Origin of the sequence: Collinsella sp. AF20-14LB, assembly GCF_003459505.1 — a bacterium.
In the GTDB taxonomy this organism is placed as follows: domain Bacteria; phylum Actinomycetota; class Coriobacteriia; order Coriobacteriales; family Coriobacteriaceae; genus Collinsella.
Genome location: NZ_QRWD01000012.1, coordinates 360 through 58,030, shown reverse-complemented (window position 1 = coordinate 58,030; position 57,671 = coordinate 360). Strand labels below are relative to the sequence as shown.

The 57,671-nt window shown below is 61.3% G+C and carries 49 protein-coding genes; 37 read left to right on the top strand and 12 right to left on the bottom strand.

Annotation, left to right across the window (positions count from 1 at the left end):
- Nucleotides 1-431: 431 nt before the first annotated feature.
- Nucleotides 432-2,732, bottom strand: coding sequence for an LTA synthase family protein (locus DWX63_RS07325; protein ID WP_117843265.1), 2,301 nt, complete (start codon nt 2,730-2,732; stop codon nt 432-434).
- A gap of 213 nt (nt 2,733-2,945) precedes the next feature.
- Between DWX63_RS07325 and DWX63_RS07320 the strand changes: the two genes are divergently transcribed.
- The 4 genes from DWX63_RS07320 (at nt 2,946) to DWX63_RS07305 (ending at nt 8,489) form a co-directional block, all read left to right on the top strand.
- The gene (locus DWX63_RS07320; RefSeq protein WP_233514503.1) at nt 2,946-3,815 is read left to right on the top strand and encodes a nitroreductase family protein; all 870 of its coding nucleotides are present in this window, start codon (nt 2,946-2,948) and stop codon (nt 3,813-3,815) included.
- Between the two features lie 166 nt (nt 3,816-3,981).
- Nucleotides 3,982-6,009, top strand: a complete 2,028-nt coding sequence (locus DWX63_RS07315; RefSeq protein ID WP_117843264.1) for a KUP/HAK/KT family potassium transporter — start codon at nt 3,982-3,984, stop codon at nt 6,007-6,009.
- A gap of 136 nt (nt 6,010-6,145) precedes the next feature.
- Complete coding sequence (locus DWX63_RS07310) at nt 6,146-7,771, top strand: ATP-binding protein (protein ID WP_117843263.1); 1,626 nt, start codon at nt 6,146-6,148, stop codon at nt 7,769-7,771.
- A 4-nt stretch (nt 7,772-7,775) separates the two neighbouring features.
- Nucleotides 7,776-8,489: a response regulator gene (locus DWX63_RS07305; RefSeq protein ID WP_197032188.1), complete on the top strand. Its 714-nt coding sequence runs from the start codon at nt 7,776-7,778 to the stop codon at nt 8,487-8,489.
- Nucleotides 8,490-8,583: 94 nt separating this feature from the next.
- Here DWX63_RS07305 and rlmKL read toward each other — a convergent pair whose 3' ends face one another.
- Entirely contained in the window at nt 8,584-11,148 is a 2,565-nt protein-coding gene (gene rlmKL / locus DWX63_RS07300; protein WP_117843262.1) for a bifunctional 23S rRNA (guanine(2069)-N(7))-methyltransferase RlmK/23S rRNA (guanine(2445)-N(2))-methyltransferase RlmL, read from the bottom strand.
- Nucleotides 11,149-11,223: 75 nt separating this feature from the next.
- Here rlmKL and DWX63_RS07295 point away from each other — a divergent pair, with 75 nt between their 5' ends.
- The gene (locus DWX63_RS07295) at nt 11,224-12,051 is read left to right on the top strand and encodes an HAD hydrolase family protein (RefSeq protein WP_158559637.1); all 828 of its coding nucleotides are present in this window, start codon (nt 11,224-11,226) and stop codon (nt 12,049-12,051) included.
- Nucleotides 12,052-12,244: 193 nt separating this feature from the next.
- The gene (locus tag DWX63_RS07290) at nt 12,245-12,949 is read left to right on the top strand and encodes a transaldolase (protein ID WP_199411145.1); all 705 of its coding nucleotides are present in this window, start codon (nt 12,245-12,247) and stop codon (nt 12,947-12,949) included.
- A gap of 884 nt (nt 12,950-13,833) precedes the next feature.
- Here the strand turns inward: DWX63_RS07290 and DWX63_RS07285 are convergent.
- From DWX63_RS07285 to DWX63_RS07270, 4 genes are all read right to left on the bottom strand, one after another.
- Entirely contained in the window at nt 13,834-15,981 is a 2,148-nt protein-coding gene (locus DWX63_RS07285; protein ID WP_117843259.1) for a Tex family protein, read from the bottom strand.
- A 419-nt stretch (nt 15,982-16,400) separates the two neighbouring features.
- Nucleotides 16,401-17,441 carry a Gfo/Idh/MocA family protein gene (locus tag DWX63_RS07280; RefSeq protein ID WP_117843258.1) on the bottom strand — a complete coding sequence of 347 codons (1,041 nt, stop codon included), beginning with the start codon at nt 17,439-17,441 and terminating at the stop codon, nt 16,401-16,403.
- Nucleotides 17,442-17,510: 69 nt separating this feature from the next.
- Nucleotides 17,511-18,767 (bottom strand): MFS transporter, encoded by a 1,257-nt coding sequence (locus DWX63_RS07275; protein WP_117843257.1) that lies wholly within the window; start codon nt 18,765-18,767, stop codon nt 17,511-17,513.
- A gap of 66 nt (nt 18,768-18,833) precedes the next feature.
- Nucleotides 18,834-19,715: an SDR family NAD(P)-dependent oxidoreductase gene (locus tag DWX63_RS07270; protein ID WP_117843256.1), complete on the bottom strand. Its 882-nt coding sequence runs from the start codon at nt 19,713-19,715 to the stop codon at nt 18,834-18,836.
- Nucleotides 19,716-19,948: 233 nt separating this feature from the next.
- Here DWX63_RS07270 and DWX63_RS07265 point away from each other — a divergent pair, with 233 nt between their 5' ends.
- Complete coding sequence (locus DWX63_RS07265) at nt 19,949-20,827, top strand: LysR family transcriptional regulator (protein WP_233514502.1); 879 nt, start codon at nt 19,949-19,951, stop codon at nt 20,825-20,827.
- A 204-nt stretch (nt 20,828-21,031) separates the two neighbouring features.
- On the opposite strand, the gene DWX63_RS07260 is transcribed toward DWX63_RS07265, so the two are convergent.
- The 3 genes from DWX63_RS07260 to DWX63_RS07250 are packed head-to-tail and all read right to left on the bottom strand — an operon-like array spanning nt 21,032 to nt 25,257.
- Nucleotides 21,032-22,951 carry an ABC transporter ATP-binding protein gene (locus DWX63_RS07260; RefSeq protein WP_117806668.1) on the bottom strand — a complete coding sequence of 640 codons (1,920 nt, stop codon included), beginning with the start codon at nt 22,949-22,951 and terminating at the stop codon, nt 21,032-21,034.
- Nucleotides 22,944-24,758, bottom strand: a complete 1,815-nt coding sequence (locus DWX63_RS07255) for an ABC transporter ATP-binding protein (protein ID WP_117843255.1) — start codon at nt 24,756-24,758, stop codon at nt 22,944-22,946. The genes DWX63_RS07260 and DWX63_RS07255 overlap by 8 nt, the downstream gene beginning before the upstream one ends.
- A complete protein-coding gene (locus DWX63_RS07250) occupies nt 24,751-25,257 on the bottom strand; it encodes a MarR family winged helix-turn-helix transcriptional regulator (RefSeq protein ID WP_117843254.1) in 507 nt (168 codons plus the stop codon). The genes DWX63_RS07255 and DWX63_RS07250 overlap by 8 nt, the downstream gene beginning before the upstream one ends.
- 560 nt (nt 25,258-25,817) lie before the next feature.
- Between DWX63_RS07250 and DWX63_RS07245 the strand changes: the two genes are divergently transcribed.
- Both DWX63_RS07245 and DWX63_RS07240 read left to right on the top strand, forming a co-directional pair.
- Entirely contained in the window at nt 25,818-26,642 is an 825-nt protein-coding gene (locus DWX63_RS07245) for a PfkB family carbohydrate kinase (protein ID WP_117843253.1), read from the top strand.
- Nucleotides 26,635-26,964: a TIGR04076 family protein gene (locus DWX63_RS07240; RefSeq protein WP_117843252.1), complete on the top strand. Its 330-nt coding sequence runs from the start codon at nt 26,635-26,637 to the stop codon at nt 26,962-26,964. Before DWX63_RS07245 ends, DWX63_RS07240 begins: the two co-directional genes overlap by 8 nt.
- Nucleotides 26,965-27,191: 227 nt before the next feature.
- Here DWX63_RS07240 and DWX63_RS07235 read toward each other — a convergent pair whose 3' ends face one another.
- A complete protein-coding gene (locus DWX63_RS07235) occupies nt 27,192-27,638 on the bottom strand; it encodes a low molecular weight protein-tyrosine-phosphatase (RefSeq protein ID WP_199411144.1) in 447 nt (148 codons plus the stop codon).
- A 51-nt stretch (nt 27,639-27,689) separates the two neighbouring features.
- Nucleotides 27,690-28,925, bottom strand: coding sequence for an MFS transporter (locus DWX63_RS07230; protein ID WP_233514501.1), 1,236 nt, complete (start codon nt 28,923-28,925; stop codon nt 27,690-27,692).
- 259 nt (nt 28,926-29,184) lie between these two features.
- On the opposite strand from DWX63_RS07230, the gene DWX63_RS07225 reads away from it, so the two are divergent.
- The 25 genes from DWX63_RS07225 (at nt 29,185) to DWX63_RS07110 (ending at nt 52,762) form a co-directional block, all read left to right on the top strand.
- Nucleotides 29,185-30,054: a hypothetical protein gene (locus DWX63_RS07225; protein WP_117843250.1), complete on the top strand. Its 870-nt coding sequence runs from the start codon at nt 29,185-29,187 to the stop codon at nt 30,052-30,054.
- Between the two features lie 113 nt (nt 30,055-30,167).
- Entirely contained in the window at nt 30,168-31,061 is an 894-nt protein-coding gene (locus DWX63_RS07220; RefSeq protein WP_117843249.1) for an aldose 1-epimerase family protein, read from the top strand.
- A 280-nt stretch (nt 31,062-31,341) separates the two neighbouring features.
- Nucleotides 31,342-32,268: a transporter substrate-binding domain-containing protein gene (locus tag DWX63_RS07215; protein WP_117843248.1), complete on the top strand. Its 927-nt coding sequence runs from the start codon at nt 31,342-31,344 to the stop codon at nt 32,266-32,268.
- Between the two features lie 9 nt (nt 32,269-32,277).
- Nucleotides 32,278-33,426, top strand: coding sequence for an amino acid ABC transporter permease (locus tag DWX63_RS07210; protein ID WP_117843247.1), 1,149 nt, complete (start codon nt 32,278-32,280; stop codon nt 33,424-33,426).
- Between the two features lie 22 nt (nt 33,427-33,448).
- Nucleotides 33,449-34,234: an amino acid ABC transporter ATP-binding protein gene (locus DWX63_RS07205; RefSeq protein ID WP_117843246.1), complete on the top strand. Its 786-nt coding sequence runs from the start codon at nt 33,449-33,451 to the stop codon at nt 34,232-34,234.
- 72 nt (nt 34,235-34,306) lie between these two features.
- Entirely contained in the window at nt 34,307-35,722 is a 1,416-nt protein-coding gene (locus tag DWX63_RS07200) for a M20/M25/M40 family metallo-hydrolase (protein WP_117843245.1), read from the top strand.
- Between the two features lie 229 nt (nt 35,723-35,951).
- Nucleotides 35,952-37,019 carry a peptide chain release factor 1 gene (gene prfA / locus DWX63_RS07195; RefSeq protein ID WP_006235697.1) on the top strand — a complete coding sequence of 356 codons (1,068 nt, stop codon included), beginning with the start codon at nt 35,952-35,954 and terminating at the stop codon, nt 37,017-37,019.
- 445 nt (nt 37,020-37,464) lie between these two features.
- Complete coding sequence (locus DWX63_RS11230) at nt 37,465-37,674, top strand: hypothetical protein (RefSeq protein ID WP_158559636.1); 210 nt, start codon at nt 37,465-37,467, stop codon at nt 37,672-37,674.
- A 139-nt stretch (nt 37,675-37,813) separates the two neighbouring features.
- Nucleotides 37,814-39,064 (top strand): HemK/PrmC family methyltransferase, encoded by a 1,251-nt coding sequence (locus DWX63_RS07190; protein ID WP_117843244.1) that lies wholly within the window; start codon nt 37,814-37,816, stop codon nt 39,062-39,064.
- 68 nt (nt 39,065-39,132) lie between these two features.
- Nucleotides 39,133-39,318: a type II toxin-antitoxin system HicA family toxin gene (locus tag DWX63_RS11685; RefSeq protein WP_117843243.1), complete on the top strand. Its 186-nt coding sequence runs from the start codon at nt 39,133-39,135 to the stop codon at nt 39,316-39,318.
- Complete coding sequence (locus tag DWX63_RS07180; RefSeq protein ID WP_117743856.1) at nt 39,285-39,776, top strand: type II toxin-antitoxin system HicB family antitoxin; 492 nt, start codon at nt 39,285-39,287, stop codon at nt 39,774-39,776. The genes DWX63_RS11685 and DWX63_RS07180 overlap by 34 nt, the downstream gene beginning before the upstream one ends.
- Before the next feature lie 134 nt (nt 39,777-39,910).
- Nucleotides 39,911-40,654, top strand: coding sequence for an L-threonylcarbamoyladenylate synthase (locus DWX63_RS07175; RefSeq protein ID WP_117843242.1), 744 nt, complete (start codon nt 39,911-39,913; stop codon nt 40,652-40,654).
- Nucleotides 40,655-40,667: 13 nt separating this feature from the next.
- Complete coding sequence (gene glpK / locus DWX63_RS07170; RefSeq protein WP_117843241.1) at nt 40,668-42,209, top strand: glycerol kinase GlpK; 1,542 nt, start codon at nt 40,668-40,670, stop codon at nt 42,207-42,209.
- A 123-nt stretch (nt 42,210-42,332) separates the two neighbouring features.
- Nucleotides 42,333-42,980, top strand: a complete 648-nt coding sequence (upp, locus tag DWX63_RS07165; RefSeq protein WP_117734914.1) for a uracil phosphoribosyltransferase — start codon at nt 42,333-42,335, stop codon at nt 42,978-42,980.
- A gap of 281 nt (nt 42,981-43,261) precedes the next feature.
- Nucleotides 43,262-43,573 carry a hypothetical protein gene (locus DWX63_RS07160; RefSeq protein ID WP_117734915.1) on the top strand — a complete coding sequence of 104 codons (312 nt, stop codon included), beginning with the start codon at nt 43,262-43,264 and terminating at the stop codon, nt 43,571-43,573.
- A gap of 3 nt (nt 43,574-43,576) precedes the next feature.
- Entirely contained in the window at nt 43,577-44,380 is an 804-nt protein-coding gene (gene atpB, locus DWX63_RS07155; RefSeq protein WP_117843240.1) for a F0F1 ATP synthase subunit A, read from the top strand.
- 124 nt (nt 44,381-44,504) lie between these two features.
- Entirely contained in the window at nt 44,505-44,699 is a 195-nt protein-coding gene (locus DWX63_RS07150) for an ATP synthase subunit C (RefSeq protein WP_022094262.1), read from the top strand.
- A gap of 15 nt (nt 44,700-44,714) precedes the next feature.
- On the top strand, nt 44,715-45,317 hold the full coding sequence (atpF, locus tag DWX63_RS07145; RefSeq protein ID WP_117635548.1) for a F0F1 ATP synthase subunit B: 603 nt from the start codon (nt 44,715-44,717) through the stop codon (nt 45,315-45,317).
- Nucleotides 45,307-45,783 carry a FoF1 ATP synthase subunit delta gene (locus tag DWX63_RS07140; protein ID WP_117843239.1) on the top strand — a complete coding sequence of 159 codons (477 nt, stop codon included), beginning with the start codon at nt 45,307-45,309 and terminating at the stop codon, nt 45,781-45,783. The genes atpF and DWX63_RS07140 overlap by 11 nt, the downstream gene beginning before the upstream one ends.
- Nucleotides 45,783-47,381, top strand: a complete 1,599-nt coding sequence (atpA, locus tag DWX63_RS07135; protein ID WP_117843238.1) for a F0F1 ATP synthase subunit alpha — start codon at nt 45,783-45,785, stop codon at nt 47,379-47,381. The genes DWX63_RS07140 and atpA overlap by 1 nt, the downstream gene beginning before the upstream one ends.
- 5 nt (nt 47,382-47,386) lie before the next feature.
- Entirely contained in the window at nt 47,387-48,295 is a 909-nt protein-coding gene (atpG, locus tag DWX63_RS07130; protein WP_117843237.1) for an ATP synthase F1 subunit gamma, read from the top strand.
- Entirely contained in the window at nt 48,295-49,749 is a 1,455-nt protein-coding gene (gene atpD / locus DWX63_RS07125) for a F0F1 ATP synthase subunit beta (protein WP_006235717.1), read from the top strand. Before atpG ends, atpD begins: the two co-directional genes overlap by 1 nt.
- A gap of 3 nt (nt 49,750-49,752) precedes the next feature.
- Nucleotides 49,753-50,145 (top strand): ATP synthase F1 subunit epsilon, encoded by a 393-nt coding sequence (gene atpC, locus DWX63_RS07120; RefSeq protein WP_117843236.1) that lies wholly within the window; start codon nt 49,753-49,755, stop codon nt 50,143-50,145.
- 88 nt (nt 50,146-50,233) lie between these two features.
- Entirely contained in the window at nt 50,234-51,517 is a 1,284-nt protein-coding gene (murA, locus tag DWX63_RS07115; RefSeq protein WP_117843235.1) for a UDP-N-acetylglucosamine 1-carboxyvinyltransferase, read from the top strand.
- 12 nt (nt 51,518-51,529) lie between these two features.
- Complete coding sequence (locus tag DWX63_RS07110) at nt 51,530-52,762, top strand: LCP family protein (protein ID WP_117734919.1); 1,233 nt, start codon at nt 51,530-51,532, stop codon at nt 52,760-52,762.
- Between the two features lie 251 nt (nt 52,763-53,013).
- Here the strand turns inward: DWX63_RS07110 and pepT are convergent, their stop codons facing one another.
- The gene (gene pepT / locus DWX63_RS07105) at nt 53,014-54,324 is read right to left on the bottom strand and encodes a peptidase T (RefSeq protein ID WP_233514500.1); all 1,311 of its coding nucleotides are present in this window, start codon (nt 54,322-54,324) and stop codon (nt 53,014-53,016) included.
- A gap of 57 nt (nt 54,325-54,381) precedes the next feature.
- Here pepT and DWX63_RS07100 point away from each other — a divergent pair, with 57 nt between their 5' ends.
- The 3 genes from DWX63_RS07100 (at nt 54,382) to DWX63_RS07090 (ending at nt 57,267) form a co-directional block, all read left to right on the top strand.
- Entirely contained in the window at nt 54,382-54,804 is a 423-nt protein-coding gene (locus tag DWX63_RS07100) for a metal-dependent transcriptional regulator (protein WP_035138800.1), read from the top strand.
- A gap of 10 nt (nt 54,805-54,814) precedes the next feature.
- Entirely contained in the window at nt 54,815-55,708 is an 894-nt protein-coding gene (locus tag DWX63_RS07095) for a homocysteine S-methyltransferase family protein (protein WP_117843233.1), read from the top strand.
- Between the two features lie 158 nt (nt 55,709-55,866).
- The gene (locus DWX63_RS07090) at nt 55,867-57,267 is read left to right on the top strand and encodes a phosphoglucomutase/phosphomannomutase family protein (RefSeq protein WP_117843232.1); all 1,401 of its coding nucleotides are present in this window, start codon (nt 55,867-55,869) and stop codon (nt 57,265-57,267) included.
- Nucleotides 57,268-57,671: the final 404 nt, after the last annotated feature.

Here is a 57,671-nt window from a genome sequence, read left to right as displayed (position 1 = left end):
CGGTTGATGTCTTGTCCGGAAACTATGTCCCGGAATTAAGGCTTGGAATGGGATGCACTTTCCGGTTGAGAGCCTTAGCGGAAAGTGCGACCCGGAATTTACTCTTGAAGTGGGATGCGCTTTCCCAACAGGCCCTCAAGCGGAAACTGCGTCCCATTCCGAAGGCAGATTCCGGGACACACTTTCCGAATACAAAGAAGGCCACTTAATGTGGCCTTCAACTTATATATGTTCAGCGGATACCCCCATGACAAGCCGTGCTCCAACAACAAGGCGTCTGTCCGGGCGGAGGCATATAAGGTTCATCGCGAGTTCCGCACGCAAAGGAGGCCACTTAATGTGGCCTCCGTCTTGCGCAGGACTGTCCGAGCAGGGAACCTTATATGCCTCCGCCCGGACAGACGTTTCAGTTATGAACTCGCAGCTAGTCGCTATTTGATCTTGGTCGTACCCGGCGCCAGGTTGGGGTCGGTCTCGTTGGCCTCGGTCTGGAAGTGCTCGGTATACACGTTCTTGCCGTCGCGGAACATCTCGTAGTACTGCATCTTGGCGTAATCCTCGCGCGCCTTGGTGGCGGCTGCGGCAGCGGCGTCGTCACCGGTGACGTTGGAGGAGAGCGCCCAGCGCAGGCTGGCGTCCTCGTAGCCCACGGAGTTGATGGCGGGCAGCGACTCGCGCAGCGTCATGTGCGCTTTCTGGTAGTCGGTCAGCGGTGCGCCGATCAGTTGCATCAGCTGGGTGGACAGGTAGTTGGTGGACAGGTCGTCGACCTCGCTCGTCTGGTCGCAGCCGGCAACGTCGTAGTTGGCCCAGATGATGTAGTCGGTCTGCCACAAACGCTCCTGGTGGGTGGCGTCGTCCTCGCCGGTAAACCACTTGTCATTGAACTTGGACGGGAAGAACGGCTGGTGGTCGCCCCAGAACACCACGACTACCTTGCGGTCGAGCTTGCTCAGGGCGTTGAGGAAGTAGCGCAGCGCCTGGTCGGACTGTTCGATGCACGAGACATATTCATCGACATCGGAGAGCGTGCCGTCCTCGACGGTCTTGGCGTCCAGGTCGGTCGTGTCGATGTTCAGGTGCATCTGCTTGTCGACCGGCAGCAGGCCCGTGTCGTAGCCCGAGTGGTTCTGCATGGTCACATCGAAGATAAACTGCGGGTCGGCGTTCTGGTCGAGCAGCTCAAGAATCTTGTCGTAGGTTGCCTGGTCGGTCACCATGCCGCGCAGGGTATCGGCACCCTGGAAGTCGTTGATGGACAGGAACTGGTCAAAGCCAAAGTCCTTGTAGACGTTCTCGCGGTTCCAGTTGGTTGCGTGGTTGGGGTGCATGGCCGTGGTGGAATATCCGAGCGACTTGAACTGCTCTGCCAGGTTCCCAGTCGTTTCCATGTTGTAGATGGTGTAGGGGTACACGCCCGAGCCCAGGTTGGCCATGGAGTTGCCGGTCATAAACTCAAACTCGGTATTGGCGGTACCGCCGCCGTAGGCGCTCACGTAGAGCTTGCCGCGGCTGAGGCAGTTGGACAGGCTCTTAAAGTACTGCGGACCCTCGTAGCCGGCGCGCATGTTCTGGTAGATCGACAGATCCGAGAAGGTCTCGTTCATGATGGCGATGACCGTGGGCTTCTCGCTGTCGAATTGCTCCTTTGCGGCGGTGCGCTCGTCACTCTTGGCGGCATCGGACTTGTCGTAGGCCTTGGCGTACTTTTTGAGCGTGGCCTTGGCATCGTCGACGGAGTAGTCGGCGGGTTTGGGCGGCTTGATGGACTGCGCCGCACTAATAAAGGCAGGCAGGTAGCCCTCGCGCCAGTAGCTCTCGAGCGGACGCCAGGTGTAGACGGTGATGCCGAGGGTGTTGTAGTAGTCGATGAGCGTGACATGCGCGGTCACGCCGCCCAGGCATAGCACCGCCACGAGCAGGTTGGTGAGCAGCATGCGCTTGGCGTTGGCGGCGCCCTTCTGGCGGTGCGGTGCCACCAGGCCGGCGTACTCGCACAGCAGCATGGCGATGGCGGTAAAGCCCATGGACAGCACGCAGAACAGCGAGATGGAGAAGGTGTAGCCGTTGCCGGCGACCGCGGCGGCGGTGGAGATGGCCGAAAGGTCGCCCGGCTGGATGGGCATGGATTTAAACGTGATGACGAAGAACTCGGCAATGCCCAGGATAAAGAGGGCAAAGGCCAGGACGGCGGGGGCTGCGCCGTGGCGCTGGAACAGGAAGAACAAGCCGGCCATGAGCGTGGTGATGATGGCCCACTCGAGCAGGATACACAGGGGGTAGACCCAGGTAAAGTCGTGGTTGGACGAGACCTCCATGCCCAGCAGCGCAAAGACGCCGGCGAGCAGCAGGCACAGGACGGCGGCGACGAGCGGTTTGCCCACAAAGGCGCCGCGCAGGCGAGCGAGCTTGCCGGTGGGGGCGGGGGCGTCGGGCTCGGCGAACGCAAAGACGCGCGGGGCGATGCGGTCGCGGGCGATGCTGGCCCAAGCGCAGCCGGTGAGGATGGCGTTGGTCAGGATGAGCATCACAAAGGCGAGCGGCTCGTTTTGGGCGACGAGGCCAATGGCACCCCAAATGATCAAAAAGAGCTGGAACAGGCCGAAGGCGACGCTCCACCCAAGAGCGCTTTTGGCAACGGTGCCCGACTGAGCGCGAATGGCCTTGGCCTCGCGCAAGACAAGGTAGACGGTCGCCGCAAGACCGACGAGCGAGATGGCGGCAGCGAACATGCTGAGACTCCTCACAAACTAAAACCTACGAAAGCGGGGGTTTACCCGATTGTTACCAAGATATGCGCCGCATTTGGTGACTGCGCACAACAACCAGCCATAATAACGCGCGTGCGTGGCGGTGTTGCGCAATGTAGCGGCGACCTGCGCGATAATGGACGGGAATTACACGGAAACGTAAAGGCTTCTTAAAGAATTAGCGAGGATGAGGCGATGAACGAGCAGGTTTGCAAGGCGGACATGGGCGGCGATGGAGCGGCGATCGATACGTGCGGCTATCCGGTCGAGACCACGGGCAGTGCGGTGCTGGACACGTTGGAGCACCGTTCCTCCACGCGCGCTTTTGCGCGCGATGACAGCGATCGTCCCGTGGCGGTGACCGACGAACAGCGGGCGGCGATTCTGCATGCGGCGAGCCGTGCGCCGTCGGCAGGCGCCATGATGATGTATTCCATCGTGAGCATTCGTGAGCAGGCCACATTGGACCGCCTGGCCGACCTGTGCGATCATCAGCCCATGATCGCCAAGGCGCCCTGGGCACTCATATTTGTAGTCGACTATGCCAAGTGGATCGATCTGTTTGAGCATGTGGGTTGCTTTGAGCCCGAGTTTGTCGAGCGCACGGGCAAGTCGCCCCGTCGTGCGCCGGGCCTGGGCGACTTTGCCATCGCGGCCCAGGACGCCGTGATCGCTGCGCAAAACGCCGTGGTTGCCGCCGAGGCCTTGGGGCTGGGGAGCTGCTACATCGGTGATATCGTCGAGAACGCCGAGGAAGTCGCCGCGCTGCTGGACTTGCCGCCCTATACCATGCCGCTGTCGATGCTCATCATCGGCACGCCCCGTAAGGAGCGCCCGGCCATTGCGCATCCCGTAGTGAACCTGGTGCACGAGGAACGCTACTGCCGTGCGGATGCCGCGACCATGGACGCGCAGGTGGCCGAGATGGACGCGATGTTCCGTCCGCATGCCCGCGAGGTGGGGGAGCGCGTCGTGGATATCTACACCCGCAAGCACACGAGCCCCTTTATGGCCGAGATGAGCCGCTCCATGGAGTGGTGGTTCAAAAACTGGCTCGGCAAGTAACGAATGCGGTGATGTGACAAAGGGACAGTCCCTTTGTCACATTCCATATCGCCGAGGTGGCCTAAAGGCCGTATAAATGTTTATTTAGCTGGGAAAACAGTGCATTAAAACATGGGCCGATTGCCTATAATCCCTTCGAACATTAAAGTTGGGAGGAAACCGGCTTATGGAACAAAAGGCCAAGGAGGCAGCCTCGCACGCTGCGATTCCTGTGAGCATCTCGGCGATGCTCGTCACGCTGGGCGTGGTGTACGGCGACATCGGCACCAGCCCCATGTATGTAACTAAGGCGCTCGTTGCCGGCAACGGCGGCATCGGAAGCGTGACGGAGGAGTTCGTGCTCGGCGCGCTCTCTCTTGTCGTGTGGACGGTCACGCTGCTGACGACCGTCAAGTACGTGCTGATCTCGCTGCGCGCCGACAACCACGGCGAGGGCGGTATCTTTGCCCTGTACAGCCTGGTCAAGCGTTGCGGCAAGTGGCTTATCATCCCCGCCATGCTGGGTGGCGCCGCGCTGCTCGCCGACGGCATCCTGACGCCGGCTGTTACCGTTACCACGGCCATCGAGGGCCTGCGCACCATTCCGGCGGTCCACGCCGTGCTCGGGGATGACCAGGGCCGCGTTGTCGCCATCACGCTCGCCATCATCATTGCGCTCTTCTTGGTGCAGCGCATCGGCACGGCCAAGATCGGTCACGCCTTTGGCCCCATCATGACGCTGTGGTTCCTGTTCCTGGGCGGCACGGGTCTGTTCTTTGTCTTCCAGCACCCCGCCGTGCTGCTGTGCCTCAACCCGGTGCGCGGCATCGCCTTTTTGCTGAGCCCCAACAACCACGCGGGCATCATGATTCTGGGCAGCTGCTTCCTCGCCACCACCGGTGCCGAGGCGCTCTACTCCGACATGGGCCATGTGGGTCGCGGCAACATTTATGCCACCTGGCCGTTCGTTAAGTGCTGCCTGCTGCTGTCCTACATGGGCCAGGGCGCGTGGCTTATCAACAACGCCGGCAACCCGGAGCTCATGGGTATCGCCGACCTCAACCCCTTCTACCAGATGCTCGCCCCGGGTCTGCGCCCCTTTGCCGTCGGCCTTTCCACCGTCGCGGCCATCATCGCCTCGCAGGCGCTCATCACCGGCGCATTCTCGCTGGTGTCCGAGGCCAGCCGCCTGGACCTCATGCCGCATATGCAGGTCTTCTATCCTGCCGAGACCAAGGGCCAGCTCTACATCCCCATGGTCAACAACGTCATGCTCGTGGGCTGCGTCGTCGTGGTGCTGCTGTTCCAGAACTCGGCGCACATGGAGGCCGCGTACGGCCTGGCCATTACCCTGACCATGATGTGCACGACAATGCTGCTCTTCTTCTATCTGCACGTGGAGCGCAATCTCAAGGTCGCGCCGTGGATCTTTGCCGCCTTCTTCCTTTTGCTCGAGGGTTTCTTCTTTGTGAGCTCGCTCACCAAGTTCTTCCACGGCGGCTACTTCACCATCCTTATGGCCGCACTCATCATGGGCATTATGGTGTGCTGGTACAACGGCACGGCGGTCGAGCAACGTCAGTTTACGCTGCTGCCGCTGCGCAGCTATCTGCCGCAGCTCAAACGCCTGCGCGACGACGATCGCTACGAGCTCATGAGCGACAACATCGTGTACCTGACCAAGGACACCAACACCGACTATATCGACCGCGATATCGTCTACTCGATTTTGGATAAGCACCCCAAGCGCGCTCGCGCCTGGTGGTTCGTGAATGTCGAGACCATGGAGGAGCCGCATACCTTTGCCTACTCGGTCGAGACGTTCGGCACCGACTACGTATTCCGCGTGCATCTGTACCTGGGCTATAAGATCAACCAGCGCGTCAATGCTTACCTGCGCCAGGTTGTTCAGGACCTGGCTGCCAGCGGCGAGCTGCCGGCGCAGACGCACGATTACTCGGTCTACAAGGACCCGGGCAACATCGGTACGTTTAAGTTCGTCATGATCCGCAAGCTGCTGGCGCCCGAAAGCGACGTGGAGCCCAGCGAGCGTACGGCCATCACGCTCAAGTACATCATCCGCCGCGCCGCCGGCACGCCTGCGCGCTGGTACGGCCTGGAGAACTCCAACGTGAGCTTTGAGTACGTGCCGCTGTTCACCAAGTTTAAGGCCGTGAGCAAGATGCAGCGCCTGGCTCCCGACGAGCGTCCGTAGTCGACGTCTGCTGTTTGTCTAGCGACCGCAGGCTGCAAAGGCTATACACTTGAAACCACCACAAGGAGGCCACCACCGCAAAGGTGCCAGTCCCCTTTGTGGTGGTTTTTGTTTTTGAGAGAGGGGCGGGGCGCTGATGGACGTCCGTGCGGACGGCGATATTGCCGAGAACTTTTGGTGGCGGCGTACAACGCTGACGCGTCGCAGCCCTCTGTATGACGCCTGCGTATCGGCGGGGCTGCTAGCCGCGGCGACGATTGTGGGCGCGCTGCTCGACCATCCGGGGCTCGCGCCGAGCATCATGATCGTCTATGTGTTCGCCGTGCAGCTGTGCGCTTTCTTTACCTGGAGCCGCCTGTACTGCCTGCTGAGCTCGGCTGCCGCCGTGGCGCTCTACAACTTCTTGTTTGTCGACCCGCGCTACGCGCTGTCGTTTATCGACCGCGCCTATCCCGGCATGTTCTTCATTATGTTTGCGGTCTCGCTCGTGTCGAGCTCAATCGCGCTGGCCCTGCGCCGCGCCTTGGCGCAGGCTGCCGCCAGCGACCGTCGCACGCAGATGGTGCTCGAGACCAACCGCATGCTGCAGCGGTGTGGCGATCAGCAACAGATTGTGCACGCTATGGCAACGCAGCTGGCGCGTCTTTCGGACTGTCCGGTCGTGTGGTATAGCGCCGATGTCGATAACGATGACCTGCTGCCGCGCACGACGTACACGGCCGTGGGCGATGCCGCGCCGGTACACCAGCTGGTGCCGCAGATGCCGCCGCGGCTCTCGGCGTCCGCCTATGTGGGAACGCCGCTCGATGCCACCTATGGCGCCTCGGCGTTCTACGGCATATACCTGACCGTGCGCTCGGGCGATACCATGGTGCGCGCAGGCGATCCTGCCTCGGTGGTGGGGGTGTTCGCCATTGTCGCCGAGCCCGATGCGCTGACGCCCGAGGAGCGGACGCTTGCCGATGCCATCGTGAGCGAAGGCGAGCTGGCGCTCGATCGCGCCCGCGCCATGGAGGCTCGCGAGGAAGCGGCGGTGCTCGCCAAAAACGAACAGCTGCGTGCCAACTTACTGCGCTCCATCTCGCACGACCTGCGCACGCCGCTTACCAGTATTTCGGGTAATGCCGACGTGTTGCTCGACCAGGGCTCGACCGGCACGGCCGTGCTCGACGACCAGACACGCCGCGGCATGCTCCTATCCATTCGCTCGGACGCGCAATGGCTCAACGCCACTGTCGAGAATCTGCTCGCCATTACCAAGCTCGAGGGCGGCGGCATGCACCTGTCGACCACGCTCGAGCTCATGGACGATATCGTCGAGGAGGCGCTGCGTCACGTAAATCCGGCTGTGCGCGAGCATGACCTTAAGGTAGTGGCGTGCGATGAGCCGGCGCTCGTCAACGTCGACGCGCGCCTGATGGTGCAGCTGGTGGTCAATCTGGTGAACAACGCCATCACCTATACGCCCGCCGGCTCGCATATCGTGATCTCGATTGGCGTCCATGATGGATGCGTGGCGTGCTCGGTTGCTGATGATGGCCCGGGCATTGCGCCCGAGGACCGCGAGCGAATCTTTGAGTCGTTCTACACCGCCAACCATGGCCTGGCCGACAGCTGCCGCAGTGTGGGCTTGGGGCTTTCGCTCTGCCGCTCCATTGCGCTGGCACATGGCGGTAGCATAGAGGTTACCGCGGCGGACCCGCACGGTTCGGTCTTTACGATTGAGCTTCCCGCCGCCGACGTTTCGTTTGATAAGGAGTAGCGCTGTGCCGAACTCTGCCGTGAAACCGCTCATCTTGGTCGTTGAGGACGATCCCGCCGTCCGCAACCTTATCGTCGCCGCGCTCGAGGCGCACGGTTTGCGCCATATGGCTGTGGAGACCGCCCACGCCGCCATCGCCGCCGCTTCGTCGCAGGCGCCGAGCATTGTGCTGCTCGATCTGGGCCTGCCCGATATGGACGGCGTCAAGGTGGTGGAGTCGGTGCGCGCGTGGTCGGGCATGCCGATCATCGTGGTTTCGGCGCGCAGCGAGGACGCGGACAAGATCCGAGCGCTCGATGCCGGCGCCGATGACTACCTGACTAAGCCGTTTTCGGTCGAGGAGCTGCTCGCGCGCATTCGCACCACGCTCAGGCGCCTTTCGTATGCGCAGGCGGGCGGTGTTGTCTCCGAGGGCTCGTTCGATACCGGCGAGTTGCATATCGATTTTGATGCCGGCATCGCCACGATGGATGGCGAGGAGCTGCATCTGACGCCGATCGAGTATAAGTTGCTCTGCTTGCTGGCGCACAACGCCGACAAGGTGCTGACGCACCAATTTATCCTGCACGAGATCTGGGGCACGGCGACCAAGAGCGACCTGGCGAGCCTGCGCGTCTTTATGGGTACGCTGCGCAAAAAGATCGAGTCCGATCCCGCGCACCCGCGCTATATCCAGACGCACGTGGGTATCGGCTATCGCCTGGTCACCCAAGGCTAGATCGCCAACCACCATCCCAATATGAGTTGCGGTGAAATACGGTCTAAATTTGCCTAATTCCAGGCAAAACAGTCCGTATTCCACCGCAACTTTGTTATCTGCCCTTAGGCTTGCTGGCGTAGAACTTCTTCTTTTTGGGCTTGCCGGCGGGGGAGGGTTTGCCGGCAAAGTTGGACTTGCCGTTGCCGGCCTGCGCGTGCGCGGGTACTGCCGCACGGGGCTTGCGGGCCTCGGGGTTGCGCAGCTCCTCGGTTCGCTCGGCAATTTCCTCGGCGCTAAAGCCGACCTCGGCCATGGCGTCCTCGATGGGCAGGCGGCGCACGATATAGCAATGGTGCACCTTCTGGTTGCGTGCGAAGTCCTCGGGGATGGTCTGCGCCGTAATGTCCTCCAGCACCACGCCCGCGCGTGCGAGCTTGCGTGTCTCGGGGCGGAAGCCTCGCAGGTTGCAGCTAAAGATGGCATGGCCGCCCTGTGCGAGCAGGCGCGATACGCCGGCCAACAGCTCAACATGGTCGCGCTGGACATCCCAGGTGCGGCGGCCCATCTTGGACGAGTTCGAGAACGTGGGCGGATCGACAAAAATCAGGTCCCAGCGGTTGCGCGTCTGGCGCTGGTCGCGAATCCAGGCGAGCACGTCGTCGCGCACAAAGTGATGCTGCGGACCCACAAAGCCGTTCTGGCGCATGTTGCGCTCGGCCCAGTCCAGGTAGGTGTTGGAGAGGTCGACCGTCACGGTTTCCTCGACGCCGCCGTCGGCCGCATAGCAGGTAGCGGTGCCGGTGTAGGCGAACAGGTTGAGGAAGCGGCGTGCCTGCTTGGCGTGCTCGCGCACCAGATCGCGCGTGACGCGGTGGTCCAAGAAGATGCCCACGTCCAGGTAGTCGTCAAAGTTGACGGCAAAGGTAAGACCGCCTTCCTCGATGAGCGGCAGGCGACGGCGCGCGATGTTGGCGCGCTCGCCCGAGCCGCCCTTGCCGGCGCCCTGCTTGCCGTACTGCGAGCCGCCGCGCGAACGCATGCGTGCCTTGGCGTGCACGTGCTCGGCCGGAACATCCAGGATGCGCGGCGCGATGGCCAAGATATCGAGCATGCGGGCCTGGGCCAGCGCCGGGTCGATGGTCTTGGGTGCGGCGTATTCGGCGATGACGAGCCAACGGCCCGGTGTCTGCGGGCAGCCCTCGTACAGGTCGATGGCGGCGGAGTAATCGGGCAGGTCGGCATCGTAGACGCGGTAGCAGCTCACGCCCTCGCGCTTGGCCCACTTGCGGCGCAGGCGTGCGTTCTTGCGCAGGCGGTTGGCGAACTGCTCGGACTCGGGGATGAGCACGGGCAGCGGCTTGCCGTCGCCCAGGTCGAGCGTGGCAGCGGGCTCGGGCATGGCGGGGGCTTCGTCGCCGATGACGTCGTCGGCGACCGCGGTCTGCTCCTCGGCATCCGCGCTGGTCGCAGCTTCAAACGCTGCGGCGGCGTGGTCGAGCGAGGGCCAAACCTCGATAGTCGCCTCTTCGTTGTTGGGCATGACGGCAATGGAGCGCGCGGGCTCGGCATGGAGCGCGCGGGCCAGCAGGCCGTCGCGGGTGAGCGCGGCGACCGGTGCCGAAGCAAGCTCGGGCGCGCGGCGCAGCTCGCCGACCAGCGTCATGGCGTCATGCATAAGCGACAGCGGTGTCTCGGTCGTATCCGCGACGAGGACGGCACCGGCGACGGCGCCCGCGTGGTCCAGTACGGTGGCAGATTTGGCGGCGCAAAAATCGACAAAGCGCTTGTAGCCGGCGCACTTGACCATGCACTCGGCGGTTTTGCGGGCGGCGGGGTCGATGTCTACGGCAACGATGCGCGCCTGGCGCTCGCGCGCCGCCGCCTCGCGCTCGCGTGCCTCGGCGAGCAGCTGCTCCCACAGAGTGGCGTCGTGCAGCTGCCAGCCCTCAAAGCCCCAGCGCTCGCGTGCGGCGCTCGGGGCGCGGTCGGTCAGAATGTTCACGGCCTCCAGCAGCAGGCCGCCGCCGGCGCACGAGGCGTCGATCAGCGTAGGTAGGGCCTCGTTTTCGTAGTCGTCGGCCGTCAGCTCGCGCTCGCACAGCGCGGTCCAGCCGACCTGCGCCAACACCAGGGCGGCGTAGTCGGGGCGTAGCACGTGCGCGCCCTCGCCGGCGCGAGTCGCGGCGGGCGGCAGGCGCTTGAACAGCGGGTCGCCCGAAAGGTCCAGGCTTATGCTCGCACGGCGCTGGCGTAGCGAAAGCAGCAGGTGGACATCGGGGTCGGCAGCATCGACATCGGCGCGACGGCCTGTGGTCTCGGCCAGGCGATCGCACAATGCGTCCTTGGCGCGCAGGGCAGAGAAGCGCGTGTTGCGCAGCTGCTCGGTCACACCACGGGCAGTGATGGCAATGGTGGCGCCGCAGCGGACGATGTTTTCCCAGGCAATGTCGTAAACGGCATCGTACAGCTCGTCGGCATCCTGTGCCTCAAAGCGTCCGAGCACCACAAACACGCGGCTGGCCAGGCGCGACCACAGACAGGCGCGGTAGCCTTCTTCGAGCTCGCCCTCAAACGTAGCGCGGCCCTTCAGGCGGCGGACATGCGAAAGCCCGAGCCACTTGAGCTCGTCGGCGAGTGCGGATTCAAAGCCCTCGGGGCAGCTTGCATAAAATTCCATGGGTGACCTCTCTGGTTGCGTCGCTCCATTATATGATGGATGCTTCGTTTGCCATCGACCTCGAAAGGAACCCATATGATTGATGCGTGCCCCGATTCCGCTGTGCTCTTTTTTGACGTGGACGGCACGCTGACGTCGTTCGACCCCGACGATATGACCGATAAGGACTTCTCGGCGGTGCGTCCCTCGCAGGCGGTCATCGAGGCGTTTCATCGCCTGCGCGATGCGGGGCACAAGGCGTTTATCTGCACGGGTCGTCCCTTGTGGCTGATTGCGGACAGCCTGCGCGCGCTCGACCCTGCGGGTGTCGTGGCCATGGCGGGCGCCACGCTCGAGGTCGAGGGGCGTGTGGTGCACGAGGATTGCATTGACGGGGGCATTGTCGAGGAGCTTGCGCGTCGCATTATTGTGGCGGGCGGTGAGGCGTTGTTCGAGACGAACGGTGCCACCTATTCACTTGAGCCAGTTGGTGTCGAACAGTCATTTCTGCTAGGCGCCGGCGTGGTGCATGGCGTTGATCAGATGCGCGTCGATGGCCGCTTGCGCGTAGGCAAGGTGTGCATTAACGCGAGCGACCTGGCTCGCGTAGCCAACGATGACGGCTTTATCGATCGCGAGTTTGAGCTGTGCAACACCGGTGGCCAGAATCGCGAGCTGAGCCCCAAGGGCATCGACAAGGGCGTGGGCGTGGCGCGAGCGCTGGAATACCTGGGTCGCACCGGCAACGCGCGCACCTTTGGCTTTGGCGATTCGGGCAACGACCTGGGCATGCTCGCTGCGGTCGAGACGGCCGTGGCCATGGGCAACGCCATGCCCGAGGTCAAGGCGGTCGCCGACTACGTGACCGACGACGTCGCGAACGACGGCACCGTCACCGCGATGCAACATTTCGGCCTCATCTAATGAATCTCGCCTTCTGACGTTTGCTCAAACTGCGACTCTTTGCTTTTGCATGCTCAATCGATTTATCAATCCAAACACTGAAGCGATTATACCGTTCGCCGAGAAGATAAAAAACCGCAGTTCACGCCTTGATAAACGTAGGTAAAGTGTTTAGCAGTTTAACGCCCGTGTGCAAGCGAAAGGAATCAGGCAGATGGCAATCAAGGTGTTCGCTGACGGTGCAAACCTCGAGGGCATGCTCGACATGTACGAGAACGGCAACGTTCAGGGTTTCACGACCAACCCGTCCCTTATGAAAAAGGGCGGCGTGACGGATTACCGCGCCTTTGCCAAGGAGGTCCTGGCCCATATCACCGATGTGTCTGTGTCGTTTGAGGTCTTTGCCGACGACGTCGAGACCATGGAGATCGAGGCCCGCGAGATCGCTACCTGGGCCGAGAACGTCTATGTCAAGATTCCGTGCGTGACCACCAAGGGCGAGTCCACGGCCGAGTTGGTGCGCAAGCTTTCCGCCGACGGCATTAAGGTCAACGTCACCACCATCTTTACGCCTGCGCAGGTCGACGAGATGGTCGACGCTGTCGACGCCGAGACGCCGTCCATCATCTCGCTCTTTGCCGGCCGTATCGCCGACACGGGTGTCGATCCCATTCCGTTTATGACGGAGTCGGTCAAGAAGGCCGCCGCCAAGCCCAACTGCGAGGTCCTGTGGGCGTCCACGCGCGAGCTTATCAACATTTACCAGGCGCAGGCCTGCGGCTGTCAGATCATCACGGTGCCCAACGGCATCCTGGCCAAGCGCAAGAACATCGGTCGCGATCCGTACGAGGTCTCGCTCGATACCGTGCGCGGTTTTGCCAAGGATATCGCCTCGCTAGGCTTCCATATCCTGCCGTAACGCGAACACTGGCTGCGCCGCGGGTTGTTCGCCCCGGCCTTTCCTTTCCCTATCGCTCACGCGCTTCGCGAGGGTCGCGCTAGGCAAAGAAAAGGCCGGGGCTGCCGACACGAACCCGTCGGTAGGTCCTGAGCTGAATCGCTACCTTTATTCCGATGGGGGTCGACAGTGCTACCCCGCCAACTGTCTCGGGCAGTAATGGGGCTGGGCTCGGATGGCAACGCCGCGTGCCACTGGCGGCTTCGTTCGCCGGATGACGATTCGTGTTACGCGGCCGGCGTCACCTCGGACGGCGGCGTGGGCTCCGACGGCATCGCGTGGACAACGCGGTTCCGCATTATGGATCAACCTGTAATCTAATGATCTTCTAATCCATATCTATCAAGTATCGAAAACGATCCGGCCCCGAGTTGGCAGTCATCGCCAAGGCAAAGGACCCTGCCGGCTATGTGTTCGGGGCGACGCGCAAGTCGCCCAAGACCCTTCGATTATCCTTTGTTCCGCGCATGCAAGATCTCATGCTTGACGTGGTTGAACAGCTCTACCGGGCAAACGAGGTCTTTGCGGCTCGTGCCCATAAGTGTCCCACCAACAGAAATCGAGATATTCGGCCTCAGAGTGCCGTCAAGATTGCCAATATGGCTGAAAAACGTCCCGTACCGCACCTCTGCGGGTGCAGATATGGGACGTTTGTGGAATATCTGATGCCTATTTGTTGAGCTTGCACTTTGAAGAAGTGTTATCGCGGCCCAGCGAGGCCGAATATCTCAATAATTGCAGGTGATGATTAGCGGAAACGGCGTCTCGCACTTCGGGATATCGCCAAATCGTTTTAGAAGGAGAGGCGCTCGGCGGAATGGGGCCCGCCGAGCGCCTGCAGCGGCTTATTTGCCCCGCACCATGGTGAGGGAGATCTTTTTGCGGTCGCGATCGACCTTTTCTACCCATACCTTCACCGTGTCGCCGACGCGCACCACGTCGCTGGGGTGCTTGACGAAGCGGCTGGCCAGCTTGGAGATGTGCACGAGGCCGTCCTGGTGCACGCCCACGTCGACGAAGGCGCCAAAGTCGACGACGTTGCGCACCGTGCCCTTGAGCTCCATGCCGGGCTCCAGGTCGTCAATAGAAAGTGCCGAGCGGCTAAAGACCACCTCGGGCGCGTCGTCGCGCGGGTCGCGACCGGGCTTCTTGAGCTCGTTGACAATGTCGATGAGCGTCAGGGTGCCACAGTCCAGGTCGCTTGCCAGCGCCGAGATGCTGCCCAGGCGGCGCTCGATGTCGGGCACGCCACCGCGGCTGAGCTCGCTGGCTTTAACGCCTGCGCGCTCTAGGACGGACGTGGCCACCTCGTAGCTCTCGGGGTGGACGCTTGTCGCGTCGAGCGGGTTTTTGCCGCCGCTGATGCGCAGGAAGCCCGCGGCGTTGAGGTACGCCTTGGGTCCCAGCTTGGGGACCTTCTTGAGCTGGCGGCGATCGGTAAAGGCGCCGTTTTCCTCGCGGTAGGCCACGATGTTTTTGGCTACGCTTGGCGTAATGCCCGACACGTAGCCCAGCAGGCTTGCGCTCGCGGTGTTGACGTCGACGCCCACACGGTTGACGACGTCTTCCACCACGTGGCCCAGGGTGCGCGAAAGCTCGGCCTGGTCAAGGTCGTGCTGGTACTGGCCCACGCCGATGGACTGGGGCGGAATCTTGACGAGCTCTGCCAGCGGGTCTTGCAGACGGCGGCCCAGGCTCATGGCGCCACGCACGGTGACGTCCAGGTCGGGATACTCTTGGCTCGCGAGCTCGGAGGCCGAGTACACCGACGCGCCGGCTTCGTTGACGATGGTGTAGCGAAGGCTGGGCGCCTGCTCGGTAATGAACTCCGAGACGACTTCCTCGGTCTCGCGGCTGGCGGTGCCGTTGCCGATGACGATGGTGTTGACGCCGTCCTTCTTGACGAGGCGGGCGAGCTCGCGCTTGGTGCCGGCGACGTCGTGGCGCGGCTTGGTGGGATAGACCACGCCGTGGTCGAGTAGCTTGCCGGTCTCGTCCATGACGGCGACCTTGCAGCCGGTGCGGTAGCCCGGATCGAGCGCGAGCACGCGGGCGCCGCGCACGGGGCGCGCCGAGAGCAAGCCCTCGAGATTCTTGGCAAAGACGTTGATGGCCTCGGTCTGGGCACGAACGGTGAGTTTGGCGCGGGCCTCGCGCTCCAGCGAGGGGGCCATGAGGCGCTTGTAGCCATCGGCGATGGCGGCGTCAAAGACGGGAGCAAACACGCCCTGGCGACGGGGCCAGCGGCTGCCGAGGCGTGCCGTAGCGGCAGCGCCGTCGACGTTCACGCGCACGCGGAGCTTGCCCTCACGCTCACCGCGGTCGATAGCCAGTACACGGTGGTTGGGGATGCGACGCAGCGGCTCATCATAGCTGTAGTACGGCTCGTAGGGGGTCTTCTCGGCGGGGTCGGTGGCCTCGACGACGATGTCGGCGGTGTTTTGCGTAAAGGCGCGCAGGTCGGCGACGTTCTCGGGGTCCTCGGCCACCGTCTCGGCCACGATGTCGGCGGCGCCGGCGAGCGCCTTCTCGGGCGTGTCGAAGCCGGCCTCCTCGTTGACGTATGCCGCGGCGGCGTCGAGTGCGCTGCCCTTGGCCGAGGCCTGCATGATGATCATGTTGGCGAGCGGCTCCAGGCCGGCCTCGCGTGCCTTCTGCGCGCGGGTCATGCGCTTTTTGCGGTAGGGCTTGTAGAGGTCCTCGACACGCTGGAGCTGTGTGGCCTCGCGAATCTGTTGCTCGAGTTCGGGCGTGAGTTTGCCCTGGGCGCCGATGAGCAGAATGACGTCCTCTTTGCGCTGCTCAAGATTACGCAGGTAGGACAGGCGCTCGTCGAGCGCGCGCAGGGCGACATCGTCCATGCCGCCCGTGGCTTCCTTGCGGTAGCGCGAGATAAAGGGAATGGTGTTTCCCTCGTCGATGAGCTTGACGGCCGCCTCGACGTTGGCGGCCTTAAGGTTGAGCTCGCGCGCGAGCTGGGCGATAAGATCCATGGGACTCCTTGCGTTTGAGGTGCGTTTGCAGCACAGAGCTACCAAGGATACCACCTGCCACTTCGCTCAAAAAAGACTGTTTTGGCGCGGGACCACGAAAGCGGCCTATCTACTACGTTTGAACCGTATGGGTCGACCATCCCCGGTTTTCCGAGAACGCGCAACCTGTCTACCTGCGGTTTTTATTTCTCGAAATTTGGCATGGTTGAGGGCAATCGGTTAAACGTAGTAGATAGGCCCATTTCGTGGCGAACGAATCAATCTGAGGTACAAAATGGCTCCTGCTCCAGAAAAATCGTCGGCAAGGTAGCAAAATGCCCCGCGGGCAGGAGGCTGCTCGCGGGGCAAAGAAGAGGGGCTTATTTGTGACGGACCGAGGGACTCGGCATGGGGTTTCTGCCGCGGCCGCTCTTAAGGCATTACAGCTCGACGAGCTGGCCGGTCTCGGCGGCCTCCTTGATGGCGTTAAGCAGCGTGAGCGTCTTAACGTTGTCGGCGGGGGTCACGACGGGCTCGACCTCGCGGCGGACGACCTTCACAAAGTGCTTGAGCTGCATCTTGTGCGGCAGTGCCGGGTCGACGGCCGGAATCTCCATCTGCAGCGGCTTGTGCCAGTTGGAGGCGCCGTCGTAGGAGAACTGGTGCAGGCGGGGCAGCGACAGTGCGCCCTTGGTGCCACCGATAAAGTAGGCATCGGCGTCGAAGGGGCGGTACTGCGGGTCCTCGCGAGCAGTCGCCTCCCAGTTCCAGGGGCTGGCGGTGGCGTCGGAGATGGTCATGCTCGCGAGCGCGCCATCGGCAAAGCGAACGTTGACCACGGCGGAGTCCTCGGTCTCAAAACCGCGGGCGGCGCTGGACTGCATACCCTGGACGGCAACGGGCTCGCCCAGCAGATAGCGGAGCAGGTCGACGTCGTGAACCAGGTTAACCAGGATCGGGCCGGCACCCTTCTTGCGGCGCCACTCGACATCGAAGTACTCGTCGTTCTTATAGATCATATAGTGGAAGCTCGACACGGTGAGCTTGCCCAGCTCGCCGGACTCGATGATCTCCTTGGCCTTGTTCACAAACGGGTTGTGGCGACGGTGCTGGCCCACGAGCACGGGCACGCCGGCGGTCTCGGCCTCGGCGGCGAAGGCCTGGGCATCCTCGAGATCGTTGGAGATCGGCTTTTCGACCAGCGGCACGATGTTGCGCTTCACAGCCTCGCGGGCAACGCCCAGGTGCAGGTCGTTGGGGGTGGCGATAATGACGGCCTCGGGCTTGACCTCGTCCATCATCTGGGCAGGATCGGTGTAAAACGGCACGCCGGCGGACTCGGCCGTGGCGCGGGCGCCCTCAAAGGCGTCGGCGATGGCGACGAGCTCGGCCTCGGGCTCCTCGGTGACAAAGCGGATGTGGTTGCGGCCCATGGCGCCGGCGCCGATAACGGCAATGCGGACGGGGTTGAGCTCAGACATTTCGACTCCTTAATAATTGGTGGCTGCCGAATGTGACAAAGGGGCTGTCCCTTTGTCACATCGATACGACTAAGCGGACTTCTTCTTGCTGTCGGAGACCATCATATAGACGGTGAGCACGACGGCGGTGGCGGCGATCACGATGGCGCCGTAGAAGGACTGCTGGTAGGCGGCGCTGCCGGCCTCGGCGTGATACAGCACGGCGGTGATGGGCTGGCTGATCCAGGTGGAAGCGGCATAGCCCAGGAACATGATGCCGTAGTTGACGCCGATGTTGCTGGTGCCAAAGGCGCCACCAGTGAGCGGCGGGTAGATGACGAGCAGGGCGCCAAAGCTAAAGCCGAGCAGGGCGAGTGCCACAAAGAACATGCTCTGCGTAAAGCTCATCGACATGATGACGAGCGCGACGATGGTGACGACAAGGCTGATGAGCAGCGACTTATAGGCGCCGAGCTTGTCGATGATCTGACCAAAGGACAGGCGACCGACCAGGTTGGCGCAGGTGTTGACGGAGACCACCACGCCGCCGAGGGCGACAGCTGCGGCGCTCGTGGGGTCGGCGAAGAGCTGGACGGCGGCGATGGAGGCAACCTTGCCTACGAGCAGGGTACCCGCGGTGGCGGCAAAGGCGAAGGTGACGATGAGGACCCAGAAGCGCGGGGTCTTGACCATCTCGCCCGGAGTGAGGTCACCGAAGGTGCCGGCGTGCGCTCCGCCCTTGGGGGCCTCGAAGCCCTCGGGCAGCCAGCCGGCCTCGGGGGCCTTCAGGAACAGGGCGGAGGCGGCGATCGTCACAAAGAAGATGACGCCGAGTGCCTTGAGGGCGCCAAAGATGCCCAGGCTCGGGATGAGCAGTGAGGCGAGCACCGGGGACAGCACGGCGGGGCCGGCGGTCGAAGCGGCAAGGGTGATGCCGGAGGCGAGACCCTTCTTGTCGATGAACCACTTTTGGCCGGTGGTGAGCGCGGGGTTGTAACCCAGACCGTTGCCGATGGCGGCGACGAGCGAGAACCACAGGTAGAACTGCCACGGCTCGGTGACGGTGCCGGACATGAACCAGCCCACGCCGTAGCACACGGCGGCGGCGATCACGACGTTGCGGGGGCCGATCTTGTCGGAGATACGGCCGGCGAAGATGCCCGTCACGGCCATGATGGTCTGGAAGACCGGGAAAGCCCAGGTAAGTGCGCTGGACCACTCGGGGTAGACGGCGAGCAGATTCTTGGACACGACGGAGTACAGCGCGATGGAGCTGATGAAGAACATGGTGACGCACGCGGCAGAAAGCACGACGGCGCGACCCTTATTGGAGTTGGTGGAAGCCATTGGACTCTTTCTAATCGATACGGGGGAGGGAGGGGCGCGTCCGCGGGGCCTCCCAGTCGGGCTGGTTTACTGATCGGTCGGCTTTGCGACGCCGGACTCGTCGGACCAAAGCTCGACACCCTTGTTCTTAAGGTAGTTGTCGGCGTATGCGCGACGGCCGCCGGGCTTGGCGGTGAGGTCGCCCATCATATTGGAGAAGCCGCCGTCGACCTTGATGGCGTCGCCGGTGGTAAAGTCCGAGCGCGTGGACGCCAGGAACATGACGGCGTTGGCGATATCGCTGACCTCGCCGATGCGGCGCGTGGCGATCAGGCGGCTGCGGCTCTTCTCGACCTCGGGGTCGGCGTAGAAGTTGGCCGACATCGGGGTCTTAACGAAGCAGGGCTCGACGCAGTTGGAGCGCACGCCGTAGGGGCCCCACTCGGCGGCGAGCATCTTGGACATCATGTTGACGCCGGCCTTGGTGGAGCTGTACACGCCCGAGAACGTCTCGGGGGAGTGGCTGGCGACGGTGGAGATGTGCACCAGGCGGCCCTGGCCGGCCTTGATCATCTCGCGACCAAAGCGCTGCGAGGTGATGAAGTAGCCGGTGAGGTTGACGTTGATGACCTCGTTCCAGTCGGAGAGCGGCAGGTCCTCCATGGCGGCGAAGCGCAGGATACCGGCGGTGTTGACGAGGACGTCGACACGGCCGAAGTTGGCGATGGTGGCATCGACGGCGGCCTGAACCTCGGCCTCGTCGGTGGCGTTCATCTTGTAGCCCTCGGCGTGGATGCCAAACTCAGCGGCGAGGTCAGCGGCTGCGGCCTTGACCTTTTCCTCGTCCAGATCGAGCAGGACGACGTTGGCGCCGTTGCGGGCGAACTCGCGGCAAATCTCGACGCCCATACCGCCGAGTGCGCCGGTCACGGCGCAGACATCGCCCTCGAGCTTAAGCCAGTTGCTCATAGGAACTTCCCTTCTTGTGCCTCCCGGTGGGTCGCTCCCATTAACCGACCCACGTGGTTTTCGCTGGTTATCGTATGCTTAGCGTTCGCGCAGGTGAATTGCATATTTGTTAGAATGACGTTAACCGTAGGTTTACACTGTACATTGAGGTTTGTTCTCAATTGAGCGCGTGACCTGCGAAAACGACCCCCTGCGGTGCTGTGGGCCCGCGCGTGCGAAAACGGGAGATTGACGTGTACGATCGACGACTTGACGCTATTTCGGCCGCCGCGGAGCTGGGAAGTTTCTCGCGTGCCGCGGCAAAGCTGCGCGTGTCGACGCCGGCACTCGTCAAGCAGGTTTCGGGCTTCGAGGCCGAGTTCGGCATCACGCTGTTCGAGCGCTCGCATTCGGGCGTCAAGGTGACGCCGGCGGGTGCTCTGCTGGTGGACGACGCGCGCTCGATCATGCGCCAGTCCGAGGACGCACTGCGTCGTGCCCGACGCGCGGCGGGCGATGGCGGCGCCGTGCGCCTGGGTGTGTCGATGATGTGCCCGGGGCGCCATACACTCGCGCTATGGCCGCAGCTGCACGACATGGAACCGCGTTTGCGTTTTGAGATTGTGCCGGTGGGGGACCTTTACGATGAGCACGAGACCGTTATGCGCAGTCTGGGACGCGAGGTCGACGTGGTGCAGTCGAGTTTTTCGACCCCGCGCTGGGGAGACGCCTGCCAAAAGCTTCGCATCGTTACCGTGCCGTTTTATATCGACGTGCCGCGCACAAGCCGACTCGCGCGCAAGACGCGCATCACGGTTGCCGACCTGGAGGGTATGCGCCTGCGCGTGCTTCGTCACGGCAACGACGCCATGGACAGCCTGCGTATCGATCTTTTGGCCGACGGCGGCGTGGACGTGATCGACGTGGACAGCTTTGACTTTGCGCTTTTTAACGAGGCGGAGGAAAAGGGCGACGCGGTGCTCACCTGCGGAGCGTGGTCGGGCGTGCACCCGGCCTTTGTGGGCGTACCGTTTTTGTGCGGCCGCGAGGTGCCGGTCTATTTGCACTACCCGCTCGAGCCCACCCTCCAAGTCCAAAAATTCGTCAACGCCATTGCCCAACTCCTCAAGTAGCTCACACAAAACGAGGCCCTGGCCAAACGGCCAGGGCCTCACTAACCTTTATTCCGTTTTAAACGACGGGCTGATCACGCGTAGGAGGGTGCCCCGTGGACGGCGGTGTATTTCCTCCGCGCGCAGTTTCGCAGCGCAGCGAGAATGTTTGAGCACGGAGGAATTACCCCGCCGCCCCGGGGAACCCTCCGTCAGTAATCGTTCCTACTCCAGCTCAAACGCACCCGTGTAGAGCTGGTAGTAATATCCGCGCTTGGCGATCAGCTCGTCGTGGTTGCCGCGCTCGATGATGCGGCCGTGGTCCAGACAGATGATCGCATCGGAGTTACGTACGGTGGACAGGCGGTGCGCGATGACAAACGTCGTGCGGCCCTCCATGAGCTTATCCATGCCCGCCTGAACGATGGCCTCGGTGCGGGTGTCGATGCTCGACGTTGCCTCGTCCAGAATCATTGCCGGCGGATCGGCGACGGCGGCGCGGGCGATCGAAATCAGCTGGCGCTGGCCCTGCGACAGCTGGGCGCCGTTGCCGGTGAGCATGGTGTCGTAGCCGTCGGGCAGGCGGGTGATAAAGTCGTCCGCGCCCGCGAGCTTGGCCGCCGCGATGCACTCCTCGTCGGTGGCATCCAGGTTGCCGTAGCGGATGTTATCCATCACGGTGCCGGTGAACAGGTTCACGTCCTGCAGCACGACGCCCAGGCTTCGGCGCAGGTCGGCCTTGCGGATCTTGTTGACGTTGATGCCGTCGTAGCGAATCTTGCCGTCGGCAATGTCATAGAAGCGGTTGATGAGGTTGGTGATGGTCGTCTTGCCCGCACCGGTGGCGCCGACAAACGCGACTTTCTGGCCCGGCTTGGCAAACACGGACACGCCGTGCAGCACTTCGTGGTCGGGCGTGTAGCCAAAGTCGACGTTGTCCATGACCAGGTCGCCACGCAGCGGCACGTACTCGATCTCGCCGGTTGCGCGGTGCGGATGTTTCCACGCCCACATGCCGGTGTGGTGGTCAGCCTCCTCGAGCTGCCAGGTATCGGGGTTGACCTGCGCGTTGACGAGCGTCACATAGCCTTCGTCGGCTTCGGGCTTCTCGTCGATGAGCTCAAAGATACGGTCGGCGCCGGCGAGGCCCATGACCACGGCGTTGATCTGCTGCGAGATCTGGCCGATCTGTCCGCAGAACTGCTTGGTCATGTTGAGGAACGGCACCACGACGGCGATCGACAGCGCCATGCCCGAGATGCTCAGGTTGGGCACGCCCAGCGCCAGGAAAATGCCGCCGGCAAGGGCCACCAGCACGTAGAGCAAGTTGCCCAGGTTCATAAGGATGGGCATGAGGATGTTGGCGTACATGTTGGCCTTCTGTGAGACCTCGAAGAGCTTTTCGTTGCGCTCGTCAAAATCGGCCTCGGCGGCAGACTCGTGGCAGAACGCCTTGACGACCTTCTGACCGTTCATGACTTCCTCGATATGGCCCTCGACCACGCCGAGCTCGGTCTGCTGCGCAATGAAGAAACGCGCGGAATTGGAGCCGAGCAGCTTGGTCATAAAGGTCATAAAGGCGACGCCGGCGATGATGACCAGGCACATCCACACGCTGTAGTACAGCATGATAAAGAACACCGTGACGATGATGATGATCGTCATGAGCAGGTTGGGCAGCGACTGACTGATCATCTGGCGCAGCGTATCGATGTCGTTGGTGTAGTGGCTCATGATATCGCCGCGCTGGTGCGTGTCGAAGTAGCGGATCGGCAGGTCCTGCATGCGGTTGAACATCATCTCGCGCAGCTTCTCGAGCGAGCCCTGCGTGACGATAGCCATGGCGCGGTTCCAGAAGAGCGAGGACAGGACACCGACGCCGTAGATGCAGGCGAGGGTGGTCACGAGCTGCAGAATCTTGGGCTGTGCGGCTTCCCAATCGCCCGACTGCCACGATTCGCTAATAATCTGCAGGGCGCTCTGCAGGAAGGTCGCGCCGATGGAGTTGATGATGGCGCAGAGCACCACGCCGGCGACGACAAGGGGCAAAAGCACGGGATAGAAGCCAAAGAGCGTCTTGATGAGGCGCGACATGGTGCCGCCCTTACGGTTGAGCGCGCGCTCGGCGGTCGTTGCCTTACTCATGTGCCTCGCCTCCTTCCTGGGTCTGAGCTTGCGTTGCGGATGCCTCGGTGTCGGCCTCGACGGCCCCTTCGCCCTCGGCAGACATCTTGTTTTGCGAGGTAAAGGTCTCTCGGTAGATCTCACTCGTCTTGAGCAGCTCTTCGTGGTTGCCGATCTGTGCGATGCGGCCGCCCTCCATGACAATGATGCGGTCTGCGTCCTGCACGGAGCTGATGCGCTGGGCGATGATGATCTTGGTCGTGTTGGGCAGATAGCTTGCCAGCCCTGCGCGGATCTTAGCGTCGGTCTTGGTGTCGACGGCGCTGGTGGAGTCGTCCAGGATCAAGATCTTGGGGCGACGCAGCAGGGCGCGTGCAATGCACAGGCGCTGCTTCTGACCGCCCGAAACATTAGAGCCGCCCTGTTCGATCCAGGTGTCGTAGCCCTTGGGGAAGCCGTCGACAAACTCATCGGCGCAGGCCAGATGTGCCGCCTCGCGGACTTCCTCGTCGGTGGCGTTCGGGTCGCCCCAGCGCAGATTCTCGGCGATGGTGCCGCTAAACAGCACGTTTTTCTGCAGCACCATGGCGACCTGGTGGCGCAGTGCGTCCAGGTCGTAGTCGCGCACGTCCACGCCGCCCACGCGCACAGCGCCTTCGGTGGTGTCGTACAGGCGGGCGATGAGGTTAACGAGCGTGGACTTGGCCGAGCCGGTGCCGCCGATGATGCCGATGGTCTCGCCGCTCGTAATGTGCAGGTCGATATCGTCGAGCGCCTGGCGCTTCGCATGCTTGGAATACTTAAAGCTCACGTGGTCAAAGTCGATGGAACCGTCGGCAACCTCGAGCACGGGCTCGGCGGGATCGGCGATCGTGGGCTCGGCGGCCAGCACCTCGGCAATGCGGTGTGCCGATTCGTCGGCCATGGTCACCATGACAAAGATCATCGACAGCTGCATCAGGCTCATGAGAATCTGGAAACCATAGGTAAAGGTCGAGGAGAGCTGGCCCACGTCGAACAGCGTGCCCTGGCTCGTGATGATGAGCTTGGAGCCCAGGTAGATGATGACGACAAACGCGCCGTTGACGCAGATGTTCATCATGGGGTTGTTAAAGGCGAGCAGCTTCTCGGCGCGGGTGAAGTCCATCTGGACGTCGCGCGCGGCGGTCGCGAACTTCTCCTTCTCAAAGTCTTCGCGCACATAGCTCTTGACCACGCGCATGCCGGTGACGTTTTCCTCGACGGACTCGTTAAGGGCATCGTACTTGTGGAACACGCGCGAGAAGATGGGGCGCACCTTAAAGATGATAAAGAACAGTCCAAAGCCCAGCAGCGGAATGATGACCAGGTAGACCATGGCGACGCTGCCGCCCATGATAAACGCCATGGTAAAGGCGAAGATCAATACCAGCGGCGCGCGCACGGCGATACGGATGATCATCATAAAGGCCTGCTGCACGTTGTTGATATCGGTGGTCAGGCGCGTGACGAGCGAGGAGCTCGAGAACTCATCGATGTTGGCAAAGCTGAACGTCTGGATCTTGTAGAACAGGTCGTGACGCAGGTTCTTGGCGAACCCGCAGCTCGCATGGCTGCAGGTGACGCCGGCAGCGGCACCAAAAGCAAGCGACGTCAGCGCGATGAGCACCAAAAAGCCTGCGGTGGGAAGCATCTCGGCTACGGTGGCGCCGTCTTTGATGGCGTCGATCAGGTTGGCAGTGATAAATGGAATCAGCATCTCGCAGAGCACCTCGCCAAGCACAAGCAACGGCGTAGCAACGGTGACTTTCATATAGTCGCGGATGCTGCCCATGAGGGTTTTAATCATCCAGTTCCTCCCAGGTTACGCGGATTTTATCGAGCATTTCGGCGAGGTCCTCGCGCTCGTCGTGGGTGAGCGCGCTAAAGGCCCGTTCTCTAAAGCGGATGCGGGCTGCCTGCTCTACGTGGGCCTTTTCCCATCCCGCTTCGGTCAGGCGAATGGTGAGCTGCCGCCGGTCTTTGGGATTGCGGCTGCGCTCGATAAGGCCGGCGCATTCGATCTTGGAGAGAATCTCGGAAAGCGAACCGGGCTTAAGATCAAAGTGCAGGCCTAGTTCCTGCTGTGACATCTCGCCGTTTGGCTGCTTGGCGAGCAAGCAGACGATGGGGGCCTTTCCCGAGGCGCCGCCGCCGTGAAAGTGCAGAAAGTGGCCGCAGAAGCCCAGCCCGTTTAGGATGTGCTTGGCGAGCGCGTCTGATTGGGACTGTGCCGCGGGCGCATCTGCGGGTTCATGGGGGTCGCCGCCCGGCGTGTGGGGGCAGAGGCCGATGTGGTCATCGCACATGGTGTCGCTCCTTTCTTTAGTTAGGTAGTGCAATTGTTTTGTGCCTAACTAATTTAGGAGTGCAAGAAATAAATGTCAAGGTACCAAACTTATTAAGTTACGGCGTTTTACCAAACGCCGTAACCGCTCGACGCTGCAAACGCTCCTAAGCGGCAATCTGATCCCTTGGGGACGAAGGAAAAGGTATCGTTTTGGGCTGCGATGATGCCTTTCGAAGCGGCCTTGCCAAAAACTATGCCTAATTACTACGATGAATCCAGCATCGCTGACCACAACAGCTGTTTCTGAAAAAACGCAAACTATCTACCTGCGGTTTTGTTGGAGAGAAATTCGTTGTGGTTGGAGGCGGGCGGTTAAACGTAGTAAATAGGCATAGTTTTGAAATGGCGCTATATGAGTAGCATCAACTAGGCCGCTATGGAGCAAACAGCCCCCATTTCCGAAACCTTTCCGCAACAATTTGACCTCCACGGCGCCACCGCCCGCCCACAACGCCTCCTGCGCTACACTTAGTCGCACTGTGGCGCTGCTGCGCCGTGCCCGAACCAAGGGAGACCCTCATGAAGAATACTCAGCTGCTGCTGATTAACGATATGTGCGGTTACGGCAAGGTCGCGCTTTCTGCCATGCTGCCAGTGCTGTCGCACATGGGCTATCGCATCCACAACCTGCCGACGGCCCTCGTTTCCGATACGCTCAACTACCCCAAGTTCTACATCCACGACACCACCGAGTACGTGCGCCAAAGCCTTGCTATCTGGGAGGAGCTCGGCTTTGAGTTCGACGCCATCTCGACCGGCTTTATCGTGACCGAGGAAGAGACGCGCATCATCTCGGACTTTTGCCACCGCCGTGCGCAAAAGGGCACCAAGGTGTTCGTCGACCCCATCATGGGCGACAACGGCAAGCTCTATGCCGGTGTGCCCGAGTCCACGATTGGCCTTATGCGGCACCTGCTGGAGTGCGCAGACTACGCGGTGCCCAACTACACCGAGGCCTGTCTGCTCACCGATACGCCTATTGCAGAACAGATCACGCCCGATGAGGCCCGCGCCCTTGTGGACGCCGTGCGCGAGCTGGGTGCCAAGTCGGTGGTCATTACGAGCGCCGTGGTCAATGGCACGAACGCGGTTATCGGTTACGACCATGTGGCGGGGGAGTACTTCACGATTCCCTTTGAGCTCATTCCGGTCTATTTCCCGGGCACGGGCGACACGTTTTCGGCGGTGCTCGTCGGCCGCGTTATGGCAGGTTGGAGTCTGCAGCGCGCGACGTCCGATGCCATGCGTGTGGTGGCTGAGCTTATCGAGCGCAATGCCGACCAAGAGGACAAGTCGGCTGGCCTTCCCATCGAGGCCTGCCTGGATGTGATTGACCATGAGTAATGCTGGCGAGGACGGCGTCAAGCCTGCGGGCGAGAACAGGCCGCTCGGCGCGCCGCGTGGCAAGCGGCCGCGTATCCGCGTGAGCTGCGTGGACCAGCTGGGGACGTGCCGCTGCCACCACGGTCACAAGCCGGGCGACGTTTTTGACTTCGACCGCGATCGCAGCAAGATGTGCTCCATGGCCTGCCACGTGGGCTTTCCCTATATCGATATCCTGCGCTACGGCGGAACCGTGCCTGGAAACGAGCCCGGTACGGCAAAGTTCTGCTGCCCCGAGGTCGATACTCTGAACGTCTGGCTTGCCGAGATCGTCGACGAGTAGTTGAGCGTGGATTATCTCCCGCCGAGAAAATGAGCGTGGATTTTCTCCCGTTTAGAGCGCACTTGAACGCTCAAAGTGGGAGAAAAACCACGCTCGATTTGTATATGGGAATTCCGACTTCGCTTATGCCTATGCTTAGGCGTTGTCGTCGTTGTGCTGTGCGCGAGTAAGGTCAAATTTCTACATTTCATCCGATTTATGGCTCTAAAAACTCTGCATTTCATCGATTACAGCTGCTCGAGCATAGCAGTGCAACCGTCGAGTACGCCGCGGTAGGTGGCATCGAAGTTGCCGGTGTACCAGGGATCGGCCACGTCGCCGGGGCGCTCGGTCCAATCGAGCAAGCGCGTAATCTTGCCGTCGGGGTCGTCGCCAAAGATGCGACGCAGGCCGCGCGCGTTCTCAGCATCCATATAGACAATGTGATCCCAGTCGCCATACTCCGCGCGACGCACCTGGCGCGCGCGATGTGCTACGACGGGAATCCCGACCTCGCGCAGCTTGGCGACGGTGCCGTGATGCGGCGGGTTGCCGATCTCCTCAGTCGAGGTCGCAGCGGAATCGATGACAAACTCGCCCGCGCGCCCGGCACGGCGCACCAGCTCAGTAAACACCGACTCAGCCATCGTCGAGCGACAGATGTTGCCGTGACAGATAAACAGCACGCGTTGCATACGCGGTTTCCTTTCGATCGCCATCATCGAGCTCGAGTATCGCATCTGCGCTTACGCCCTCGCCCGCCTGCGCTCCCAGCGAGCCAACTTAATCGTCGCCAGCGTGAGCGCCCAGGCCACAAGTGAGAATGCGGCGCCCACGGCACCCACGTACGCAATGCCAATTCCGTTTACCACGGCGCCGCCCACTGCGGTGCCAAACGAGATGCCGACGTTAAACGCCATGGGCTCAACCGAACTTGCGAGTACCATCGACTTGGGATGGCGGCTGCGAGCCACGTCCATAAAGTGCGTGATGCATGACACCGAGAACAGGTACATGAGCAGCGCCAAGCTAAAGACAAAGACCAGCGCGAGCGGCATGGTGCCGCCCACGGCAAACAGCCCGAGTAACGCCGCGGCCTGCAGCACAAACGTCACAAGCAGTGCCTTCATGCCAAAACGCGCGTCGATCCATCCGCCCAGGATGTTCGAGATCAGGCAGAACACGCCGTAGGCCATAAGCGTGGTACTGGCTTCGACCGTGCCCATGCCCAGCACCTGCTCAAGATAAGGCGTCACGTAGCCGTAGAATACGTAGACCGAGCCCACGCCAAACAAAAAGATGAGCATGCCGGTGATGATGCTCGGCTCGCGTAGCAGACCCGCCTGCTCGCGGAAGGTGGCGGGCTCATCGGTCTGCCCAGCGCGCGGCATAAACGCCACGAGCGCTCCGCAGATTAGAACGGCAAAGGTCAGCGTGCCGTACATGGCCATGTGCCAATCGAGCGTGTCGGCCACAAACTTGCCGATCGAAGTGACAAAGACCATCGCCACGGAAAACGCACCGTACACCACCGAGATGGCAAGCGAAGTTTGCTGCGGGGACAGCAGCTCGGGGATGTACGTCACGCCCACGGCGAGCAGTGCGCCCGAGACAGAGCCCAGGACAATGCGCGAGATAAACAGTACCTGGAAGTTGGGCGCCAACGCCATGACCAGGTTGCCGAGCACAAAGACGATGCTGTAGCACACGAGCAGCCGGTAGCGGCGGAAGCGTCCCGTGCTGAGCGCAAGCACCGGCGTAGCGATGGCGTAGACGAGTGCGAACACGCTGATGAGCTGGCCCGCTGTGGCAAGCGAGATGCCGAGCTCCGTCGCCAGGTCGCTTTCGATGCCGATGACCACGAACTCGGAGCAGCCGAGCGAGAATCCCAACAGCACGAGCAGCGCCAGGCAGAGCTTGGTGCGCGCGGGGGAGAGCGCGGCGGCGGTTGACTTACTTTTAGGCGTGGTTGCGGCGGTCAAGGTTGTAACTCCAATGTCGCATGAATAAGCGGGATTCAATCCCTGCAACTCTAACAGAATGTGACAAAGGTACAGTTCCTTTGTCACATTCGCGGCGTGGCTGCCGCCCAAACCGTCACAACATTCGATGAAAATCTCGAAAACGAGGAAAAGCGTCGAATGTTGTGATGGTTTTCCTATCTGTGCCGGCGAGCCGCTGTGCCGTCTGGGGGTATAAGGCTAGCAAGTGTTTATTTGCGAGGCCAAGGGGGCGCCCCGTATGGATATCGATACCTTTGAGTGGTGGTATAGCGAGGGCGAGGCTCCGGACGAAGAGTGGGACGAGCCCGTGCCGCGTGACGTGTCGAGCGACGAGGACGAGACCGGCAACGATGCCGCTGTCGAGCCTGAAGCCGCCTCCGATGCCGCCGAGCCCCTGACCTTCGAGCAGGCCTGGGCCCAGGCCGAGGCCGACGAGGCAAAGGCCGATGCCACGGCCACGCTGGGTGAGCCAGCCGACATGTCGATCTCGCCGGCAAAGACCCCGCAGCCGCGCCACACCATCGACCCCGACAGCACGGCATCCTTCAGCATTCTCGACGTGCCCTCGCAGGGTGCCCAGGCGCTCGCGCCCACACGTCGCCCCAATCTGTCTCACGAGGAAGATGCGGGACGTCGCTCGCCGCTTGGCCCCATCCTTATCGCCTTCATGGCCGGCGTTATCGCATGCTCGGTAATTGGTAGCGTTTGGAGCCATGTTGAACAACAGCGAAGAGACGCCGCCAAGGTCGAGATGTCTGTCGAGCAATCGCTCGGCCGCACGCGCTCGGTACATGTGTCGGTCGAGGTCAAGGACGGCGCGACGTGGGACACTGCGCGCGGCGACAGCCAGATGCTCGTCCATATTGTGGGTCGTACGCTCAAGGGGCAAGCGGTCGACGAGTACCAATACGTCAATTCCGAAGGTGACGGTATCGAGCTCAAGCCTGGTGACTACGAGCTCACGGTCGATGAGCCGCCCGTCGCCACCGACGGTACGCGTTTCCGCGCCTCAAAGCGCATGGTTCCCGTGAGCTTTAACTCGCAGGCGCCCGATACGGTCGACACCACGCCGCAGGGCGGGTTCGACCTTTACGTGGATACCCAGTAGGCGTTTGCCGCTCATTCCGCTATGGCTACTCAATAATCGCCTGCCGTCCCGTCCCGCCGCCAAGAGTGGGACAATAGCCCTCGACACTATTGTTTATTTTTGGAGGAAGTAGCATGTCCACCGTCACTACCATCAAGCGCGGCGGCCTCACCGCGGCCATCGATTCCATGGGAGCCCAGCTCACGAGCCTTGCTCTCGACGGCAACGAGTATCTGTGGCAGGGCGACCCCGCCTTTTGGGGCAAGCATGCGCCCATCCTGTTCCCCATTGTGGGCTCGCTGCGCAACAACACGGCAACGTCTGCGGCCGGCACCTGCGAGATGCCGCGCCACGGACTCGCGCGCATTGTCGAGCACAAGCTGGTCGAGGTCTCTGAGGACGGCTCGTCTGTCACCTACGAGATTACCGACACGCCCGAGTCGCTCAAGGCGTTCCCGTTCCACTTTAAGCTCAACATGACCTATGCCCTGACCGGCGACGCCACCCTCACGCAGACCTTTGCCGTCACCAACACCGGCGACGTGGACCTGCCGTTCTCGGTGGGCGGCCACCCCGCATTTAACGTGCCCGCCCCCGGTGTCGAGGACGAGGCGTTCGAGGATTACGAGCTGGCGTTTACCGAGGCCTGGACTAACGAGGCCCCCGTCATCACGCCCGATGGCCTTATGACGTTCGAGGGCAGCTACAAGGCCCCCGATAACTCGGACGTGCTGCCCATCACGCACCGCAGCTTCGATAACGACGCCATCATGTTCACCGATACCCCGGGCTCCACGCTCACGCTGCGCGGTTGCAAGTCGGGTCACGGCGTCAAGATCGACTTTGAGGGCTTTAAGTACATCGGCGTGTGGTCTGCCGCCAACGACGCCCCGTTTGTGGCGCTCGAGCCTTGGACCGGTCACACCACCATGGACACCGAGGACGACGTCTTTGAGCACAAGGTCAACACCATCGTCTTGGCCCCCGGCGCCACCGACGAGCGCTCCTTTAGCGTTACCCTGCTCTAGAGGTTCCGCCGTTCTAGCGAACGGCGGGCCGGTCGACGCTGCGCGCCACCCAGAGCGACAATTTGTCATTCAAAAGGCAAGGCATGACCAGAAGGTCTATGCCTTGCCTTTTTCATGCCAACTTGTTCGCTCTGGGCGGCGCTCGCTGGCATTGCCAAAACATCGACGTTCCCAATGACTACCGTGTGTCTATTAATTTTTCGAGCTTGTGCTGCGCTGCTGGTCGCTGGCGTATATCCTGTTAAGTCGTCAGCATACGATTCAACAGGGAAGGCAGATTATGCATTCTTCCCATCAGCGCGACGCGCAGGCCCAGCCGGTGTGCAGTCGTCGCATCTTCCTGGGTAGCGCCCTCGCTGCGAGTGCTTCCGTCGTCGCCGGCGCGCTTGCCGGCTGCCAGCGCCCGTCCACGCTCAAGGTGGTCCAGCCCACCACGGGCGGCGGTCGCGACGACCTGTCCGATTCCGTGATCGGCAAGGAGAAGATCCGCATCGGCATGGAGGCGGCCTACGCCCCATACAACTGGCAGGTCTCCGAGGCCAGCGAGTACACCATCCCCATCGACAACGTGCAGGGCGCTTACGCCGATGGCTACGATGTTCAGATCGCAAAGATCCTCTGCAAGGCCCTTGGCGGCGAGCCCGTTGCCGTCAAGCAGAGCTTCTCGGGCCTCATCGATTCGCTCAACAACGGCCAGATCGACCTCATCATCGCCGGCATGAGCGCTACGCCCGAGCGTGAGGAGTCGGTCGGCTTCTCCGACCCGTACTTCATTGGCTACTTTGGCCTGTTCGTAAAAGAGGGCTCGCCCTACCAAAACGCCACCAAGCTCAGCGACTTCAGTGGTGCCACGGTGCTCGGCCAAAAGGACACCATGCTCGACACCGTCATCGACGAGATCCCGGGCGTCGTCCACAAGAACCCGGTCGATTCGGTTCCCACGGTGTTTTCGAACCTGCTGCAGGGCACCTGCGACGCCGTGACCTACAATACCGAGAACGAGAAGGGCTATATGGCCCAAAATCCCGGTATCGTCCCCATTCATTTTGCCGAGGGCGAGGGCTTTAAGCAGGAGGTTACGGCAAACGTCGGCTGCCGCAAGGGCTCGGACAAGCTGCTCAAACTTATCAATAAGACGCTCAAGGGCATTAGCCAAGAGGAGCGCGACCAGATGTGGGACGCGTGCCTCGACCGTCAGCCGGCATAGGGAGACAGCATGAAAGCCATCAATCGTCTGGCCTCCTTTATCAAGGCCGACCACCGTTATGTGTATCTGGGCACGAGCGCTATCGCGGCGCTCGGTCTGGCGTTTAGCCAGCGCAACCCCACGCCGCTGAGCTTCTTGGCACCCACGGGCGTGTTCCAAGACTGCCTCTGGGCGATTCTGTGGGCTTGGATTGTCGTATCGGCGGCAGCGCTCGTCACCAAGCTCATGCATTGGAATGACTATCGCCAAAAGTCGCCGTTTGCATCCGAGCGTTGCCGCCGCGGCGCGCGCCTGGGCAGCTATGTCGTGGTTGCCATCGCGGCGATCTTCTTTATCGACCGTTGCGTCATGTCGTTTATCGACCTGGTGCAGGTGAGCATTGTCTCGGACTCCAATCCCAGCGACTTTCTGTCGAGCTTGGTCTACATGACCTACAAGAGCGGCGACTTCTTTATCCGCGGTATCGAGATCACCATCGCGCTTGCCACCTTCGGCACCGCCATCGCCTTTTTCCTGGCACTGCTCTTTGTGTTCCTGCGTATTCAGACGTTCGATCGCGTGGATAACGACCTGGTGCGCTTCTTTAAGAGCATCGGCCGCGGCTTTACGACCGTCTACTCCACCATCGTGCGCGGCACGCCCATGATGGTCCAGGGCCTGCTCATCTATTACGCGGGCTTCACCGTTTTGCGCGGCATGGGCTTCGAGACTGCCCAGGCCAACCAGATCTGGAGTACCTTCACCGCCGGCCTCGTCACCATCTCGCTCAACTCCACCGCCTATATGATGGAGGTCCTGCGCGGCGGCATCGAGTCGATCGACCCCGGTCAGGCCGAGGCGGCGCGCTCGCTGGGTCTGTCGCAGTGGCAGGCCATGCGCAAAGTTGTGTTTCCCCAGGGCATTAAAAACGCGATCCCGGCGCTCACCAACGAGCTCATCATCAACATCAAGGACTCGTCGGTGCTCTCGGTCATCGGCGTGTTCGACCTCATGTACGCCACCACTACCGTCGCCGGCGTGTACTACCGCCAGATGGAGGTCTACTGCGTGGCGCTTGTGGTCTACCTGATCCTGACGCTCGTGGCGAGCCGCCTGCTCGAGGCCTTTGGCAAAAAGCTCGGCGCCGAGGCCCCGGCAACGCTGCCCAGCTCCAACTAGGCTCAAGACGAGGAGAATCATCATGGCAGATACCGCCACTACCGGCGTTGCGGCCGCCGCACAGACAAATGAGCCGCTTATCCGCGTCGAGGGCCTGCGCAAGAGCTTCGGCTCGCTCGAGGTGCTCAAGGGCATCGACCTGTCCGTTAATCCCGGCGAGGTCGTCACCATCATCGGCGCCTCGGGTTCGGGTAAGTCGACCTTCCTGCGCTGCCTCAACCTGCTCGAGACCCCGGACGCGGGCCATATCTGGTTCCATGGCCAGGACCTCACGGCCGAGCGCTGCAACATCAACAAGCTGCGCGAGGACATCGGCATGGTGTTCCAGGGCTTTAACCTGTTCAGCAACATGGATGTGCTCGACAACTGCACGCTCGCGCCCGTCACGCTCAAAAAGATGAGCAAGACCGAGGCCGAGAAAGTCGCGATGGAGCATCTGACGAGCGTGGGGCTCGAAAAGTTCGCGCACGCCGCCGTGGGTCGTCTGTCCGGCGGCCAAAAGCAGCGTGTGGCCATAGCCCGTGCCCTCTGCATGAATCCGCAGATCATGCTGTTCGACGAGCCGACCTCCGCACTCGACCCCGAGATCGTGGGAGAGGTGCTCGAGGTCATGCGCAAGCTCGCTGCCGACGGCATGACCATGGTCGTCGTCACGCACGAGATGGCCTTTGCCCGCACGGTGTCCGACCGCGTGGTCTTTATGGACCAGGGCGTGGTGCTCGAGGATGCGGCACCGGCCGAGCTCTTCGGCAACCCCAAACACCAGCGCACCCGCGAGTTCCTCTCGCGCTATCTTGAGGACAAATAACCGATCGCAAACGCTTATGTGGCAGGGCCGCTCCGGTGGGGCGGCCCTCGTCACCACAATCGAAAGGATGTCATGGCCGAGGTTTGGCGCTTCTTTGCGCATGAGGATGATTTTGCCGATTTGGACGAAGCTGGCGCGAGCGAGCGCTTGGGTCGCGTGCTGTCGTTTCCGACCATCTCGAGCATGGATGCCGAGGCGGTGGACTGGCAACCGTTCGACGACCTGCGCGCCTATATGCAGCAGGCCTGGCCGCGCGTGTTTGCGGCGGGCGAGGTCGAGCTCATCGGCCATTCGCTGTTGGTGACGCTTGCCGGCTCCGACCCCGCTCTCAAGCCCGTTATGTTCATGGGCCACATGGACGTGGTCCCCGTGGTGCCGGGTACCGAGGCCGACTGGACGCACGCCCCCTTTAGCGGGCACGTGGACGATACCTACATCTGGGGTCGCGGCGCTGTCGACATGAAGGACCAGGTCGCAGGCATTCTCGAGGCAGTTGAGTATGCGCTGGCGCACGGCTGGGAGCACGAGCGCACGCTGCTCCTGGCCTTTGGCCAGGACGAGGAAACTACGCAGTGCGGCGCGGGGGCGATCGGTCGCGTGCTCGAGGAGCGCGGCATTGAGCTTGAGTACCTGATCGATGAGGGCGATTACCGCATCGCTCCGGCTGCCGAGTACAGCGCGGGCGAGGGTTGGCTCATGCACGCCGACCTGGCTGAGAAAGGTTATGCCGACATTGTTCTCAAGACAAAGAGCGCGGGTGGGCATTCTTCCAACCCCTACGGCGGCACGTCACTCGAGATGCTGAGCCGCGCCATCGCCGCAATTTGCGATATCGAATGGCCGACGCGTGTGACCGACTTGCTTGCCGCCCAGCTCGTCGAGTTGGGGCTCTACACGGCCGATGAAATTGCCGCCAACAAGGACGCCATCGTGCGCGAGTGCCTCGCCAGCAAGAAGCTCTATCCGCTCGTGACCACCACTTGTGCACCGACCCAAATTGAGGGCGGTAGCACCGGTGCTAACGTGATGCCGCAGGATATGTGGGCAAACATTAACTTCCGCATGCTCGAGGGCACGAGCGTGTCCGACGTTGTGGCGCGCTGCCGTGAAGCGGTTGCCGGGGCGGACCTTGCCGGTCGTGTCGAAGTGGAGCTGGGCCCCGGCAGCTCCGAGCCCTCGCCGTCCCCGCGCATCGGCGGGCCGGGCCTCGAGGCCGTTCGCACCATCGCCGCCCGTTATTTCCGTGATCCAAAGGGGATGGAGGAAAACGGATCATTCGAGCCAGTGGCAATTGTGCCCTCGACCGTGATTGGCGCGACCGACGCTGCCAACTACCAGCGCATTTGCTCTGAATGCATTCGTTTTTCGGCATTTGTGGTCGACGATGACGAGTGCGACCGCGGCGTCCACGGCACCAACGAGCGCATCACCCACCGAGCCTACCTCCAGGGCATTCGTTTTCTCATTGCTCTGCTTCAAACACTCTAGAATGTGACAAAGGGACTGTCCCTTTGTCACATTCCGTGCGGGTTATATGCAGGTTTGCCTGCGCACGCTATCATGTATGGGTTAGACCGCAACTATGTACCCCATACGCGAAGGGATGCGCATGTATCTGAAGATCGACATGTTCTAGCCGGGCTTACCCCCGCAGCGGCGCCCCGCGCCCCATCAATTCTGCCGATTTTCACCTTCACGCATATAAAGGAGTCCCGCCATGCGCGACAAGCTCGAAAAGATTATCAAGGCCTACGAGGAGCTCGAGAAGAAACTCTCCGACCCGGCCGTCGCCTCCGATATTAAGGAGTTCACGCGTCTCAACAAGGAGTATGCGCACCAGTCCGACCTCATCGCCGCCTCGCGCGAGTACATCGGTGCGCTCGATGACATCGAGGCTGCCAAGGAAATGCTCCGCGACACGACCGACGCGGACGAGAAGGAGATGCTCCAGATGGACATCTCCGAGAACGAGGAGAAGCTTCCCCAGCTCGAGGAAGACATCAAGTACATGCTCATCCCGAGTGACCCCAACGACGACAAGAACACTATCGTCGAGATCCGCTCCGCCGCCGGTGGCGACGAGGCCGCCATCTTCGCCGGCGACCTGTACAAGATGTACCAGCGCTTCTGCGAGTCGCGCGGCTGGAAGACCACCGTGCTCGACTCTAGTCCCAGCGAGGCCGGCGGCTTTAAGTCCATTGAGTTCAAGGTCGAGGGCGACCGCGTCTACTCCGTCATGAAGTTCGAGTCCGGCGTGCACCGCGTCCAGCGCGTTCCCAAGACCGAGTCCCAGGGCCGTATCCAGACCTCCACGGCGACCGTCGCCGTGCTTCCCGAGGCCGAGGAGATCGACGTTCAGATCAACCAGTCCGACCTGCGCATCGACACCTACTGCGCCTCCGGCCCTGGCGGTCAGTGCGTTAACACTACCTACTCCGCCGTGCGCATCACCCACCTGCCCACCAACACCGTGGTGCAGTCGCAGGAGCAGCGTTCCCAGATCCAGAACCGCGAGGTCTGCATGCAGATGCTACGTGCCCGTCTGTACGAGATGGAGCTCGAGAAGCAGCAGGCAGAGCTCGGTGCCGAGCGCCAGAGCCAGATCGGCCACGGCAACCGTTCCGAGAAGATCCGTACCTACAACCAGCCCCAGGACCGCGTGACCGATCACCGCATCGGTTTCAACTCCACCTACAACGGCGTCCTTCTGGGCGATCAACTCGGCACCGTCATCGAGGCGCTCGCCGCCGCCGAGCGAGCCGAGAAGCTGGCACAAGCTGTGTAGGTTCCGCCGTTCTACCGAACGGCGGACCAGCCGACGCTGCGCGCCGCCCAGGGCGACAATTTGTCATTCAAAAGGCAAGGCATGACCAGAAGGTCTATGCCTTGCCTTTTTCATGCCAACTTGTTCGCCCTGGACGTCGCTCGCTGTCCGTCCTCTACCTGCAGCGTTGCCTTGCTCCGGATGCGGTATGCTCAACCTGCGGGGTTTCCAAGGTAGTCATTGGGGACGTTCTTAAATGACTAGTCAAAAGGGATATTCTTGCGGCACCTGGCAGTTGGGGACGCTCCTTTTGTGCCGGCAGTTGGGGACTGTCCCTAAAGGCCGGCAGATGGGGACGGTCCTTCGCGGCTGGCTGCGAAGACTGTCCCCGATAGCTAGTCGTTTAAGAACGTCCCCAATGACTGGGTTGGGCACATTGCTTTGAGATGTTATTCAATCGGCTTTGATGGCCATTAAGCCAGCTACCTGCTCAAAGAAATTGCGGCGTGCATCTTCTGCCGAAAATATTGCTCAAAAAATCGTCCAAGAAGCTGCAGTGCATTTTTTGATGCGTCGCGCGTCAAGTGATTTGGCAAGTTCTTGGTTAGATATTGGTCAGTTTTGGGGCAACCTTGCCAAAAACTTGACGGATGCAGATTTAGACGTCGACGAATGAACACTTCGGGCAGGTTCCAAGTAAAAATCTGGGCTGATTGTCGATAATCGCCTTCAATCGTCCCTTGCCAAACGCTGGCCTCGCGTACAATCTGCTCCGACATTCGCGCGCCGCCCGGCGCTTAAGAGGGGAGGGCCCCATGGCAAACGAGATCTGGACCATCAAGCGTTGTCTTGAGTGGACCAAGGAGTACCTAGCCGAGCGTGGCGAGGAGCACCCCCGTCTTTCTGCTGAGTGGCTGCTGTGCGCTGCCACGGGTTTGGCACGCATCGACTTATATATGCGCATGGACGAGATGCTTAACGCGGCCCAGCTCGAGACCATGCACGCGGCCGTTGTCCGCCGCGCTAAGGGCGAGCCGCTGCAATACATCACGGGCAGCACGCAGTTTCGCATGATCGACGTCGCGTGCGCCCCCGGTGTGCTCATTCCGCGCCCCGAGACCGAGATGCTCGTCGAGGAAGTCCTCAATTATCTGGATGCCGAGGTGCTGAGCCCCGAGGCTGCTGCCCGTCAGCGTGTTGAGCTGCCTTGGAACGATGAGGTCGAGCAGGCCCGCAAAGCCGAGGCCGCGCTGGCAGACGAACGCGCGACCGCCGAGCGCCGTGCCGCTAACCTGACGGCTGCCGATGAGGCGGCGCTAGGCAGCGACGTGCTGGGTAGCCGTGCCTATGCCGAGGAACTGGCCGACCGCGAGGCCGAGGAAGCCGCCGCGCAGGCAGCGGAAGCCGAGACTGCGGAAGCTGCTGAGCCCGAGCTCGACGAATACGGCATCGCCATCGAGGGTGCCGACCAGGAGACGGCTTCAGCTCAGGATGCCGCTGCGCCTGCCCCAGCCGAGCCCCGCACTGCTCGCGTTCTCGAGGTCGGCTGCGGCACGGGCTGCATCTCGCTCTCCCTTGCTTGGGAGCGCCGCGGCCACGTTACCTGCACCGCTACCGATATCGAGCCGCGTGCCATTGATCTGGCCACCAAAAACCGCGACGCGCTCGGCCTCACGGCAGATGAGGTTGCCTTCAGCCTCACCAACCTGGTGAGCTCCATTCCCCACGACGAGTGGGGCACCTTCGACGTGCTCGTCTCCAACCCGCCTTACATCCCGACCGACGTTATGCGCTCGCTGCCGCACGAGGTCAAGGACTTCGAGCCCGATTTAGCGCTCGAGGGCGGTGCCGATGGCCTGGACATTTTCCGCCGCCTGCTCAATGCGGCACCCTATATGCTGCGTGCCGGCGGACTCTTTGCCTGCGAGCTCTACGAGGGTGCCCTCGACGCCGCCGCCGAACTCTGCCGCCAAGCGGGCCTTTCGGATGTGCGCGTCGTCCGCGATCTCACCGATCGCCCCCGCATCGTTCGGGCCATCGTCACCGAGCCCAAACAGCGCCAGTAATATTTATTAACTGGTTAGCAAAAATTATAAAGTAGTTTATAATTAGGACGGCTGACAGAGGTCGGCCCATGCAACCTCCTACCTTTCGGGAAATCATTGCCCTACTCAAGCACGATGGATTCGTGAAGGTCGCGCAAGTCGGTAGTCATGCTAAGTATGTTTCTGGTGGCCGTGTTGTCGCCGTGAACGGCTCTGGTGGTGATCGACCAAAGAAGGGCACGTGGGCAAGTATTCGTCGCCAAGCTGGATGGTAGTTGGAGGCAAAATGAGGCATCGATTTACCTATGATTGCGTTCTCATAAAAGAAGACGACGGTTACTGTGCCAGCTTCCCGCAGATTCCCGGCGCCTTTGCCGATGGCGATACGCGCGAAGAAGCGATTGCCCATGCCACCGAGGCGCTGATGGCGTTTTTAGCCGACGACCTCAACAACGGTTTGACTCCGGCAGGGTACGAACGCTCGGCCGAGGTCGTGGCCCTTTCAGTCGAAATCGACCACGAGGACGCTCGGGAAGCGGCGTGCCGGACATTTAAAGACGCAGCGCTGGACCTCAAAGTCTCCGCTCCGCGGATCACCGCGCTGGTCAAAGCCGGAAAGCTCGATGTTGAACTCGTCGACGGCCGTCGGATGATAACGATAGACAGCATCGAGCGCTACGCCGCCCAAGAACGCCATGCCGGCAGGCCAAAGAAGTTCGTCGCAGTCCAATAACCCCCTCACTTTCACCGACTACTAGAGCCGCTCACCAAACCAACATGCGCTCTGGACAAATAGGTTGAACGTTTCGTGCGAGAATGCCCCACAGTAAACAAACTTGCACCAGAGCGTAAGGGGCTGGCATACACATGCAGACGGTCTATCGGGTATACGAGGGAGCGCGCGAGCCGCATCGGCTTGCCGTCGAGCGCACTGCCGAGGGGCTCGGCCGCGGCGGCCTGGCCTTGATCCCGACCGAGACTGTCTACGGTGTCGCCGTGGCAGTTAAAGCCTTCTCCGATGCCGTCCCCCAAGATACAAGCGAGTTCCCGTCGTGGTCATGCGACCCGCAAGCCACCGTCAATGGCGCCGCGGTCCCTGCGCTCGGTACCGGCTACCGCCGCATCTTCACTCTCAAGCAACGTGAACTCACGCAAACCGTCGCTTGGCTGGTCGATGGCGTCGAAGCGCTCGACCGCTATGGCGTGGATATCCCGGAAGATGCCCGCGTACTCGCGCGACGATGCTGGCCGGGAGCCCTGACTATCGTGATTAAGGCAGCCCCCTGCGTGCCGACCTTTATGCGCGCTGCCGACGACACCGTGGCCCTGCGCGCTTCGGCCTCTCCTGTGGTCCAGGCGCTCATCCGCGCCTGCGGCAGTCCCCTTGCCTGCACGAGCGCCAATACGCACGGCGCGCCCTCGCCGGCAAGCTTTGCCGCCGTCGAGGGTCGCATCCTGGAGGGGGTCGATGTTGCCGTCGACGCCGGTGAGACCCCGTGTCGCGACGCCTCGACCATCGTGTCGTTCCAGCACGGCGGGCTCCAGATCCTGCGCCAAGGCGCACTTCCCGCATCAGAGATCGAACGGGTCCTGTCCGACCCGATGCAATAGAAAGGTGTAAGCGATGTCGTTGAATCTGGGCAGCCTGGGCATGGAAGATGCTTCGTTTAACTTTGGCGGTTCCTACATCATGGCGCTCGACTGCGGCACCACCTCGGTACTTGCGACCATCGTCGACGAGTACGGATGCATCGTCGCGCAGGCGCGTCGCAGCGTCAAAACCAGTTTTCCGCGTCCCGGTTGGGTAGAGCAAGACCCCATGGCGGTCCTCGCCAGTCAAATCGCCGTCATGATGGAAGTCCAGTTTAAGAGCGGTATCCACTCCGACCGCATTGCCGCCATCGGCATCTCCAACCAGCGCGAGACCACGGTGGTCTGGGACCGCGTGAGCGGTCAGCCGATCTATAACGCCATCGTATGGCAGTGCCGCCGTACCGCGCCGGCAATCGACGCGTTGGTTGAACAGGGTTGCGAGGAGTTGGTGCGCTCCCGCACGGGACTCACGCTCGACCCGTATTTCTCGGCCTCCAAGGTGCAGTGGATTCTCGACAACGTCGACGGCGCACGCGAGAGCGCGGCGGCGGGCGACCTCATGTTTGGCACCATCGACACCTGGCTCATCTACAACCTCACCGGTGGCCAGATCTTTGCCACCGACTACACCAATGCCAGCCGCACGGCGCTCTTTAATATCCATACGCTCGATTGGGACGACGACCTGCTGGCGCTCTTTGACGTTCCACGTTCCATGATGCCCGAGGTTCGCTGGAGCTCGGGCGACTACGGCCGCGTCGCGAGCGACATCATGACCAACACGCCGCCCATCATGGGCGTGGCGGGCGACCAGCAGGCGTCGCTGTTCGGTCACTGCTGTTTCCGTCCCGGCCAGACCAAAAACACCTATGGCACGGGTTGCTTTATGCTCATGAACACCGGCGACGAGATCGTCGAATCCAAGAACGGCCTGGTCTCCACCATCGGTATCGCTGCGAACGGGAAGATCAGCTATGCACTCGAGGGCTCCATCTTCGCTGCCGGCTCCACCATGAACTGGCTTCGCAACAACATGGGCATCATCTCGAGCGTGAGCGAGGCGGCACAACTCGCCGCTTCGATTAACGACAACGAGGGATGCTACTTCGTTCCCGCCTTTGCGGGTTTGGGTGCTCCCTGGTGGGACCCGCATGCCCGCGGTATCGTGTGCGGTCTGACCGGCGCCTCGAGCCGTGCGACCATCGTACGCGCCGCCTGCGAATCCATGGCATATCAGAGCTACGACGTGCTGCGCGCCATGGAGCAGGACGTGGGGCTTTCGATCGAGCGCCTGTCTGTCGATGGCGGTGCCTCGCGCAACGAGTTCATCATGCAATTCCAGGCCGACCTGCTGGATATCCCCGTGCTGCAATGCGAGACGGTGGAGACCACGGCAATCGGTGCCGCGTACTTGGCGGGTCTTGCCGTCGGCTATTGGGAAGACCTAGAAGAGCTGGAGCAAAATGCCCAGATCGTTAGGACCTTCCTTCCCCACATGTCTGCCGAGCGCCGCGAGCAAAACCTTGCGGGCTGGCGTGATGCAGTCAAGCGCTCGCTCAGTACCGCACAGTAGGGCTGCGATGGGCTGCTCGATACAATAAACCGCTAAACTAATGCATGGCGTTCGGCGGCAACATTGCTGCGCGCCTTGTCAGCAAGGCCGTTTTGCGGCCGCAACGAAAGGGGCAATCAACCCATGACCGTCACCTACGACGCGTCCCGTGTGACGCTTGTCGATCACCCGCTCGTCCAGCACAAGCTGTCGATCCTGCGCGACAAAAACACCGGCACCAACCAGTTCCGCCAGCTCGTGCGCGAACTCGCGCTTTTTGACGGCTACGAGGCCATGCGCGACCTGCCTATGGAAGACGTCGAGGTCGAGACCCCCATCACTACCGCCACGTTCAAACAACTCGCCGGCAAGAAACTCGCCATCGTGCCCATCCTGCGTGCGGGCCTTGGCATGGTCGACGGCATCCTCGACCTGGTGCCCTCCGCTCGCGTGGGCCACATCGGCATGGAGCGCGACGAGGTTACCCACGAGCCGCACGAGTATTACTGCAAGATGCCCAAGGATATCGACCAGCGCACCTGCCTGGTCGTCGACCCCATGCTCGCCACGGGCGGTTCGGCCGAGATGGCCATCAGCTACCTGCGCGAGCGCGGTGTCAAGGACATCCGCATGCTGTGCATCGTCGCCGCGCCCGAGGGTCTCAAGTCGCTGACCGAAAAGGACTCCGGCGTACATATTTATACGTGCGCCATCGACGATCATCTCAACGAGGCAGCCTACATCGTTCCCGGCCTGGGCGACGCCGGCGACCGCATCTACGGCACGCTCTAGTCGTCGGGCCTTGTCGGCTACGGTCACAAATACGAAGAAATGGTGCGCGCGGGCGAGCAAAAGACGTCCACGCGCACTCCTGTTAACGGACGTTTAGCCCAGAGGGGTTCGAGAAAAACGTATTACCTACCTGCGACATAAAGAAGGTCTTAAGAAAACGAACAGGTGAGTATTAACCGATGCTTTTTCGGTTGTACTTTAGCGATTGGCTCGTAAAATAGTCACCAATGTTTGGCGGGAACTGTTCTGGGAAGCGTTAAAGAAGGAAAGTGAGGACGCCAGTGTTTCAGATAGCCGATCTGCTCGCTATCGTTGCAGGCGTCATCGCGGGCGCGGTCGCCTTTCTTCCCTTTGTTTTTACGCTCAAGCCGGTTCTTGACGATAAGCAGAATGCGGACATGCTCAAGGGCATGGTGAGTCTGGCGGTCTCGGCAATCGCCCTGCTCGTCTTTACCTTGGTTGTGTTTGTGTTGTTCGGAGAGGCATTTCGCATGTTCCTCCTGGGCGAGGCGATCGGCTTCGTGGCCTTTATGGCCGCCTGCACGGTTCGCGTCGCCAAGGCGCTGCGAGATCCTCATGAGGTCGAAAGGTAAGTCGTGGAAATTTTTGAAAAGCTGCCTGATGAGATTAATCATCTGGTTAGCGAGTTCAGCTCCACCCCCGTCGTGGGCGATCTGAGCTGCGGCATCACGCAGTACTCGTTTTGGCTGATCGTCTCCACGATCGTGCTCCTGATCGTCCTAGCCGTGTTCAAGAAGAAGCAGACCCTGGTTCCCAAGGGCTTCTTCGTCAACGGTTTCGAGTACATCATCGAGTACGTCGAGAACGATATCGGCAAGGGCGTCGTGGGTGAGAACTGGAAGAAGCACTTCCCGTTCCTGTGCTCGCTTTTCCTGTTCATCCTGATCAATAACATGATCGGTCTGATCCCGGGAATGAAGCCCGGCACCGGCGCAATCGGCTCCACCGCCGCGCTCGCCATCTTCGCCTTCTCGTACTTCATCTACTACGGATGCAAGGCTCACGGTGTGATCGGCTACATCAAGAGCCTCGCCCCGCAGGGCGTGAGCTTCCCGATGAACGTGCTTGTGTGGGTCGTCGAGCTTTTCTCGACCTTCCTGCGCCTCATCACACTCGCCGTCCGTCTGTTCTGCAACATGTTCGCAGGACACGTGGTCATGGGCTCGTTCGCCATCATGGCGAGCATGTTCATGCAGCCGCTGCTTCAGCAGGTTTCCGCGGCCCACGCCGTCGGTGCCCTGCCTTCGCTGGCCTGGCTTGCTATCCTCATCCTGATCTATGCGATCGAGCTTGTGGTCGGTGCCATCCAGGCTTACGTCTTCACGGTCCTTACCGCCGTGTATGTCTCCGAGGCAGAGGAGGTCGCGGAGGAGGAGTAGTCTTCCGTTCGCGTCTTAAAGGTAAGGCAATTCGTTAAACCGCCGGTGCCCGTACCCATGGAGCCCGGCAGTTATAAAAAGGTTATCCTGCGTGAAATAAGACACGCACGACAAAGGAGGAATCGTGGGAGTTATCGGTTACGGTCTCGGTGTTATCGGCGCTGGTCTTGCTATCGGCCTGTCTGCTCTGGGTGCTACGGGTGCTATGGCCCGTCAGCCTGAGGTCCAAGGCCGCGTGTTCACCGTCTTCATCATGGGCTCCGCCTTCGGCGAGGCTCTGGCTCTGATCGGCTTCGTTGTCGCGCTGATCGTTAAATAGCACGGAGCGTCAAGTATGAATCTTTCATCCCAGAAGAGCGCGATCGCACTCTCCGCGTCCGCGGCCGCGCTGCTCATGCCGGTTTCCGCGTTCGCCGAGGACGGCGCTGCCGGTGCGGACATCCTCATCCCTAAGATGGCGGAGTTCATCCCGGCGCTTATCGCCTTCCTGATTATCTGGATCGTGCTGGCCAAGGTCGCCCTGCCGGGCATCATGAAAACCATGGAGGAGCGCGGCAAGAAGATCGAGGAGAGCCTCGACGAGGCCGAGAAGACCAAGCAGGAGGCTATCGCCAAGCGCGCTGAGTCCGACTCGATCGTCACCGACGCCCGTCGTCAGGCTGCCGACATCGTTCTCGAGGCCCGTAAGGACGCCGAGTCCGAGCGCGCCCGTATCATCGAGGCTGCTCACAAGGAGGCAGAGGAGATCATCGCCAAGGCCCATACGACTGTCGAGGACGAGCGCAAGTCCATCTACGCCGGTGCCGCGAGCTCCATCGCCGACCTGTCCGTTGCCGTCGCCACCAAGATCGTGGGCGAGGCACTCGAGGACGAGGCCGAGCAGAAGAAGCTCATCGAGCGCTACATCCAGGAAGCAGGTAGCCTGAATGCCGACTAGCCGCTATCAGGACAAGGTGCTCGAGACCTATGCGCGCTCCCTTCTGGAAGCCGCCAAGGCCGAGAACCATGTGTTCGAGGACCTCGAGATGATCGAGCGCTTGGCTTCTGCCAGCCCCGAGATCATCGCCGTGCTCGACACCATGTCCAAGCGCGATCAGCTCGACCTTCTTCCCAAGGTGGCAGCTGCCTTTAAGTATGTTGCCGAGGAAGACGAGGATGTAGTGGGCGTGACCGTCACCACGGCGATCCCGCTCGACGACGAGCTGCGTCAAACCATCACTAAGAAATGCGAGCAGGATTTCTGCCGCAAGGTATTCCTTATCGAGCAGGTCGACCCGTCTATCGTGGGCGGCCTGGTGCTCGAGGCCCGCGGCGAGCGTCGTGACATTTCCGTCAAGACGCAGCTGCGCATCGCGCAGGAGACCCTCGCAAACTCTGCTAATTCGTACGGAGGTGAAGCCTAATGTCCGAAACCCTCAATGCCCAGGATATCGCCAAGAAACTGCAGGAGCAGCTCACGAGTCTCTCCGCGACGGTCGATACGCATGAGGTTTCAACGGTCGACGAGGTAGGCGACGGCATCGCGCGCGTCTCCGGCCTCAAGAGCGCCATGGCAGGCGAGCTTCTGGAGTTCAAGAGCTCCGATACCGGTGAGACCGTCTTCGGCCTTGCCCAGAACCTTGACCGTGACGAGGTCGGCGCCGTTCTGTTTGGTGCCGTCGACTCCATCAAGGAAGGCGACGAGTGCCGCACCACTGGCCGCATTATGGATATCCCTGTGAGCCGTGCTATGCTTGGCCGCGTCGTCAATCCGCTCGGCCAGCCCATCGATGGCCTGGGCGACATCGTCGCCACGCACCGTCGCCCCATCGAGTTCAAGGCCCCCGGCGTCATCGACCGTACCCCGGTGTGCGAGCCGGTTCAGACCGGTCTGCTCGCTATCGACTCTATGGTGCCTATTGGCCGCGGTCAGCGTGAGCTCATCATCGGCGACCGTAAGACCGGTAAGACCGCCATCGCAATCGACGCTATCCTCAATCAGCGCGGCAAGGGCATGGTCTGCATCTATGTCGCCATCGGCCAGAAGGCCTCCACGGTTGCCAACATCCGCGAGACCCTCGCTCAGCACGGTGCGCTCGACTACACCATCATCGTTTCGGCCACCGCTGCCGATTCCGCCCCTATGCAGTACATCGCGCCTATGGCCGGTGCCGCTATCGGCGAATTCTTTATGTACAACGGCGAGGATGGTAAGCCCGCCAGCGAGACCAACCCCGGCGGTCACGTGCTCGTCATCTACGACGACCTGTCTAAGCAGGCTGTGGCCTACCGTCAGATGTCGCTGACGCTGCATCGTCCGCCCGGACGCGAGGCCTATCCTGGCGATATCTTCTACCTGCACTCTCGTCTGCTCGAGCGCGCCGTCAAGATGTCCAAGAAGAACGGCTACGGCTCCATGACGGCACTGCCGATCATCGAGACCCAGGACGGCGATGTCTCGGCCTACATTCCGACCAACGTCATTTCCATTACCGATGGTCAGATCTACCTGCAGTCCGAGCTCTTCTTCCAGGGTCAGCGCCCGGCAGTCGACGTGGGCATTTCCGTGTCCCGCGTTGGTGGCGACGCGCAGACCAAGGCCATGAAGCAGGTCGCCGGCAACCTCCGTCTAGACCTCGCTTCGTATCAGGAGCTCGCCGGCTTTACGCAGTTCGGCTCCGACCTTGACGAGGCTACTCAGAAGCAGCTGACCCATGGTGCCCGCATGACCGAGCTCCTGAAGCAGCCGCGTTATAAACCATTTGAGGTTGGCGAGCAGATCGTTGCGCTGTTCGCTGGCAACGAGGGCTTCCTGGACGACCTGGAGATCGCCGACGTGCTGCCTTTCCGTGCCGAGCTCATCGAGTACATGGACAATGGCTTTGGCTTGCTGCTCGACAAGGTTCGCGCCAAGAAGATCGATGATGACACCAAGGCTGAGCTCTTGCGCGTCATCGGCGACTTTAAGCAGCAGTTCATGGCCAAGCACCATTCGGATGTTTCTGGATCAGAGGAGAACTAAGCCCTATGGCCAACCTTCGCGACATTAAGAAGCGAATCTCCTCGGTTACCACGACCAAGCAGATCACGCGCACGATGGAGATGGTCTCTACGGCCAAGATCCGTCGTGCCCTCGATCGCTCCAAGCAGGCCGAGCCCTATAAGGAGGCGCTGACCGACGTCATGTTGACGGTCGCCGGCGACGCCTCCTGTTCGGGCACCGATCCCATGCTGCAGAAGCATGAGAACGTCAAGCATGGCCTGATTGTCGTCATTGCCTCGGACCGCGGCCTTGCCGGCGGTTTCAATACGACGGTGGAGCGTACGGCCGAAAAGCTCGCCGCTTCTTGGGCGAACGACGGCATCGAGTGCGAGATCATCGCGTGCGGGCGCAAGCCGGCCACGTATTTTCGCGACCGCGCAAACGTCATCATGCACTTTGAGGGCAACTCCTCTGAGCCCGATTTCAATCAGGCCCGCATGATCTCCTCTCATATCTGCGATGCGTATCGTGCCGGTGAGCTTGACCGTGTCGAGCTTGTCTACCACCACGCAAAGAACCGCGTGGATCAGGAGCTTCGCGTCGAGCATCTGTTGCCGCTCGACCCCGAGATGATCGCTATGGCCCACGGTCCGCGTAAGAACGAGACCGACGCCCCTAAGCGCATCTCGTCCACGTTCGAGTTCGTGCCCTCTCCCGAGCATGTTCTCGGCAAGCTTGTACCGTCGTATATCCTGACGGTCATCTACCAGGCCCTGATCGATTCGGCGGCTGCCGAGCAGGGTGCACGCCGCAAGGCCATGCACTCCGCGACGGAAAACGCCACCGCGATCATCTCGACCCTTACTCGCACGTATAGTCGCGTGCGCCAGGCTTCGATCACGACCGAGATTAACGAGATCGTCGGCGGAGCCTCAGCATTGGAGGAACAGTAATGGCTAATAACACCGTAAAGCTTGCGGTCGAGGAAGCCACCAAGAAGACGACTGCCGGTGATGGTCGCATCGTGCGTATCATCGGCCCTGTCGTCGACGTCAAGTTTGACGGCGCGGTGCCCCCGATCTACAACGCGCTCACGGTCGAGGCCGAGACCCCGATCGGTCATCTGAGCACGATCCTCGAGGTCGAGAGTCAGCTTCCGGGCGGCGTCGTCCGCACGGTCGCCATGTCCTCGACCGACGGCCTGCAGCGCGGCCTCATCGCCACCGATACCGGTGAGCCCATGAAGATGCCCGTTGGTCCCAAGACGCTCGGCCGCATTTGGAACGTCATGGGCAAGCCCGTCGACGGCAAGCCCATGCCCGAGGTGGAGGAGTTCTACCCCATCCACCATGCAGCGCCCCGCTTTGACGAGCTCACCACCAAGACCGAGATCTTCGAGACCGGCATCAAGGCCGTCGACCTGCTTGAGCCCTACATCCGTGGCGGCAAGACGGGCCTGTTCGGCGGCGCCGGCGTCGGCAAGACCGTTCTGATTCAGGAGCTCATCAACAACCTCGCCCAGGAGCACGGCGGCACCTCGGTGTTCACCGGCGTCGGCGAGCGTACCCGCGAGGGCACCGACCTGTTCCTCGAGATGAGCGAGTCTGGCGTTATCGACAAGACCTGCTTGGTCTATGGTCAGATGAACGAGCCGCCCGGAGCGCGTCTGCGCATCGGTCTGGCCGGCCTTACCACCGCTGAGTATTTCCGTGATCGTGGCCAGGACGTTCTGCTGTTCATCGACAACATCTTCCGCTTCTCCCAGGCAGGTTCCGAGGTTTCCGCACTGCTGGGCCGTATGCCGTCCGCCGTTGGTTACCAGCCCACGCTGGCAACCGAGATGGGCGACCTCCAGGAGCGCATTACCTCGACCAAGACGGGCTCAATTACCTCCGTCCAGGCTGTCTACGTCCCCGCAGACGACCTGACCGACCCGGCGCCTGCCACGACGTTTACGCACCTCGACGCCACCACGGTTCTTTCGCGTAGCATTTCGTCGCTCGGCCTGTTCCCGGCTATCGACCCGCTCGCGTCTTCCTCCGACGCTCTCGATCCCTCGATCGTCGGCGAGGAGCACTACCGTGTCGCCGTCAAGGTCCAGGAGCTCCTGCAGGAGTACTCCGACCTTCAGGACATCATCGCCATTCTGGGTATGGACGAGCTGTCCGAGGAGCAGCGCCTTACGGTCAACCGCGCTCGTAAGATTCAGCAGTTCCTCTCGCAGTCCTTCCACGTCGCCGAGAAGTTCACCGGCAATCCCGGTGTCTACGTCCGCGTCGAGGATACCGTCCGCTCCTTTGCCGAGATTGTCGACGGCAAGGCCGATGACCTGCCCGAGCAGGCTTTCCGCTATGCTTCCACGATTGAGGACGTGCGCGAGCGCGCCCGCAAGATGGGGGAGAAGTAGGTTATGCGTATCCGCATCGTGTGCCCCGTGAGCTGCGCCTATGAGGGCGACGCTGCGTTTGTGTCGATTCCGTCCACGGACGGCGAGTTTGGCGTTCTGCCTGCTCACTCCAGCGAGATCTGCACGATCGACCGCGGTTACGTTCGCGTTTCCGATAAGGCCATGGGCGCTGTCGACCACACGTTTGCCGTGGCCGGCGGCTATGCCCAGGTTGCGGACGATGTCGTGACCGTTCTCGCCGAGCGCGCTTGCGATCTGGCGACCGTCGATGCCGACAAGCTTAAAGCTGATATTCAAGGTTTTGAAGAGAAGCTGGGTAATTTGTCGGAGGATGATGCACGCCGCGCCTACCTCTATAATGAAATCGCATGGTGTAAGCTCAAGCTTGCCCAATAGTCAAACGATTTAACGTTCGACCATTTGCGAACACATCATGCCCGGGATGGCCCAGCCACCCCGGGCATGCTTTTTGAAAGGGTAGACCTTGGATATTATCCGCGTTGAGGGTGGCCATGCCATCGGAGGCTCCGTGCCCGTTTCGGGTGCCAAGAACTCCGCGCTCAAACTCATGGCGGCAACGCTTCTGGCGCCGGGCAAGACGACGCTGCAGAACGTGCCCGATATTTCCGATGTCCACGTGATGGGCAAGGTGCTCAAGGGCATGGGCGCTACGATCGATGTTCTCGACGAGCACACGCTCGAGATCGATACCTCTCAGGCCGATTCTTGGGAGGCCCCCTACGAGCTCGTTGCCAAGATGCGTGCTTCCACCGCCGTCATGGGACCCCTGCTGGGTCGCTTCCATCGCGCCAAGATCGCCATGCCGGGCGGCTGCAACCTGGGTGCTCGCAAGATCGATATGCACATTCTGGGTCTTGAGGCCCTGGGCGTAGAGTTTGATACCGCCCACGGCTACATCAACGCCAGCGCGCCTCAGGGCCTGCGCGGCACCACCGTCACGCTCGAGTTTGCCAGTGTCGGTGCGACCGAGAACCTCATCATGGCCTCTGTGTGCGCACAGGGCACCACGGTTATCGACAATGCCGCCCGCGAGCCCGAGATCGTCGATCTCGCCAACATGCTCAACGAAATGGGCGCCAAGATTGTCGGCGCCGGTACGCCTGTCGTGACCATCGAGGGCGTGGAAGAGCTCCATCCCGTTACCCATCGCGTGGTGGGCGACCGCATCGAGGCCGGTACCTTTATCGTCGCCGGTGCGCTGATGGCTGACGATCGCGGTGTCGACGTTACGGGTTTTTGCCCCATCCATCTGGGCATGGTGCTCAAGAAGATGGAGCTCATGGGCATCGATTGCGAGCGTACCGACGACGGCGTTCACGTGAATCGCGCCGAGCGCATCAAGCCGGTCGACATCCAGACGCTTCCGTTCCCCGGCTTCCCGACCGACATGCAGGCACAAATTATGGTGCTCTCCGCCCTCGCCGATGGCAGTTCCGTTATTACCGAGAACATCTTCGAGAATCGCTTTATGTTTGCCTCTGAGCTGGTGCGCATGGGTGCCGACATTCGTATCGAGAGCCATCATGCCATGATTCATGGCGTCAAGGGCTTCTCGGGTGCACAGGTCACCTCGCCCGACCTTCGTGGCGGCGCGGCGCTTGTGGTTGCCGGTCTTATCGCCGACGGCGTCACCGAGGTCTCTGCCATCCATCACATCAAACGTGGCTACGAGCAGTTTGTCGAAAAGCTGCAGGCGCTTGGCGCGCATGTCGAACATGCCACCGTCCCCGATCCCGTCATCTACTAATGCAGGTTGCCTATGTTTAACAAGAAGCCCCTGGCGGATAACACCCGAAGACCCTCGACTGGTGCGCAGGCCAAGATCTACAGCCGCGACAACGTCGCTCGCTATTCCGAGCGCGCCCGCCAGCGCCGTCGTAGCCACACGATTCGTCACGTCGCGCTCATTGTCGTGCTTGGCGTGCTGCTGAGTGCCACTACCGCTGCCGGCCTGTGGTTTGCCACCATTATGGGCAAGCTCGGCGATTCTAATGTCATTACCGACAATCTGCGTCGGGTTCTGGTTGACACCGATGAGGCAAAGGATCCGTTCTACGTGCTGCTTCTTGGCACCGACGGCCGTCCGGGCGAGGATACGTATCGTGCCGACTCGATTATCTTGGCACGCATCGACCCCACGCAAAAGCAGGCGACGCTCATTTCCGTTCCGCGCGATACCAGGGTCGTGTACAAGGGCGAGACCATGAAGATCAACGCCTGCCATACCGTTGGCGGCGCCGAAGCCATGGTCGAGGCGGTCAACGAGCTGTGCGGTGTTCAGATTTCCCACTATGCCGAGGTCAGCTTCGACGGTATGCAGGCGCTGATTGATTCGGTTGGCGGTATCGACATTAACGCAACCGATGATGTTGACGACCCCGAGCACCTGGATATTAAGATTACCGCTGGTCAGCAGCATATGGACGGAGCTACCGCCCTTACCTATGCCCGCTGCCGCTACATCTATGCCGACGGCGATTACACGCGCATGCGCCACCAGCGTCAGGTGCTTGGCGCCCTTGCCAACCAGATTCTCAATAACTTCGATGCCACGAAGATCTTTGGCCTGGTTAATTCGCTGTCCGATATGCTCGTAACCGATATGAGCGTTCAGGATATCGTGTCTACGGTCAACGCCATGCGCGGTATGGACGTCGACGGTATCTACTCGGCCAACCTGCCCTCGTACGCCGACGACAGCACCATGATCGACGGTGTGAGCTACGTCTTTGTCTACGAGGACGAGCTCAAGGAAATGATGGAGCGTGTCGATGCCGGCAAGGATCCCAAGGGTCCCAACACCATGGGTCTTTCCGACGGTTCCAGCTCTACGATCGGCGACCTGAACAACAATACGTCTGACGACTACGCAAACGGTACCGCAACCTCATCGGTCAGCTCTGACGATTCCGATGACTCAAGCGATTCGAGCGATTCGGACTACTACGAAGAGCCCACCGGCGACGGTAACGGCTACGAAGCCAACTACTAAGTTACGGCGTTTTACCAAACGCCGTAACGGCTCGACGCTGCGCGCCGCCCAAGGCGACAATTTGTCATTCAAAAGGCAGGGCATGACCAGAAGGTCAATGCCCTGCCTTTTTCATGCCAACTTGTTCGCCTTGGACGTCGCTCGCTGACGTTGGCTCAACCTGCGATGTTGACCACTTCCCTTGTATCAAAAACCGCCCCGTTCTCTGTAGAGGACGGGGCGGTTCGTCTTTTGGGCTTATGCAGCCAGGCTTATGCGAAGCGGGCGACGAGCTCCTGCAAAACGTCGGTCATCTTGACGAGCGAACTGACCGGGACAAACTCGTTGACGCCGTGGTAGCAATAGCCGCCGGTGGAAAGGTTGGGGCAGGGCAGACCGCGGAACGACAGCTGCGCGCCGTCGGTGCCGCCGCGAATCGGCAGCACTTGGGGCTCAACGCCGCAGGCAAGGTAGGCTTCCTTGGCAACATCAATAAGCTCGGGATAGTCACGAACGATCTCGGCCATATTTCGATACTGCTGCTGAATCTCGACCGTCACGCGCTCCTCACCCAGGCGCTGGTTGAGCATCGAGGCGGCTGCATCAATAAGGTCGAGTTTCTGCTGGAACTTGGCGGCGTCATGGTCGCGGACGATATAGCGCGCTGTGGCGTGATCGACGGTTGCAGATACACCCTCAAGGTGATAAAAGCCCTCGTAGCCTTCCGTATACTCCGGGCGCTGCATGTAGGGGAGCAACGCGTTGAAGTCGCAGAACAGATTGCCTGCGTTGACCATACGGCCCTTGGCGTCGCCCGGGTGGATGGACTGGCCCTCAAAGCGGACGGTCGCCTCGGCGGCGTTAAAGCACTCCCACTCCAGCTCGCCGATGGGGCCACCGTCGACCGTGTAGGCGTACTTGCAGCCAAAGGTATCGATATCCAACAGCTCGGCTCCGTGGCCGATCTCCTCGTCAGGGCAGAAGCAAATGCCGAGTGCGGGATGGGGCAGAGAAGGGTCCTGAGCGATACGCGCGACAAGCGACATGATCTCGGCGACGCCCGCCTTGTCGTCCGCGCCCAGCAGCGTGGTGCCATCGCTGCAGACCAGGTCCTCACCCGCGAGGTTGTTCAGGGCGGGAAGCTTGGCGGTACTCATGGCAACGGGCTTACCGTCAACCGTGCCGCAGACCAGGTCGCCGCCTTCGTAGTGCACGATGTGCGGCTTCACGCCGGCGCCCGGTGCAACTTCGGTGGTGTCGAGATGGGCGATCAGGCCCAGGGCAGGCTTGTTCTCAGCGCCCACACTTGCGGGGATATGTGCGCAGACATAGGCGTGCTCGGTCACGTGGGCATCTTCCGCACCAAGCTCGCGCAGCTCTTCAGCCAGCACGTTGGCAAGGTCAAACTGAACGGCGCTCGAGGGTACCTGATCGCAGTTTGCATCCTCGGACTGCGTGTTGATCTGGACGTAGCGCAAAAAGCGCTCGAGGACATCGGGGTTCGTGGTGATGTTTTCCATAAAGACCGCTCCAATCTTGGTCGTCGTGTGCAACAAGAACTCTAGCACGGTATGCCACGGCATACCGCGACGCTTGGATGGGGTAGAATCAGCCAATGAATGCAGAAGGGACGGAAGATCATGGATACGACAAATAGCTCGCGCGAACTACATCTGACGGTGGCGAACGAAGACTACTTGGAGTGCATGGTTCGCATTGAAAGCGAAGAGGGGGAAACCAACGGCGTGCGATCGGTCGACATCGCGCAGCGCCTTGGCGTCTCCAAGGCATCGGTCAATAAAGCGGTTTCGGCGCTCAAAGCATCCGAACTTGTCGAGCAATCGCACTACGGCAAGGTAGTCCTGACCGATCGCGGCCGCGAGGTTGGTACGGCTATCTGGTACCGTCATCGCCTCATCCGCACGTTTTTGGTTCAGGAGCTCGGTGTCGAATTTGAGCGAGCCGATTCCGAGGCCTGCATGATGGAGCATGCGCTTTCCGAGGACACGATGAACCGCTGGCTCGCCTATCTCGAAAAGCAGGGAATCAGCGTCGAGGAATAGCGGGATATATATGGATACGAGTTATTACAACCGCTTTGGTGCCGAGGAACTTACGCGCCGCTTGTCGAGCGAGACCTTGTTGGCGCAGGGCCCCATGGGCAGTGTTCTGTTGAGTGAGTACGATGCCGCCGACATTCCACCGGCGTTTTGGAATCTGGCAGAGCCGCAGACCGTTTCTCGTATTCATCGCTTGTATGTCGCCGCCGGCGCGCAGGTGCTCATTACCAACACCTTTCAGGCATCAAGCTATGCCCTCAAGCACGATCAGATTGCGCCGTCCGTGGCGGAGGTCAATCGCGGGGCCGTCGACGATGCCCGCCAGGCGCACCCTCAGCTGCTACTGGGCTCGATGGGCCCGATCGGTATCGAGTGGTTTGCCGAAGACTCTGTCGAGTATCGTGAAATCCGAGGCATTGCGCGCGAACAGGCGCACGCCTTGCTCAATGCTGGTGTTGACGGTCTGCTGATCGAGACGGTGACGTCTATCCGTAATTTGCAGCCCATGCTTGCCGGCGCCCGAGATGCCGCCGACGACATGCCTGTCCTGGTGAGTTTTGTCGTTGACGATAAAGGCGACCTGTTGGGCGATGGCCTCAACATCGAGGCAGCCGTTTTGTACGCCGAAAAACACGGCGCAAACTCGGTTGGTGTTAATTGCTGTTCGCTTGCGGCCGCGAACGCGGCGGTGCCCAAGATGGTTGCATCGGCGACTACTCCCGTCACGGTGCGTCCCAACGTGGGCGATCCGGTCCAGACTCAGGATGGCCCCGTATGGCACGAGAACCCCGAAGCTTTCGCGCGCGCATGCATCGAATGGAGACATGCCGGTGCCGCAATGGTGGGCAGTTGCTGTGGAACCACGGCAATCACTACGGCAGCGATGGCCGAGGCGCTCGATATATAAAGGGCAAAACCGCTCCATACGGGGCGGTTTTTTTACTGCTTGCATGTCCTCGGCAGCATTTGCCCAAATGGTGAATGCTGGTGCCGACAGGTTGCCGAGTGCGTGCTGCGGGTATACCTCATGCGTACCATGATCCAAACACTGTGAGGTGTCTGCGCGTGTGCGCGATAATTCATTTTGGAACTGACGGTTGGCGCGCCCGCGTCGACGACGACTTTACCGTCGACAACGTTGCCCGCATTGCCGATGCCGTCGGCGAGTTGTGGCAAAAGATCAATCCCGGCAAAACAGTATATATAGGGTTCGACACCCGGCCGCAGGCGCGCGAGTTTGCTGAGCTTGCGGCAGGCGTGCTTGCCGCTCACGGATTGGACGCAGTGCTCGCATCTCGGCCTGTTCCGACCCCCGCCCTTACGTGGGCGGCGGCGTATGACGGTGAGGCGTGCGGCGCGCTCATGGTGACGGGGTCCCATCATCCGCAGGGTTATCTGTGCCTCAAGATTCGCATGGGTGACGGCTCGACCGCCAACCAGGATGTCATCGAAGAGCTCGAAGAGACCATGGCTCCCGAGCCAATGGGGATCGAGGGGCAATATCGCACCGCGGATATCATTCCTGACTATATGCAGGCGGTGGCATCGTTTGTCGATGCCGAAGCCATCCGCGCCGCGCACCTGCGCGTGGTGGTTGATCCCATGGGCGGTGCAGCCCAGGGCTATCTAGCTGACTTGCTGCGCGAGCTTGGCGTTGAGGTGCACGAGATTCATGCCGGGCAGGCACCTGACCAAGAAGATATCTGCCCCGACCCCGTTGAGCCGTGGGTGGACGCTTGCGAGCGCACGGTTATCGAGGACGGAGCTTGCGCTGGCCTGGTGACCGACGGCGACGCCGACCGTATCGGCGCGGTTGACGAGCGCGGCAGATATATACATCCGCATCAGATCATGGCGCTCGTTTTGGGCGACTTGGTTCAATTTCGTAATTTGGAGGGGCGCGTCGTCGTCAATCTCTCATGCTCGACGCTCGTGCGTCGCATTGCCGAGGCGCTTGGCTGCCGCGTGACCGTCAAACCAGTCGGTTTCAAATATATAGCGGCCGAGATGAAGAAGGGCGGCGTCCTCATAGGCGGCGAAGAAGCCGGTGGTATCGGCATCGCCGCGCATATGCCCGAGCGCGATGGAATCCTCGCCTGTCTGATTCTGTGCGAGCTTATGGCAAAGACGAACGCGCCTTTGGGCGTTCTGGTCGACCAACTCGAGGACAGTTTTGGTAAGACGAGTTACGGTCGACGCGATTTGCGCCTTGAGGCCGAAGATGCCGAAACGTTACGAACCCTGCTGCCAGGCGTAAACCCCAAGTCGATTTGTGGCAAGGTGCCGCAAAACGTTAGTCATATGGATGGCTTGCGTTTGGCATTCGAGGATGACACGTGGCTGCTGGTCCGTCCTAGCGGGACCGAACCAGTGGTGCGCGTCTACGCCGAGGGGTTCTCGGTGGAAGAACGTGATGAGTTGCTCGATGCTGGCTGTGCTTTAGCTAGGGGGACGTATCCGCTTTAACCATGAGACTGCCTTATATAAAGAGATGCTCGGCGAGCGGTAGTTAACGGCTGGCAAACGTTAGTCGGATTCCAAACTGTGGAGGAAATGTGTACGCCCAGATTCCCGCCCCCGGGGCCCCTCCGGTCTGGCAATATATCTCCTTGCCGCGCGGCCCGGTCGGACCGGATCAGCCGCGCAGGCGTGCACCTTGAGAACCGGATACTGCGAGGATGGACACAACAGATGTGTCGCATCCGGGCAGACATCGAACCATTTGAAATGGTCTGACTTGGATTTGTTTTTCGCAAGGCCGCCGAGAGGCGGCCCCGAGAAATTCCTTTTCCTATCAAACAGAACCATATGAATCGAACGGAACCGATCAGCGTAAAAGTTGTGAGGACCGGACGGGCTCGAGGCCCATT

What these genes read in the sequence shown, in the direction of transcription:
- DWX63_RS07215 (WP_117843248.1), top strand. Translation starts at nt 31,342, where the DNA reads ATGCATTCTTCCCATCAGCGCGACGCGCAGGCCCAGCCGGTGTGCAGT.
- DWX63_RS07235 (WP_199411144.1), bottom strand. Translation starts at nt 27,638, where the DNA reads ATGCAACGCGTGCTGTTTATCTGTCACGGCAACATCTGTCGCTCGACG.
- glpK (WP_117843241.1), top strand. Translation starts at nt 40,668, where the DNA reads ATGTCGTTGAATCTGGGCAGCCTGGGCATGGAAGATGCTTCGTTTAAC.
- DWX63_RS11230 (WP_158559636.1), top strand. Translation starts at nt 37,465, where the DNA reads ATGGCCATTAAGCCAGCTACCTGCTCAAAGAAATTGCGGCGTGCATCT.
- DWX63_RS07280 (WP_117843258.1), bottom strand. Translation starts at nt 17,441, where the DNA reads ATGTCTGAGCTCAACCCCGTCCGCATTGCCGTTATCGGCGCCGGCGCC.
- DWX63_RS07310 (WP_117843263.1), top strand. Translation starts at nt 6,146, where the DNA reads ATGGACGTCCGTGCGGACGGCGATATTGCCGAGAACTTTTGGTGGCGG.
- atpF (WP_117635548.1), top strand. Translation starts at nt 44,715, where the DNA reads ATGAATCTTTCATCCCAGAAGAGCGCGATCGCACTCTCCGCGTCCGCG.
- DWX63_RS07240 (WP_117843252.1), top strand. Translation starts at nt 26,635, where the DNA reads ATGAGTAATGCTGGCGAGGACGGCGTCAAGCCTGCGGGCGAGAACAGG.
- rlmKL (WP_117843262.1), bottom strand. Translation starts at nt 11,148, where the DNA reads ATGGAATTTTATGCAAGCTGCCCCGAGGGCTTTGAATCCGCACTCGCC.
- DWX63_RS07320 (WP_233514503.1), top strand. Translation starts at nt 2,946, where the DNA reads ATGAACGAGCAGGTTTGCAAGGCGGACATGGGCGGCGATGGAGCGGCG.
- DWX63_RS07285 (WP_117843259.1), bottom strand. Translation starts at nt 15,981, where the DNA reads ATGGATCTTATCGCCCAGCTCGCGCGCGAGCTCAACCTTAAGGCCGCC.
- atpC (WP_117843236.1), top strand. Translation starts at nt 49,753, where the DNA reads ATGCGTATCCGCATCGTGTGCCCCGTGAGCTGCGCCTATGAGGGCGAC.
- DWX63_RS07095 (WP_117843233.1), top strand. Translation starts at nt 54,815, where the DNA reads ATGGATACGAGTTATTACAACCGCTTTGGTGCCGAGGAACTTACGCGC.
- DWX63_RS07290 (WP_199411145.1), top strand. Translation starts at nt 12,245, where the DNA reads ATGGCAATCAAGGTGTTCGCTGACGGTGCAAACCTCGAGGGCATGCTC.
- DWX63_RS07140 (WP_117843239.1), top strand. Translation starts at nt 45,307, where the DNA reads ATGCCGACTAGCCGCTATCAGGACAAGGTGCTCGAGACCTATGCGCGC.
- DWX63_RS07260 (WP_117806668.1), bottom strand. Translation starts at nt 22,951, where the DNA reads ATGAGTAAGGCAACGACCGCCGAGCGCGCGCTCAACCGTAAGGGCGGC.
- DWX63_RS07245 (WP_117843253.1), top strand. Translation starts at nt 25,818, where the DNA reads ATGAAGAATACTCAGCTGCTGCTGATTAACGATATGTGCGGTTACGGC.
- atpG (WP_117843237.1), top strand. Translation starts at nt 47,387, where the DNA reads ATGGCCAACCTTCGCGACATTAAGAAGCGAATCTCCTCGGTTACCACG.
- pepT (WP_233514500.1), bottom strand. Translation starts at nt 54,324, where the DNA reads ATGCCGTGGCATACCGTGCTAGAGTTCTTGTTGCACACGACGACCAAG.
- upp (WP_117734914.1), top strand. Translation starts at nt 42,333, where the DNA reads ATGACCGTCACCTACGACGCGTCCCGTGTGACGCTTGTCGATCACCCG.
- DWX63_RS07205 (WP_117843246.1), top strand. Translation starts at nt 33,449, where the DNA reads ATGGCAGATACCGCCACTACCGGCGTTGCGGCCGCCGCACAGACAAAT.
- DWX63_RS07315 (WP_117843264.1), top strand. Translation starts at nt 3,982, where the DNA reads ATGGAACAAAAGGCCAAGGAGGCAGCCTCGCACGCTGCGATTCCTGTG.
- DWX63_RS11685 (WP_117843243.1), top strand. Translation starts at nt 39,133, where the DNA reads ATGCAACCTCCTACCTTTCGGGAAATCATTGCCCTACTCAAGCACGAT.
- DWX63_RS07255 (WP_117843255.1), bottom strand. Translation starts at nt 24,758, where the DNA reads ATGATTAAAACCCTCATGGGCAGCATCCGCGACTATATGAAAGTCACC.
- DWX63_RS07190 (WP_117843244.1), top strand. Translation starts at nt 37,814, where the DNA reads ATGGCAAACGAGATCTGGACCATCAAGCGTTGTCTTGAGTGGACCAAG.
- DWX63_RS07220 (WP_117843249.1), top strand. Translation starts at nt 30,168, where the DNA reads ATGTCCACCGTCACTACCATCAAGCGCGGCGGCCTCACCGCGGCCATC.
- prfA (WP_006235697.1), top strand. Translation starts at nt 35,952, where the DNA reads ATGCGCGACAAGCTCGAAAAGATTATCAAGGCCTACGAGGAGCTCGAG.
- DWX63_RS07250 (WP_117843254.1), bottom strand. Translation starts at nt 25,257, where the DNA reads ATGTGCGATGACCACATCGGCCTCTGCCCCCACACGCCGGGCGGCGAC.
- DWX63_RS07175 (WP_117843242.1), top strand. Translation starts at nt 39,911, where the DNA reads ATGCAGACGGTCTATCGGGTATACGAGGGAGCGCGCGAGCCGCATCGG.
- DWX63_RS07295 (WP_158559637.1), top strand. Translation starts at nt 11,224, where the DNA reads ATGATTGATGCGTGCCCCGATTCCGCTGTGCTCTTTTTTGACGTGGAC.
- atpA (WP_117843238.1), top strand. Translation starts at nt 45,783, where the DNA reads ATGTCCGAAACCCTCAATGCCCAGGATATCGCCAAGAAACTGCAGGAG.
- DWX63_RS07275 (WP_117843257.1), bottom strand. Translation starts at nt 18,767, where the DNA reads ATGGCTTCCACCAACTCCAATAAGGGTCGCGCCGTCGTGCTTTCTGCC.
- DWX63_RS07200 (WP_117843245.1), top strand. Translation starts at nt 34,307, where the DNA reads ATGGCCGAGGTTTGGCGCTTCTTTGCGCATGAGGATGATTTTGCCGAT.
- DWX63_RS07325 (WP_117843265.1), bottom strand. Translation starts at nt 2,732, where the DNA reads ATGTTCGCTGCCGCCATCTCGCTCGTCGGTCTTGCGGCGACCGTCTAC.
- DWX63_RS07110 (WP_117734919.1), top strand. Translation starts at nt 51,530, where the DNA reads ATGTTTAACAAGAAGCCCCTGGCGGATAACACCCGAAGACCCTCGACT.
- DWX63_RS07270 (WP_117843256.1), bottom strand. Translation starts at nt 19,715, where the DNA reads ATGAGCAACTGGCTTAAGCTCGAGGGCGATGTCTGCGCCGTGACCGGC.
- DWX63_RS07100 (WP_035138800.1), top strand. Translation starts at nt 54,382, where the DNA reads ATGGATACGACAAATAGCTCGCGCGAACTACATCTGACGGTGGCGAAC.
- DWX63_RS07225 (WP_117843250.1), top strand. Translation starts at nt 29,185, where the DNA reads ATGGATATCGATACCTTTGAGTGGTGGTATAGCGAGGGCGAGGCTCCG.
- DWX63_RS07210 (WP_117843247.1), top strand. Translation starts at nt 32,278, where the DNA reads ATGAAAGCCATCAATCGTCTGGCCTCCTTTATCAAGGCCGACCACCGT.
- atpD (WP_006235717.1), top strand. Translation starts at nt 48,295, where the DNA reads ATGGCTAATAACACCGTAAAGCTTGCGGTCGAGGAAGCCACCAAGAAG.